Here is a 47359-nt window from a genome sequence, read left to right as displayed (position 1 = left end):
CGGCGCCCGCAGGCGCCGTCGTCGTTTCCGGGCGATGCCGGATTCAGCGCAGCGAGATCACCGGCCAGCCGCGTTCCTCGGCGATGGCCCGCAGGGTCGGGTCGGGGTCGACCGCCACCGGATGGCTGACCCGCTCGAGCAGCGGCAGGTCGTTGCGCGAGTCGCTGTAGAAGTAGCTGCCATCCAGCGAGTGGCCGGTCTCGGCCAGCCAGCGGTCGAGCCGGTGGACCTTGCCTTCCTGGAAGCAGGGCACGTCGGTGGAACGGCCGGTGTAGCGGCCGTCGGCCATTTCGCACTCGGTGGCGAGCAGGGTGTCGACGCCCAGGCGCCGGGCGATCGGTCCGGTGACGAAGCGGTTGGTGGCGGTGATGATGACCACCTTGTCGCCCTGGGCATGGTGATGCTCGATCAGGGCCCGGCCCTTGGCCAGGATGATCGGCTCGATGCGCTCGCGCATGAACTCTCCGTGCCACGCTTCGAGCAGGGCCATCTCGGTGCGGCCGAGGATCTCCAGGGTGAAGTTCAGGTAGTCGGCGATGTCCAGGCGGCCGGCCAGGTAGTCCTGGTAGAAGGCGTCGTTGCGCGCCTTGTAGAGGTCGCCGTCGAGGATGCCGCGCTCGCAGAGCCAGTCGCCCCAGGCATGGTCGCTGTCGCCAGCCAGCAGGGTGTTGTCGAGATCGAATAAAGCCAGACGCACGCTGAACCTCGGTAGATGGGAAGAAGGGAAACGGGGCAAGCATAACGGGTCCGGAGGAAAAGCTGGAGGCCCGCGACCGGCCCCATCGGCCCCTTGTCCGGCTGCTTTCAGGCGTGCGGGTTTTTGTGGAACAATGCGTCAATATGCGTTTTGCAAGGTTCAATAGCCGTGATCGATACCGATGGTTTTCGTCCGAATGTCGGCATCATTCTGACCAATGATGTCGGCCAGGTACTGTGGGCGCGGCGTATCAACCAGGATGCCTGGCAGTTTCCCCAGGGCGGCATCGATGCCCGGGAATCGCCGGAAGAGGCACTGTTCCGCGAACTGAATGAAGAGGTCGGCCTGGAAGAACGGGATGTGAAGGTGCTCGCCTGTACCCGCGGCTGGCTGCGCTATCGTCTGCCGCAGCGTCTGGTGCGCACCCACAGCCAGCCGCTGTGCATCGGCCAGAAGCAGAAGTGGTTTCTCCTGCGCCTGCTCTCCGACGAGCAGCGGGTACGCATGGATCTGACCGGCAAGCCGGAATTCGACGGCTGGCGCTGGGTGAGCTATTGGTATCCGCTTGGACAGGTCGTTACCTTCAAGCGTGAGGTCTATCGGCGCGCTTTAAAAGAACTCGCTCCGCGCCTGTTGGCGCGGGACTGATCACGGAACTCGGAACGGGCCATGCTCAACACGCTGCGCAAGATTGTCCAGGAAGTGAATGCCGCCAAGGATCTCAAGGCGGCATTGGGCATTATCGTGCAGCGCGTGAAGGAGGCCATGGGCAGCCAGGTCTGCTCCGTCTACCTGCTCGATCCGGAAACCAACCGTTTCGTCCTGATGGCCACCGAGGGCCTGAACAAGCGCTCCATCGGCAAGGTCAGCATGGCGCCCAACGAGGGTCTGGTCGGCCTGGTCGGCACCCGTGAGGAGCCGCTCAACCTGGAGAACGCCGCGGCCCACCCGCGCTATCGCTACTTCGCCGAAACCGGCGAGGAGCGCTACGCCTCCTTTCTCGGCGCGCCGATCATCCACCACCGGCGGGTGATGGGCGTGCTGGTGGTCCAGCAGAAGGAACGCCGCCAGTTCGACGAGGGCGAGGAAGCCTTCCTGGTGACCATGAGCGCGCAGCTCGCCGGGGTCATCGCCCACGCCGAGGCGACCGGTTCGATCCGCGGGCTGGGCCGGCAGGGCAAGGGCATCCAGGAAGCGCGCTTCGTCGGCGTGCCGGCCGCCCCGGGGGCCGCCGTCGGTCGCGCCGTGGTGGTGCTGCCGCCGGCCGACCTGGACGTGGTGCCGGACAAGCCGGCCGAGAACGTCAAGGCCGAACTGGAGCTGTTCAGCAGCGCCGTGGAAGCGGTGCGCGCCGACATCCGCGCGCTGTCCGCCAAGCTGGCCGCCCAGCTGCGCCCGGAAGAGCGGGTGCTGTTCGACGTCTACCTGATGATGCTCGACGACGCCTCCCTGGGCAACGAAGTGCAGCGGGTGATCAGGACCGGCCAGTGGGCCCAGGGCGCGCTGCGCCAGGTGGTCAACGAGCACGTCAAGCGCTTCGAGCTGATGGACGACGCCTACCTGCGCGAGCGCGCCTCCGACGTCAAGGACCTTGGCCGCCGTCTGCTCGCTTATCTGCAGCAGGCGCGCCAGCAGAGCCTGGTCTACCCGGAGAACACCATCCTGGTCAGCGAGGAGCTGTCCCCGTCGATGCTCGGCGAAGTGCCGGAGGGCCGCCTGGTCGGCCTGGTCTCGGTGCAGGGGTCGGGCAACTCCCACGTGGCGATCCTCGCCCGCGCCATGGGCATCCCCACGGTGATGGGGGTGGTCGATCTGCCCTATTCGAAGGTCGACGGCATCGACCTGATCGTCGACGGCTACCACGGCGAGGTCTACACCAACCCCAGCGAGATGCTGCGCCAGCAGTTCGCCGAGGTGGTCGAGGAGGAGCGCCAACTGACCCAGGGGCTGGACGTCCTGCGCGAACTGCCCTGCGAGACCCTGGACGGCCACCGCCTGCCGTTGTGGGTCAACACCGGGCTGCTCGCCGACGTGGCCCGCGCCCAGGAGCGCGGTGCCGAAGGGGTCGGCCTGTACCGCACGGAAGTGCCGTTCATGAACAACGAGCGTTTCCCCAGCGAGAAGGAGCAGCTGGCGATCTACCGCGAGCAGCTCGCCGCCTTCCACCCGCTGCCGGTGACCATGCGCACCCTGGACATTGGCGGCGACAAGTCGCTGTCGTACTTCCCGATCAAGGAGAGCAACCCCTTCCTCGGCTGGCGCGGCATCCGCGTCACCCTCGACCACCCGGAAATCTTCCTGGTGCAGACCCGCGCCATGCTCAAGGCCAGCGAGGGCCTGAACAACCTGCGCATCCTGCTGCCGATGATCTCCAGCATCCACGAGCTGGACGAGGCGCTGCACCTGATCCACCGCGCCTGGGGCGAAGTGCGCGACGAGGGGACCGACGTGCCCATGCCGCCGATCGGCGTGATGGTGGAGATTCCCGCGGCGGTCTACCAGACCCGCGAGCTGGCGCGCATGGTGGATTTCCTCTCGGTCGGCTCCAACGACCTGACCCAGTACCTGCTGGCGGTGGACCGCAACAACCCGCGGGTCGCCGACCTCTACGACTACCTGCACCCCGCGGTGCTGCAGGCGCTGTCCAAGGTGGTGCAGGATGCCCATGTCGAAGGCAAGCCGGTGAGCATCTGCGGCGAGATGGCCGGAGACCCGTCGGCGGCGGTGCTGCTGATGGCGATGGGCTTCGACAGCCTGTCGATGAACGCCACCAACCTGCCCAAGGTCAAGTGGCTGCTGCGCCAGATCAAGATGAGCAAGGCCCGCGAGCTGCTCGACCAGCTCATGCAGATCGACAACCCGCAGATCATCCACAGCTCGCTGCAGCTGGCCCTGCGCAGCCTCGGCCTGAGCCGGGTGATCAATCCGGTGGCGGGCCTGCAGAACTGAGGTCCCGCTTCGGGGCGGACGGCTCCGCCCCTACACCTGCAGATGCACCTCGCCCAGATGGGCGCCGTAGGGGCCGAAGCTGCGCTCGACCAGGGTCCGCGAACCGTCCGCCCCCACCACCAGCGCCGTGCTGCAGCGCGTGCCGTAGTTCTGGCTGGCGATGAAGACGCTCGACAGCAGCCGCTCGCTGGCCAGGCCGACCCCGGTGTCCGGCAGCTCCGCATCTTCCCCCTGGCGGCGGTCGCTCAGCGCCTGCAGCAGGCATTCCGGCCGCGGCTCGTCTAGGCAGGCGGCGAACGCCGCCTTGGCGCGCAGCAGTTTCGGCCAGGGCGTGTCCAGGCGCGCGTTGGACAGGCCGTAGAGGCCGGGCGCCAGGCGGACGGGGGCTGCGTCCAGGGCGTTGTAGTACCAGAGCTCGCGGTCGTTGCCGAGCAGCAGGTTGAAGCCGGCGTAGTCCCGCGCCTGTTCGGCCACCCGCTGCAGATAGTCCGTCACCGGCAGCCGGCCGCGGAGGAAGCCGCTGGGCAGTTCTCCACGGCTGCGCCGGCCGAGCGGCAGGCTCGGATCGCGGATGTTGGTGAGTGCCGCGAAGCGCCCCTGCGGGCCGATCCCCAGCCAGGTGCCGCCGGCCTCCAGGTCGCGTCCGGCATAGACCTCCGGAGCCTCCTTCCAGGGGCCCAGCGGCAGGCTGGGCCGAGCGTAGAACTCGTCGCGGTTGGCCGCGACCACCAGCGGCCAGGCATGGCCCGGGCGCCAGGCGAACACGATCAGGCACATAGGTTCATGTCCGTATGGATATGGCGAAGCAGGATAGGGGCCGCTCTGCGGAGGGGGCAAGTGCCGGGGCTACGGCGGTGCCGACGATCCCGCGGAGCCGCCGGGCGCCCCCTCACCGCCGGTCATCCAATTCCGGTACCATGCCGGCTTTTGCACGGAGAGGGACGTCGATGGAGGCGCTAATACTGTATTTGGTCTTGGGGGCCTTTGCCGGCGTACTGGCCGGTCTGTTCGGGATCGGCGGCGGTCTGGTCATCGTCCCGGTGCTGGTGTTCAGCTTCACCGCCCAGGGCTTCTCCCCGGAAGTGCTGACCCACCTGGCGGTGGGCACCTCCCTGGCGACCATCGTCTTCACCTCGATCAACTCGGTGCTGGCGCACAATCGCCGGGGCGCGGTGCTCTGGCCGGTCTTCACCTGGATGACGGTGGGCATCCTGATCGGCGCAGCGCTCGGCAGCCTGACCGCGGCGGCGATCCAGGGGCCGGTGCTGCAGAAGGTCATCGGCGTGTTCGCCATCGTCATGGCGGCCCAGATGGGGCTCGATCTCAAGCCGAAGGCCAGTCGCGCCGTGCCGGGCAAGCCCGGACTGGGCCTCGCCGGCGCGGTGATCGGCTGGGCCTCGGCGATCTTCGGCATCGGCGGCGGCTCGCTGACCGTACCCTTCCTGACCTGGCGCAGCGTGCCGATGCCGCAGGCGGTGGCGACCTCGGCGGCCTGCGGCCTGCCGATCGCCGTGGCCAGCGCCCTGAGCTTCATGGCCGTCGGCTGGCACGAAGCCGGGCTGCCGGAGTGGAGCCTGGGCTTCGTCTACCTGCCGGCCATGGTCGGCATCGCCGCCACCAGCATGTTCTTCGCCCGGATCGGCGCCGCCCTCGCGCACCGCCTGCCGCCGCGCCTGCTCAAGCGCCTGTTCGCCCTGCAGCTGTTCGCCGTCGGCGTGAGTTTTCTCTTCTAAGGAGCTGATTGATGCTGCCCTACCCGCAGATCGACCCGGTGGCCATCGCCATCGGTCCGCTGAAAATCCACTGGTACGGCCTGATGTATCTGGTCGGCATCGGCGGCGCCTGGTGGCTGGCGGCGCGCCGGCTGCCGCGCTTCGCCCCGGACTGGAACGCGGAGAAACTCTCCGACATGGTGTTCTGGGTGGCCCTGGGGGTGGTCGCCGGCGGCCGGCTCGGCTACGTGCTGTTCTACGACCTGCACTCCTACCTGCAGGACCCCAGCCTGATCCTCCAGGTCTGGAAGGGCGGCATGTCCTTCCACGGCGGCTTCCTCGGCGTGCTGATCTGCAGCTGGATCTTCGCCCGGCGCAACGGCAAGCGCCTCTTCGAACTGGTGGATTTCATCGCTCCGCTGGTGCCGATCGGCCTGGGTGCCGGGCGCATCGGCAACTTCATCAACGCCGAGCTGTGGGGCAAGCCCACCGACCTGCCCTGGGCGATGATCTTCCCCACCGATCCGGCGCACCTGCCGCGCCATCCGTCGCAGCTCTACCAGTTCGCCCTGGAAGGCGTGGCGCTGTTCGTCATCCTCTGGTTCTATTCCAGCAAGCCGCGGCCGACCATGGCGGTGTCCGGCCTGTTCGCCCTGTGCTACGGCATCTTCCGCTTCCTGGTCGAGTTCGTCCGGGTGCCGGACGCCCAGCTCGGCTACCTGGCCTTCGGCTGGCTGACCATGGGCCAGCTGCTCTGCATGCCGATGATCCTCGTGGGCTGCGGCCTGCTGTTCTGGGCCTACCGGCACGAGAAGCCGCACGCCGTCAGGGCCGGCTGATGCCTCGAAGGCGGGGCGCCAAGCTTTTTGCCATGGGCGCCCCTTTCCGATTTTCCTGCGGCACTGCCGCGAGCATCCGATGAAACAGTACCTCGACCTGATGCGCCACGTGCGCGAGCACGGCACCTTCAAGAGCGACCGCACCGGCACCGGCACCTACAGTGTCTTCGGCTACCAGATGCGCTTCGATCTGGCCGACGGCTTCCCCCTGGTGACCACCAAGAAGTGCCACCTGAAATCCATCATCCACGAGCTGCTGTGGTTCCTGAAGGGCGACACCAACATCCGCTACCTGAAGGACAACGGCGTGTCGATCTGGGACGAGTGGGCCGACGAGAACGGCGACCTCGGCCCGGTCTACGGCTACCAGTGGCGCAACTGGCCGGCGCCGAACGGCGAATCCATCGACCAGATCGCCAAGCTGATCGAGATGATCAGGAAGAATCCGGACTCGCGCCGGCTGATCGTCTGTGCCTGGAACCCGGCGCTGGTCGACCAGATGGCCCTGCCGCCGTGCCATGCGCTGTTCCAGTTCTACGTCGCCGAGGGCCGGCTGTCCTGCCAGCTGTACCAGCGCTCGGCCGACATCTTCCTCGGCGTGCCCTTCAACATCGCCAGCTACGCCTTGCTGACCCTGATGGTGGCGCAGGTCTGCGATCTTGCACCCGGCGAGTTCATCTGGACCGGCGGCGACTGCCACCTCTACGCCAACCACCTGGAACAGGCCGACCTGCAGCTCTCCCGCGAGCCGCTGCCGCTGCCGACCATGAAGCTCGATCCGCGGGTGAAGGACCTGTTCGCCTTCAAGTTCGAGGACTTCGAGCTGGTCGGCTACCAGTCCCACCCGCACATCAAGGCGCCGGTCGCCGTCTGAGCCGGCCGGCTCAGCGCTCCGTCCGGCCCTGGCGCTTGCGGTACAGCGTGCGCGCGCTCACCCCGAGCCGGCGCGCCGCGGCCGCCACGTCGTTCCCCAGCCGCGGCAGCAGCCAGTCCAGATAGCGCTCCTCCAAGGTCGCCAGATCCACCAACTCGTCCAGGCGGAAGCCGGCGTCGGGCGCCGGGGCGGCCGGGCGCGGCGTCTCGTCGTCCTGCAGGTCGGCCAGGCCGATCTCCTCGCCGTCGGCCATCAGCGTGGCCCGCTCGATCAGGTTGCGCAATTCGCGGATGTTGCCGCTGTAGCGCCGCCCGGCCAGCCAGACCAGGGCCTCGGCGCTGAGGCGTCGACCGGACCGACGGTCCACCCGCCTGAGCAGGGACTCGGCCAGCAGCGGGATGTCCTCGGGCCGCTCGTGCAGCGCCGGGGTGTGGATGGGGAAGGTGTCGATGCGGAAGTACAGGTCGCGGCGGAAGGCCTCGGCCTCCACCATGGCGGCCAGGTCGCGGTGGGTGGCGGCGATCAGGCGGAAGTCGGCGCGCAGGCTGTCCAGCCCGCCGACCCGCCGGTAGGTGCCGGTCTCCAGCAGACGCAGCAGCTTCACCTGCAGCGACAGCGGCAGCTCGCCGATCTCGTCGAGGAACAGGGTGCCGCCGGCGGCGGCCTCCACCAGACCGAGCTTGCGGTGGCCGGCGCCGGTGAAGGCGCCCTTCTCGTAGCCGAACAGCTCGCTCTCGAACAGCGTCTCGGTGAGGCCGGCGCAGTCCACCGCGACGAAGGGCCCGCTGCGCCGCGGGCTGGCCTGGTGGATGGCCTGGGCGACCAGCTCCTTGCCGGTGCCGGTCTCGCCGAGCAGCAGCACCGCCGCGTTCGAGTCGGCCACCCGCATCATCCGTTCGAGCATGCGCACGAAGGTCGGCGCACGCCCGACCAGCCCGCGTGCCGCCGCCTGGCCGCTGGCCTCACGCACCACGCGCATGGTTTCCACGAAGTAGGCGATCCGGCCGCGTTCGTCGCGGATCGGCGTCAGCTCCACGTCCACGTGCTCCTCGCCGTGCGGAGTGTGGTGCAGGTGCAGCACCCGCTGCGGCGTGCCGGCCTCCTGGCAGCGGCTCAGCGGGCAGGACTCGCCGGCCTGGTCGCAGGGCACCCCGTAGCGGTGGGAGACCGCGTAGCAGGTGCGTCCGAGCAGCGGCGTGCCGTCGCCGAACTCGCGGACATAGGCCTGGTTGGCGGCGACGATCCGGTAGTCGCGGTCCATGACGATGCGCGGCTCGGGCAGGCCGTCGAGGAAGGACATGAGTTCGGGTAGGGAGTAGGGCGGCATGGCGGGCTCCGTCAGATATGGCGAAGAGTTTGCCATATCTGGCAAATCAGCTGACGAAGCGATCGGCAAGGGCTTCCGCTTTAATTTGAAAAAACTTTAATAATCAATCTGTTACTACGAAATGTGCGGTCTGGCACAGCTCTTGTAATCGAGTCGGTGGAAGCAAGAAACCCTGGTGCCGCCGATGCCTGTCGTCTCCCACAAAACGTTCAAGCTGTCGCTGGCGCGCGAGCTGTGCCTGGTCGTGGTGCTCAAGTTGCTGTTGCTCGGGCTTCTCTGGTGGGGCTTTTTCGCCGACCGGACGCAAGCCGATCTGTCTGACGAGACCGTCGCCCAGGGGCTGCTCGATAGGGTTTCCGCTTCCATCCCTCCCTCGAACGCCCTCGGGAATCCCGCTACTAAGGAGCCCTCCCACCATGCTCTCCGATGAATTGGTGGACCTGTCGCGGCTGCAGTTCGCCGCGACGGCCATGTACCACTTCCTATTCGTTCCGCTCACCCTGGGCCTGGCCTTCATCCTGGTCATCATGGAAACCAGCTACGTCCTCAGCGGACGTCAGGTCTACAAGGACATGACGCAGTTCTGGGGCAAGCTGTTCGGCATCAACTTCGCCCTCGGCGTCACCACCGGCATCACCATGGAGTTCCAGTTCGGCACCAACTGGGCCTACTACTCCCACTACGTCGGCGACATCTTCGGCGCGCCGCTGGCCATCGAAGGACTGATGGCGTTCTTCCTGGAGTCCACCTTCATCGGCCTGTTCTTCTTCGGCTGGGATCGCCTGCGCAGGGGCCAGCACCTGTTCGTCACCCTGTGCATGGCGGTCGGCTCGAACCTCTCGGCGCTGTGGATCCTGATCGCCAACGGCTGGATGCAGGACCCGGTGGGCGCCGAGTTCAGCTACGCCACCATGCGCATGGAGCTGACCGACTTCTGGACCGTGGTGTTCAACCCGACCGCCCAGGCCAAGTTCGTCCACACCGTGTCGGCCGGCTACGTCACCGCCTCGCTGTTCGTCCTGGCCATCTCCAGCTGGTACATGCTCAAGGGCCGCGACACGGATTTCGCCAAGCGCTCGTTCCGCGTCGCCGCCGCCTTCGGCTTCGCCTCGGCCTGTTCGGTGATCGTGCTAGGCGACGAGTCCGGCTACACCGTCAGCCAGTCCCAGCAGACCAAGCTGGCGGCCATGGAGGGCATGTGGGAAACCCATCCGGCCCCGGCGCCCTTCACCCTGTTCGCCCTGCCCGACGACGAGGCGCGGAGCAACCGCTACGCCGTGGAGATTCCCTGGGTGATGGGCCTGATCGGCACCCGCTCGCTGGACAAGGAGATCCCCGGCATCCGCGAGATCGAGGCGCACAACCGCGAGCGCATCGCCTCCGGGGTGGAGGCGGTCAAGGCCCTGGACATCCTGCGCAGCCGCAGCGCCGACCCGGCGGCCAAGGCCGCGGTGGAGCCGGTCTTCGAGGCGCACAAGGCGGATCTCGGCTTCGGCCTGCTGCTGAAGAAGTACGTCCAGGACATGGAACAGACCACCCCCGAGCTGATCGACCAGGCGGCCCGCGACACCATTCCGAAAGTCGCGCCGATCTTCTGGGCGTTCCGCCTGATGGTCGGGCTGGGCTTCGCCTTCTTCTGCCTGTTCGCCCTGGCCCTGTACTTCAGCTTCCGCGACAGCTTCGCCGGGAAACGCTGGCTGCTGCGCTGGGCCCTGTGCTTCGTTCCCATGCCCTGGCTGGCCTGCGAGCTGGGCTGGTTCGTCGCCGAGGCCGGGCGCCAGCCGTGGACCATCTACGGCGTGCTGCCCACCCACCTGTCGGTGTCCAGCCTGACTCCGGCCAGCCTCTACGGCTCGCTGGCCGGCTTCGTCGGCTTCTACACCCTGCTGCTGGTGGTGGAGCTGTACCTGATGGTGCGCTTCGCCCGCCAGGGGCCGGCGAGCCTCGGCACCGGCCGCTACGGCGACGCCCCGAGCGTTGCCCAGCCGGCGCTGGCGCCCCTCGGCGCCGCGGCCGGGGCCCGTCCTTCCGACGTCTGAACATCAGGAGAAGCGCATGATCGACTACCCAACCCTGAAGTTCATCTGGTGGCTCCTCGTCGGGGTGCTGCTGGTGGGCTTCGCCATCATGGACGGCCACGACATGGGCGTCGGCACCCTGCTGCCCTTCGTCGGCAAGACCGACGAGGAGCGGCGCGTGGCCATCAATACCGTCGGCCCGCACTGGGACGGCAACCAGGTCTGGTTCATCACCGGCGGCGGGGCGATCTTCGCCGCCTGGCCGCTGGTCTACGCCACCGCCTTCTCCGGCTTCTACTGGGCCATGCTGGCGGTGCTCTGGGCGCTGTTCTTCCGCCCGGTGGGCTTCGACTACCGCAGCAAGATCGCCAACCCCCTCTGGCGCACGACCTGGGACTGGGGCCTGTTCGTCGGCGGGGCGGTGCCGCCGCTGATCTTCGGCGTGGCCTTCGGCAATCTGCTGCAGGGCGTGCCCTTCCACTTCGACGAGACCCTGCGGCCGTATTACACCGGCAGCTTCTGGGCGCTGCTCAACCCCTTCGCGCTGCTCTGCGGGCTGGTCAGCACGGCGATGATCACCGCCCACGGCGCCCACTACCTGATGCTGCGCACCGAGGGCGCGGTCTTCGAGCGCAGCCGCCGCGCCGCGCTGCTCTTCGGCGGGCTCGGCCTGCTCTGCTTCGTCGGCGCGGGATTCTGGGTGCAGGGCCTGGACGGCCACGTGATCGTCGCCGGCGCCGTTCCCGGCGCGCTGCCCGATCCGCTGGCCAAGGAGGTGGCGCTGGTCCCCGGCGGCTGGCTGCACAACTTCCGCGAGCGGCCGCTGCTCTGGGCGGTGCCGGGGCTGGGCGTCGCCGGCCTGCTGGGCGGCCTGCTGCTGGCGGCCCGCCGCCGGCCGGGACTGGCGTTCGTCGCCACCTCCCTGGCGATGACCGGCATCGTCGCCACCGCCGGGGTGGCGATGTTCCCCTTCGTGATGCCCTCGTCCAGCGATCCTGCCTCCGGCCTGACCGCCTGGGATGCGGTGTCCTCGCACTTCACCCTGGGGCTGATGTTCGGCGCCACGCTGATCTTCATGCCGCTGATCGTCCTGTACACCAGCTGGGCCTACAAGGTCATGGCCGGCAAGGTGACCCTGGACTTCATCCGCCGCAACGACAAGAAGGCCTATTGAGGAGAACCGCGACATGAACCTGATCGCCGTCACCAGCCAGAACGCCCGTACCCTCACCGCCCATGCCGGCCGTTGCCGCCGGTTCTACCTGTTCGACGGGCAGGACGGCACGCCGCAGGGCAGCGTCGAACTGACCCGCGAGGAGGTGCTGCACGAAACCGACCCGGGCCCCGGCCATCCGCTGGCGCCGGTCCGCGTGCTGATCAGCGCCGGCATGCGCCAGGGCCTGCAGCGCCGCCTGGAGACCGCCGGAATCCGGGTCTACCTGAGCGCGGCGACCGCGCCGGAGGAGGCCGTCCGCGAGTACCTCGGCGGCGTGCCTTCCCTGTCGGCCAGCGGTACCGACTGCAGCTGCAGCTGCGACCATTCCATCGAGGAGAACTGACGCATGTGGTATTTCGCCTGGATTCTCGGCCTCGGCCTGGCCGTGCTGCTGGCCGTGCTCAACAACCTCTACTGGGACGCCCGCGAGGACGCCGACGGGCACTGACCCGCTAGCCCCGCAGGTTCTCCGCCAGCGCCCCGACCTGCGCCCGGCGCTCGGTCTGTTCCAGACGCGCGCCGGGGTTGAGCGACGACCATTCCGGATGGGCGCGGGCCCGGGTCAGCGGCGCGGGCAGCCTGCCCGCGCACCAGTCCTGCGCCTGCGGCGCCTCCAGGCGGATCGCCTCGACCGCGGCGTGGCCGCGGGCGGCGAGGGCGACCAGCAGCTGGCGCTGGCGCAGGGCGAGCAGACGCAGCACGGCGTCGTCCACGCTCAGTTCGCGCTGGCCCTTCAACTTGCCGAGTAGGCGGTTGCCGTAGTGGCGGGCGGTCTGCGCGCCGCCGCCGGCCAGGGCGCCGAGCAGGGTGACCGCGCCGAGGGTGATGCCGCCGACCAGCAGATCCAGTCCGACGCCGGCCGCGGCGCCGGCGGCCATGCCGCTGCCGATCCGCACGCCGAGCTGCTTCAGGGTTTCCGGATGGAACAGGTCGTCGCCCCAGCGCCCGTCCTGCAGTGGCAGCTCGCCCGCCTGGGCATCTTCTGGGCGGAAGGCGTAGAGCCGCAGCAGGGCCTCGACGCAGCGCTGCTCGCGGTCGCGCACGGCGGCGTGCAGCCCGGCGATGGCCTGGCGCTCCGCTTCCGGCCGGGCGACCACGCTGCACCGGTAGGCGGCCACGTCGATCAGCAGCTCGGCGATCAGCCGGGCGCCTTCCTCCCGGCGGGTGGCGGCCTGGGCCTCGTGGTCGCGGATCAGCCGCTCCAGTCGCGGCCGGGCGCGTTCCAGCAGCAGCGCCAGGCTTTCGTAGAGACGCCGCTCGCCGTCCTGCGGCGGGGCCACGGTGTCGAAGCGCACCAGGGCGTGCAGGCCGAGGCGGGCCAGCGCCTCGCGCCAGGCGTCCTCGCGGGGGGCGGCGCCGGCGACGAAGTTCAGCACCGGCAGCAGCGGTTTGCCGCAGCCGGCGAGCACAGCCAGTTCGTCGCGGTACTTGGCCAGCACCGGCTCGCGGGCGTCGATCACGTAGAGCCCGGCATCCGAGGCAAGCAGCTGGCGCAGCACCTTGGCTTCCTGCTCGAAGCGCTGGCGCGCCTCGCTGCCGTCGAGGAAGCGGGCGACGCGGGCCGGGCCGTCGAGACGCTCGCCCGGACGTTGGAGGTTCTCGAGATGCTCCAGCAGGGCGATGGAGTCTTCCAGGCCGGGGGTGTCGTACAGCTCCAGCAGCGCCTCGCCCTCCACCGACAGGCGCGCGCCCTCCACGTGGCGGGTGGTGCTGGGGCGGTGCGAGACCTCGCCGAAGCCGGCGTCGCGGGTCAGGGTGCGCAGCAGCGAGGTCTTGCCCACGTTGGTGTGGCCGACCACGGCGAGTTTCAGCGGCTCAGTCATGGCCCGTCTCCAGCCAGGCCAGCGGCGCGTCGGTGCCGTGCGCCAGCCCGAGCCGCTCCAGGGCTTCGCGCCAGTCGCCCAGGCGTGCGTCGTCCAGGGCTTCGCCGGGCGGCGGCGGGAGCAGCCAGACCCGGGTCTGCCCGGCGCAGCGCGAAAGCTCGCCGAGCAGCGCCAGGGTGCCGCGATCCGGCGAGCGGCGCGGGTCGCAGGCGATGATCAGGTGTGCCGGCGGACAGCGGGTCAGGCGTTCGAGCAGCCGCTGACGCTGTTCGCGGTCGTCGAGGATGCCGGCATCGGCGATCCCTTCCGGCAGCGCCGGCGGCCAGGGGCGGCTGTCGTCCAGTTCGACGCCCACCAGCAGCGCGCCACCGGCCGCGGCGGGCGCTGTGTCGACCTGCGCCTTTGGCACAGCGGTCGGAGCCGGATCGCGAACGCCGAGGCGCTCGCTGGAGGGCTGTAGGCGCTCGGCCAGCAGCCGGTAGCCGGGCAGCGACAGATCCAGGGCCAGGCGGGCGCGACCGCGGCGCCAGCGGCACAGGCAGAGCAGCGCCAGCAGCAGGCGCGGCAGCACGCCGTACACCAGCAGCACGCCGAGCAGCCAGCCGGCCCAGACCTGGCGCGCGGCCTCCCCGCCCGGGAGCGCATTGCCGCTGGCGCGGATCAGTCCGGGGGCCGGCAGGTCGAAGCCGAGCAGCGCCGGCAGAGCGCCGAGGGTCCGGGTCAGGGCGACGAAGGTATCGGCACCGAGCAGGGTGGTTTCCCAGAGAAAGTCGTAGCGGCGGGTCGCCATCAGCGCCAGCAGGCAGACCAGCGCGCTCGACAGGGCCAGCAGCCAGAGGCCGTGGGCCACGAATCCCAGGCCCCAGCGGGCCAGGCGCTGGCGCTGCAGCATCAGGAGCAGGGCCGGGGCGAGCTGCGCGGCCCTGGCGTCGCGGGCGAGCTTTGCGCTGAGCCACAGCCACAGGCGGCCCAGGGTGCCGCCGCTGTCGCCGGCGAAGGCGAGGCCCAGGGCCCAGCCGCCGAGACTCAACAGGTGCAGGCCGAGCAGGCTGCCCAGGGCCCAGAACACGTTGACCGGGCGCTGTCCGTCGCCGAGGGCGGCGAAGCCCAGGCTGGCGCCGCTCAAGAGGGCGAGCAGCAGCAGGCCGAGCAGGGCCAGACCCGCGCCCTGGCGCCAGCGCTGCAGGGCGGCGGTCAGGCCGTCCCGCTCGGCCAGCCAGAGAGCGCGAGCCTCGATGCGCCCGGCCAGATCGCCGCCGGCGGCGCGGGCGCGGCGGTTGGCCTCGGCGTCTTCCAGCGGGCCGGCGTGTTCTTCGCGCAGACGGATGGCTTCGGTCAGCCAGAGGCGGTCGAATCGGGACGGGGAAGGGCTGGCTGGACTCACGCGGGCTCTCGTCGAACGGTCGAGCCCAGAGCATAACCGCTCGGACCGCCGGCCCGCACCGGCGGCGTGCCCGGCTCAGGGCTGGCGGCGCAGGCGCACGGCGATGTCCGGCTGGTCGATGAACAGGCCGTCGATGCCGGCGTCGAGGAAGGCGCGGATCTCCGCCTCGATGTCGCCGCGTGCGGCGGGGTCCTGGCCGTGGCGCAGATTGCCCGGCAGAAAGCTGTTCTCGGCGCGGAAGGTGTAGGGATGCACCAGGAGTCCGGCGGCGTGGGCGTCGGCCACGAAGGCCGTGGCGCGGCTCAGGTTGCCGCTGGCGTCGCGGGGGATGACGTAGTCCTTGCTCGGGCCGACCCCGGCGGCATAGCCGGCGATGGCCCGCAGGCCGGCCGGGGTGGCCATCTGCGCGTAGGTCAGGCCGCTGCCCTGCAATCGCTGGTCGTAGGGTTGGCCGACGTCGAACAGCTGCACTAGGCGCAGCGGGGTCAATTGGCTGAGGGTCTTGAGGTTCTCCACCTCGAAGGACTGGATGTACACCGGCGACCGGCGGCTGTGGTAGCCGTTGCGGCGCAGGATCTCCACCAGCGGTCGCTCCAGGCCCAGGCCGAGCCGCCGGAAGTGGCTCGGGTGTTTGGTCTCGATGTACAGGCCGACGGGGCGCTGCCGGCCGGCCTGCAGGCTCTTCGCCAGGTCGATGATCTCCTGCAGGGTCGGTATCTCGAAGGCGCCGTCCAGGCGGGCGTTGCCGGGACGGATCTCGGGAATGCGCTCGATGGTGCGCAGGGTCTTCAGCTCGGCGAGGGTGAAGTCCTCGCTGAACCAGCCGGCCAGGCTCTGGCCGTCGATGTCCTGGGTGCGGCGACGCTCGGCGAATTCCGGGTGCCGGGCGACATCGGTGGTCAGGCCCAGCTCGTTGTCGTGGCGGGAGACCAGTTGGCCGTCGCGGGTCATCACCAGGTCCAGCTCGATGTAGTCGGCGCCCTCCAGGATCGCCAGGGCGTAGGCGGCCAGGGTGTGTTCCGGCACATGGCCGCTGGCACCGCGGTGGCCGATGACCAGCGGGCGAGGGGCGCTCTCGGCTTGGCGGTCGAGGGGCGGGTTCGCCTCCGCCTGCGGGGTCAGGGCGGCGGAGGCCAGCAGGGGCAGCAACAGGCTGCAGGCGGCCAGCCATGGACGCAGGTTCAGGGGCTTGCGGGACATCGCGACCTCTCCTCGGGGATGGAATGCAAAGCTTGCCGGCTCGGTGATGACGCCGGCGCGATGCGTGGGCAATGGAAGCGTGGCGATCGCATGACGCCCGGCAGCCGCCGGCCTCTGCTATGCTCCTGCGCCATGAATACGCCCCGACTTCCCCTCGCCCTGATCGCCGCCCGCGCGCACAACCGCGTGATCGGCCGCGACAATCAAATGCCCTGGCACCTGCCGGCGGACCTCAAGCACTTCAAGGCCATGACCCTCGGCAAGCCGGTGGTCATGGGCCGCAAGACCTGGGACTCCCTGGGGCGCCCGCTGCCCGGACGGCTCAACCTGGTGGTCAGCCGGCAGAAGAATCTTAGCCTCGACGGCGCCGAAGTCTTCCCCGACCTGGAGTCGGCGCTGATCCGCGCCGATGCCTGGGCCCGGGAGCAGGGTGCGGGGGAGCTGATGCTGATCGGCGGGGCGCAGCTCTACGAGCAGGCGCTGCCCCTGGCCGAACGCCTGTACCTGACCCGCATCGACCTCGAACCGCAGGGCGATGCCTTCTTCCCCGAGTGGGAGCCCGCCGCCTGGCGGCTCGCCTCCCGCACGGAGCACCCGGCCGCTGCCGAGACGCCCGGGTATGCCTTCGAGACCTGGGAGCGCCGATAGCCGGCGGATCGCTGTCCGCCGACAAGGTCGCGCGGAAACCGAGCCGAAAGCGAGATCTGCATGACTCTTCCCCTGGGTCGATTCCGGGAACGGAGAAGGCCAGGGACATCCCTGCCAGTGATGGCGGCAGCCCGTCGTTCTTTATAAAGGTGCCTTTATTGCGCTACCGTTGAGGGTCGCATTTGCGATTTTTCGTTCTTGTTCATTGATCCAGATCAATTTTTTGCCGGTGATGCGCACTCGTTGCAACCGTTGCGCCGGGGGTAGCATTGGCCGTCACGGATCAAGCAAGCAACGGAAGTACCGCAATGAAATACCAGATCACCCGGCTGTCCCCTCACCAGAACGGCAAGGTCTGCGGCATCCTGACCGCGGCCACGTCCTTCGTCGTCTTCGTTCCCTTCCTGCTGTTCATCTCGGCGTACATGCCCGAAGACGATCGGCCGCCGTTTCTCAGCATCCTGCTGGTGCCGCTGTTCTACCTGGTCATGGGCTACATCGCCGTGATGGTCGGCTGCGCCCTGTACAACGTCGCGGTCAAGTACATCGGCGGCGTCGAGTACGACGCCAAGGAGGAGGGGCGGTAATTCTCGGCGGGGGATCCTAGGAACGCTGCGGTACCTGACCGGCGCGACGAGTCCGCGCCGCCCTCGGGCGAAATGGCCCTAGGCCAGATCGACCCGTTCCGCGCGCAGCCGATCCCCCTCGACATGCAGCACCCCGACCGTCACCGGCAGCTTGAAGCGCCGCGGACCCGCGCTCCCCGGATTGACCAGCAGCACTCCGGTTCTCTCCTCGATCAGCGGCTTGTGGGAATGGCCGCAGATCGCTACCCGAACGCCGCGCTCGGCCAGCCCGGCCGGCAGATCGGCCGCCTCGTGCACCACGAACAGGCGCACGCCGTCCAGCTCCAGCTCGACGCTGTGGGGCAGGGCCTCGGCCCAGTCGCCGCGGTCGTTGTTGCCGCGCACGGCGGTGAGCGGCGCCAGCCGGCGCAGGGCGTCGAGGATTTCCGGCTTGCCGATGTCGCCGGCGTGGACGATCCGCTCGCAGTCCGCCAGCGCGGCCAGCGCTTCGGGGCGCAGCAGGCCGTGGGTGTCGGCGATCAGGCCTATCTTCATGGCGGCACTCCGGAAAGACCCAGTTTGGCAGGGTGGGCAAGTCGCGCAGCGTTGTCCGGCGACGGGGATTGTCTGACCTTCGTGCGGCCGATTTTTCGTACAGGCCCTAGTCGAGCGTCTTGACGAAGTGGTGGCAGGCGATCCGGTAGTGGCGGCGCATGTACAGGCGATGCGCCGCCGCCCGATCGCTGCCGACGCCCGAGTCCAGATGCACCGCCGCGCAGCCCTGCCGCGCCGCTTCCTCCTCGGCCCAGGCCAGCAGTAGCTCGCCGAAACCGCGGCCGCGCCAGGCCGGCAGGGTGGCGATGTCCACCACGTACAGCGACTGTCCGAGCCACAGCGAATGCTGCAGGCGATAGCCGAGCACCGCGGCGGCCACCGGCGAGTCGTCGCCCCAGATGCCGACCAGCCGGTAACCGTTGGGCCGTAGTTGGCTATCGATCACCTCGACCATCTCTTCCGGCGCATAGCGCGGCCAGAGCTGGCGCAGCGCTTCGATCGCGCTGGCGGTTTTCCCGGCAGGGATAGGGACGACGGTGGGCAGCATGGATACCTCGAAGGAACGAACGCCGTCCGGCGGAATTATGCCGGACGGGGGGAATAGAAAACTTCGGGCATTCGGAATGCAAGGGGCGGGCCGGCCTGGCCGGTAGCACCGGTCATCCCGTAGGGTGGGTAATTCGCACAGCGATCATCCACCCTCTTCGCGGCATGTCGGTAGACAAGGCTGCACCGCTGTCTACCCTACGCGCTGCAGAGGTTTCGCCAGCGAGCAAGGTTCCTCGGATTCGTAGGGTGGGAAACGGCCGCAGGCCTTTCCCTCCGATAGTGCTGGCTGGTGGAAAACGCTGGCGCGGTTTTCCACTCTACGGACTACGAGGTGTGGGGGCGCGGCTGATGTTGAAGGGGCGCCGGCAGCGCCCCGCGATCCCACGAACGGCTCAGAACTTGTTCGGGAACTGCTTGGCCAGCGCCTCGGCCAGGGTATCGGCGACACCGAGGATTTGCTCGTGCATGGCGTGCCAAGTCTTGGCCTCGCCGGCGTAGTCCGCCTTGGCGAGCTGGTCGATCTGGCTGATATGGTGCCCGCCGTGGGCGCTGAGCAGGGCCACCAGGGTGTCTTCCGGCAGGTAGGGATTGGCCTTGGCGAGGAAGGCGGCGATGGCCTTGGCGTTGGCGGTCAGGGCCTCGACGGCGCTCTTCTGCTTGGCCGCGTCCTTCGCCACGCTGGCGTCGCTGTAGTCCTTGATCGCTCCCCAGTGGCCGGCCAGCAGCTTGAGCATCTGGTCGGCGGCCGGCTGGCCGTACAGCGGTTGCAGGCTGTTGGCGATGGCCGTGGCGTTGGCCACCACCTCCTTGGCGGCGACTTCGGCCTGGGCGGTCTTGCCGTTCTGGTTGGCGACCGTGTAGTTCCTGACCCAGAAGATGTGCTCGACCCACAGGTCGCGCAGGGCCAGGCGGGTGGCCAGGGCGGCGTCCGGCTTTTCGGCCGGGGCGGCAGCGGGAGTCGCCGGGGGTTGGCTCCAGGCCATCGGTGTGCAGAGCAGCGCCAGCAGCAGGGCCAGGGTTCGTATGAGCATATCGGTCCCTCACGTGATGGATGGTCCCCCGCTCACTAGTGAAGGTCGAAACTGGCCAAAAGCGAATCGGCCGGACGGATGGCGAAGCGCCGGAGGGAAAGCCGCGGCGCGAGCTTTCCGGCCGGCAGAAAGACGAACGCCCCGCATTGCGGGGCGTTCGTCGTTACGGCGGAGTCAGGCTCAGCCGTCCAGCAGCGCCTTGTTGCGCACCGCGCCCTTGTCGGCGCTGGTGGCGAGCAGGGCGTAGGCTTTCAGCGCGGTGCTGACCTTGCGCGCGCGTGGTGCGGCCGGCTTCCAGCCCTGGTGGTCGCGGTGCAGGCGGCGGGCCTTCAGTTCCTCGTCGCCGACCAGCAGGTTGATCTCGCGGTTGGGAATGTCGATGAGGATCTTGTCGCCGTCCTCGACCAGGCCGATGGCGCCGCCCGAGGCAGCTTCCGGCGAGACGTGGCCGATGGACAGGCCCGAGGTGCCGCCGGAGAAGCGGCCGTCGGTGAGCAGGGCGCACTGCTTGCCCAGGCCCTTGGACTTGAGATACGAGGTCGGGTAGAGCATTTCCTGCATGCCCGGGCCGCCTTTCGGGCCTTCGTAGCGGATGATCACCACCTCGCCCGGTTTCACCTCGTCGCCGAGGATGCCCTTCACCGCGGCGTCCTGGCTTTCGTAGATACGCGCGGTGCCTTCGAACACGTGGATCGACTCGTCCACGCCGGCGGTCTTCACCACGCAGCCGTCGAGGGCGATGTTGCCGTACAGCACGGCCAGGCCGCCTTCCTGGGAGTAGGCGTTCTCGACGCTGCGGATGCAGCCCTCGAAGCGGTCGGTGTCCAGGCTCGGCCAGCGGGTGCTCTGGCTGAATGCGGTCTGCGACGGGATGCCGGCAGGGCCGGCCTTGAAGAAGGTGTGCACGGCCTCATCGCTGGTCTGGGTGATGTCCCAGGCGGCGATGGCGTCGGCCATGGTCTTGCTGTGCACGGTCGGCACGTCGGTGTGCAGCAGGCCGCCGCGGGCCAGCTCGCCGAGGATGGCGATGATGCCGCCGGCGCGGTGCACGTCTTCCATGTGGTACTTCTGGATGTTCGGCGCGACCTTGCACAGCTGCGGCACGCGACGGGACAGCTGGTCGATGTGGCGCAGGTTGAAGTCGACCTCGGCCTCCTGGGCGGCGGCCAGCAGGTGCAGGATGGTGTTGGTCGAGCCGCCCATGGCGATGTCCAGGGTCATGGCGTTCTCGAACGCCTTGAAGCTGGCGATGGAGCGCGGCAGCACCGATTCGTCGCCTTCGCCGTAGTAGCGCTGGCACAGCTCGACGATCAGCCGGCCGGCGCGCAGGAACAGCTGCTCGCGGTCGGCGTGGGTGGCCAGGGTGGTGCCGTTGCCCGGCAGCGACAGGCCGAGGGCCTCGGTCAGGCAGTTCATCGAGTTGGCGGTGAACATGCCGGAGCAGGAACCGCAGGTCGGGCAGGCGCTGCGCTCGTACTCGGCGACCTTCTCGTCGGAGCAGCTGTCGTCGGCGGCGGCGACCATGGCGTCGACCAGGTCGAGGCCGTGGCTGGCCAGCTTGGTCTTGCCGGCTTCCATCGGCCCGCCGGAGACGAACACCACCGGGATGTTCAGGCGCAGGGCGGCCATCAACATGCCGGGGGTGATCTTGTCGCAGTTGGAGATGCACACCAGGGCGTCGGCGCAGTGGGCGTTGACCATGTACTCGACGGAGTCGGCGATGATCTCGCGCGACGGCAGCGAATAGAGCATGCCGTCGTGGCCCATGGCGATGCCGTCGTCGACGGCGATGGTGTCGAATTCCTTGGCCACGCCGCCGGCCTTCTCGATCTCGCGGGCGACCAGCTGGCCGAGGTCCTTCAGGTGCACGTGGCCGGGCACGAACTGGGTGAAGGAGTTGGCGACGGCGATGATCGGTTTCTTGAAGTCCTCGTCCTTCATCCCGGTGGCGCGCCACAGCGCGCGGGCGCCGGCCATGTTGCGGCCGTGGGTGGAGGTTTTCGAGCGATAGTCAGGCATGACGGGTTCCCGGAATGCAGGCGGATACTGAGCCTTTCAGGATACCAGCGATTGACGGGCGGGTGCAGCGGGGCAGGACAGGCGTGGTGCGCACGGCGCACCCTACGACGCTGGGCGTCGGCCCGTGCGTAGGGTGCGCCGCGCGCACCGCGAGTTCCTGCCTCAGCTGTTGGGCAGGATCCGGCAGATCAGGCTCTTGATGTAGCGGGTTTCCGGGATCGCCGGGTGCACCGGATGGTCCGGCCCTTGGCCGCCGCGTTCGATGAGCTGGATGTTGCGGTCCAGGTGGCGGGCGCTGCCGAGCAGGATGTTCTGCAGGTCGTCCTCCGGCAGGTGCATGGAGCAGGAGGCGCTGACCAGGATGCCATCCTTGTTCAGCATGCGCATGGCCGTCTCGTTGAGGCGGCGGTAGGCGGCCTCGCCGTTCTTCAGGTCCTTCTTGCGCTTGATGAAGGCCGGCGGGTCGGCGATGACCACGTCGAAGCGTTCGTCGGCGGCCTTGAGCTCCCTGAGCGCGGCGAACACGTCGCCCTCGACGCAGGTGAGCTTCTCGCCCACGCCGTTGAGCGCGGCGTTGCGCTCGACGCCGTCGAGGGCGAAGCCGGAGGCGTCCACGCACATCACTTCGCTGGCGCCGAAGGCCGCGGCCTGCACGCCCCAGCCGCCGACGTAGCTGAACAGGTCGAGCACGCGCTTGCCCTTGACGTAGGGCGCCAGGCGCGCGCGGTTCATGCGGTGATCAAAGAACCAGCCGGTCTTCTGGCCTTCCAGCACCGGCGCCTCGAACTTCACGCCGTTCTCCTCCAGCGGCACCCACTCCGGCACCACGCCGAAGGCGGTATCCACGTAGCGCTCCAGGCCTTCGGCGTCGCGGGCGCTGGAGTCGTTCTTCCACAGCACGCCGCGCGGCTTGAGCACCTGCACCAGGGCTTCGAGCACGGCGTCCCGGTTGCGCTCCATGGCCGCGGAGGCCAACTGCACCACCAGGATGTCGCCGAAGCGGTCGACCACCAGGCCGGGCAGCAGGTCGGAGTCGCCGTAGATCAGGCGGTAGCAGGGCTGATCGAACAGCCGCTCGCGCAGGGACAGGGCGACGTTGATGCGGTGCACCAGCAGCGACTTGTCCAGCACGTGCTTGATGTCGCGGGACAGCAGGCGGGCGCAGATCAGGTTGTTCGGGCTGAGGGCGACGATGCCGAGGGCCTTGCCGCCGGCCGCTTCGAGGATCGCCTGGTCGCCGGCGGCGAAGCCGGACAGCGGGGTGGCGGCGGTGTCCACCTCGTTGCTGTAGACCCACAGGTGGCCGGCGCGCAGGCGGCGATCGGCATTGGCTTTGAGGCGCAGGCTGGGCAGGGTCATGGGGACGGCTCCGGCAAAAGGGGGCGGGATTATAGGCGCAAATGCCCCGAAGCCGATAAAGCCGATGGACGTCCGGGCGAAGGGCTCGCTCCCCCGGCGCCGGCCGGCGGATGCCTCAGCGCAGCGCCTCGATCAGCGCATGGTTGAACGCCGCGAGGTCGGCCGGCTTGCGGCTGCTGATCAGGTGGCCGTCGACCACCACCGGCTCGTCCACCCATTCGGCGCCGGCGTTCACCAGGTCGTCGCGCAGCGAGGGCCAGCTGGTGATGCGCTTGCCCTTGACCAGATCGGCGGAGATCAGCAGCCAGGGCCCGTGGCAGATCACCGCGATGGGCTTGTTGGCGCGGGCGGCGTCGCGCACCAGCTCCTGGGCCATTTCGTCCTGGCGGATGTTGTCCGCGTTGACCACGCCGCCGGGCAGCATCAGTCCGGCGTAATTTTCCACCTGGATCCTGTCGAAGGTGTGGGTCACCGGGAACCGGTCGGCCGGCGTGGTGTGGTGCCAGCCGGTGATCTGGCCCGGACGGGCGGACACGATGTCGACCTGGGCCCCGGCCTTCTCCAGGGCCTCCTTGGGTCCGGTCAGCTCGACCTGCTCGAAGCCGTCGGTCACCAGGATCGCCACGCGTTTGCCATGCAGGGGTCTGCTCATTTCGCTACCTCCTCGGTGATGGGGTGGAGCACCTACTAGCACTCCGACCACCTCCGCCGACGAAGTTCTGCCACCGTCCGGCCGACGGGATTCTCCCGGCCAGGCCTTCCTGCTATGGTCGCAGCCCCGCTTTTCTCGCCCCCGTCGCCGTCATGCCCGAACTGCCCGAAGTCGAAACCACCCGCCGCGGCATCGAGCCGCATCTCGTCGGCCGGCGCGTCAGCCGCGTGATCGTTCGCGAGCGTCGCCTGCGCTGGCCCATCCCCGAGGATCTCGACGTGCGCCTCTCCGGCCAGCGCATCGAGGCGGTGGCGCGGCGCGCCAAGTACCTGCTGATTCGCGCCGAAGCCGGCACCCTGATCGCCCACCTGGGCATGTCGGGCAGCCTGCGCCTGGTGGATGCGGCCCTGCCGGCGGCCAAGCACGAGCATGTGGATATCGTGCTGGAGTCGGGAATAGCGCTGCGCTATACCGATCCGCGGCGCTTCGGCGCGCTGCTCTGGAGTCTCGATCCGCTCAACCACGAGCTCCTGAGCAAGCTCGGTCCGGAGCCCCTAGGCGGGGATTTCGCCGGCGAGCGGCTGTACGAGCTGTCGCGCGGGCGGAGCATGGCGGTCAAGCCGTTCATCATGGACAACGCGGTGGTCGTCGGGGTCGGCAACATCTACGCCAACGAGGCGCTGTTCGCCGCCGGCATCGATCCGCGTCGAGAGGTCGGCTCCCTCTCCCGCGCGCGTTACGAACGGCTGGCCGAGGAGATCAAGCGCATCCTGGCCCAGGCCATCGAATGCGGCGGTACCACCCTGCGCGACTTCGTCGGCGGCGACGGCAAGCCCGGCTACTTCCAGCAGGAGCTGTTCGTCTACGGCCGCGGCGGCGAGTTCTGCAAGAACTGCGGCGGCACCCTGCGGGAGATCCGCCTGGGCCAGCGGGCCAGCGTCTATTGCGGGCGCTGCCAGCGCTGAGCTCCGGGGGCCGAATCGAGCGGTTGAAGCCCGTCACGCTGAGAGCGGCCGGTGCGCTGCTATAGTTGGCTATCTGCCATGAACCCGATGAAGGACCGCTGCATGTCTCCGTTCCGTACGACCGCCCTTGTCCTGGCGCTGACCACCGGCCTGTCGGCCCTGCCGGCGCAAGGCGCACAAGAAGTGGTGCAGTCCAACAACAGTGGAGATCCCACTTACACCGTCAACGCCCCTCCGGCCTATTCCATGATCGGCGACCTGCTCATCGCCCGGCCGTTCCTCATCGTCGGCACCGCCATCGGCGCGGCGGCCTTCGTGGTCAGCCTGCCGTTCACCGCGCTGGGCGGCAACGTGAAGGAAGCGGGCGACGCGCTGGTCCTCGCCCCGGGCCGTGAAGCCTTCGTGCGCTGCCTGGGCTGCTCCTCGCCACGCTGACTCGATGGATCGATCGGTAGCGGGCCGTCCGGCCTGGCTACCCTTCCGCCGAACCCGGTGAAGCGTTTCTCCCTCCCGCCAGATCCCCGGTTCCCCTTTCCCGCTTTTCTCGTGCTCGTTGGTCTCCGGCAGCGTGCCCTCGGCAGCGGCCGGGAGGGACGTATGGCTGGTCGGGTTTCCGCCCAGGCGATGTCGGGAGGCCACGAATCCCTGTGGCCTTTGTCGGAAAACCGCCATCGGTCATGTCCGGGGCGCGGGCGGCACCTGTCACGGCTCAGTGTCGCTGCGCCAGCGCCTCGCGCAGCAGTTCGGCCAGGTGCTTGGGCCGGGCGTCGCCGTGACCGCGCATCTGCTGGCGGCAGGAGAAGCCGTTGGCGATCACCCGGGCTTCCGGGTTCTCGCGCAGCGCCGGCATCAGGGCCTGTTCCGCCATGGCGCTGGCCAGCCCGGCATGTTCCCGCTCGATGCCGAAGGTGCCGGCCATGCCGCAGCAGCTGGATTCGATGAGGGAGAAATCGTGCTCGGGAATCAGCTTGAGCACCCGGCGCATGGCTTTCATGGCGCCCACCGCCTTCTGGTGGCAGTGGCCGTGCACCAGGGTCTCGGTTCCCCGCAGGGCCTGCAATGGCAGATCCAGGCGCTTGGCCGTGGATTCCCGGGCGAGGAATTCCTCGAACAGCAGCGTGTGCCGGCCCACGGTCGCCACGTCCTCGCCCAGCCCCAGCGCCTGCGCATCGTCCCGCAGGCCCAGCACGCAGGAGGCTTCCAGCCCGACGATCGTGCGCCCGGCCTGCACGTGCGGCAGCAGGGCGCGCACCAGACGCTGCGCCTCGGCGCGGGCCTCGGCCACCATGCCCTGGGCCAGATAGGTCCGGCCGCAGCACAGGGGCCTCGTCGGCTCGGCACCGCCGGCCTCGGGCTCGGCGACCAGCACCCGGTAGCCGCCGGCCCGCAGCACGTCGATGGCCGCCTCGGCGATGCCCGGCTCGAAATGGCGGGTGAAGGTGTCGACCAGCAGCACGACCTCAGGCAGCTGCTCGTCCCGCTCCGGGTCCGTCCGGGGAAGGGCGGCGGGCGCGGCGAACGGGCGCGCCGCCGGTTCCGGCAGCGGCCGCTCGGCGCTCAGGCCGAATATCCGTGCGGACAGGCGGGCCAGCAACGGGTGGCGGTTGCGCCAGCGCACCAGCGTCTTCAGCCAGGGGGCGCGATGCAGCCAGCGCGGCGTGTGGCCGAACAGCCGGCTGCGTAGGCTCAGACCCTCGCGGCTGGCCCGTTGGGCCAGGAACTCGGTCTTGATCAGCGGCATGTCGACGTTCGCCTCGCACTCGCGCTTGCAGCCCTTGCAGGACACGCACAGGGCCATGGCTTCGGCCAGCAGCGGGTCGGCCAGGGCCTGCTCGGCCAGTTCGCTGTTCAGGGCGGCCTTGAGCAGCCGAACTCGCCCGCCCGTGGACAGGTTCTCGTTGCCGCTGACGCGAAAGCTCGGGCACATCACTTGTTTGCCCTGCGCCTCGCACTGGCGGCTGTTGATACAGACCGCCACCGCCTTGGCGAAGTCGCCGCCCTGTTTGGGAATGTCCGCGTAGGCGTCGCCCATGCCGGCGTTGCGGTAGGCGGACCAGTCGAGGAAGTGCTTCATCGGCACGGGCGCTCCTGCCGCTGGTCGGTCGAGCGCACAGAGGAAAGCGGATGCAGGCTCATGGTCGAAATAACCCCCTTTTGAGAGTGGCTTTCGAGAGGCTATGCAAGTCTCGCGCCTCACTCCGCCGGCGGTGGGGCTAGCGTCCGGAGCGCTCCGCGTCTTCGACCGGAAAGACGGGCGCCGTGCCGATGCCGCGCGGATCGCTGGCCGCCTCGACCTCACCGCTGCGCTTGTCCCAGCGCAGCACCTGCTGGTTGCCGTAGGCGGCATCCAGCGCCTTGAGCCGATGGCCGCGTTGCCGCAGCTGGTCGATCTCCTCCGGAGTGAAGGCATTCGGCTCGTACTGGACGACGTCCGGCAGGAACTGGTGGTGGAAGCGCGGAGCGGCCGGCCAGCGGGCGATCGGCCGGCCGTCGAGATATTCCAGAACCGCCAGCAGCACCATGCTGGGAATGCGGCTGCCGCCGGGGGTGCCGAAGGACGCCAGTTCGTCGGGGCTTTCGATGAAGGTCGGGCTCATGCTCGACAGCGGGCGTTTGCCGGCGGCGATGGCGTTGGCCGGGCTGCCGGACAGGCCATAGGCGTTGCTGCCCTGCAGGTCGGCGGCGAAGTCGTCCATCTCGTCGTTGAGCAGCACACCGCTGCCCGGCACGCTGAAGGCCGCGCCGAACGGCAGGTTGATCGACAGGGTGGCGGCCACCGCGTTGCCCGCGGCGTCCATGACCGCAAAGTGAGTGGTGTGGTCGCCCTCGCGCCAGCCACGTGCCGGCACGCTCGGAGTGGCTCGCTCGCGGTCGATGCCGGCGGCCAGCCGGCGCAGGTAGTCGGGGGCGAGCAGGCGCTCCACGGGATTGGCGACGAAGTCCGGATCGCCGAGCAGGGCGCGGTCGCGATAGGCCCGGCGCAACACCTCCACCACGTAGTGGCTGCGCTGCACGCGGTCGGCGTTGCGCCAGGGCAGGTGCTCCAGCATGCCCAGGCTCTGCGCCAGGGCGACGCCGCCGGCGGAGGGGGGCGGCGCGCCGATCAGCTCGCGCTGGTGGGCGAGGCGAAAGCGCAGCGGCTCGCGATCCACGACCCGGTAGCGCGCCAGGTCTTCCCGGCTCCAGACGCCGCCGGCGGCCCTGACCCCGGCGACTAGGCGTGCGGCGTTGGCGCCGGCGTAGAAGCCGTCGCGGCCCTCGTCGGCGAGGCGCTGCAGGGTGTCGGCCAGTTCCGGCTGGCGCAGCCGATGGCCTTCGGCGGGAATCTCGCCGTCGACGAGGAACAGCCGGGCGCTTTCCGGATCGTCGCGCAGGGCGCCCAGGCGGAACGCCGCCCGCTGGCGGTAGATGCGGTCGACGGCGAACCCCTGCCTGGCCAGCCGGATGGCCGGCGCCAGACTGCTTTGCAGCGGCAGGCGGCCGTAGCGCTCGGCCAGCTCGACCAGGGCCGCGGGCAGCCCGGGGATCGCCGCGGCGAGGGCGCCGTCCAGGGACAGCGCGCGTTCGACCCTGCCGCCACGCCGGTAGAGATCGGCATGGGCGGCCAGGGGCGCGCGTTCGCGGGCGTCGAGGAAGCGGTAGCGGGCGGGCGATTCACCGTTGCTCTGGCGCAGCAGGAAGAAACCGCCGCCGCCGAGCCCAGAGCCGTAGGGCTCCACCACCGCCAGGGCGGCGCCGATCGCCACGGCGGCGTCGAAGGCGTTGCCGCCCTGGGCGAGGATATCCCGCCCGGCCTCGCTGGCCTGCGGATGGGCGGTGGCGATGGCGGCCTTGCCGGGGGACTGCGCCCAGGCCGCCGAAATCAGGACGAACAGAACCAGGCAGGTGAAGACCTGCCTGGTTCTGTTCGGTGAGCGGCTTCGAGATTTCCCGGGCGATCCTTCGCCAGGCACGGATCAGGCCTTGCCGGTGATGCGCAGGTACTTCTGCATCAGCTCGTCACGGCTTTCCACGTTGTTCTCGTCGAGCGGGATGCAGTCCACCGGGCAGACCTGCTGGCATTGCGGCTCGTCGTAGTGGCCGACGCACTGTGTGCACAGGTTGGGGTCGATCACGTAGATCTCCTCGCCCTGGGAGATGGCGCCGTTCGGGCACTCGGGTTCGCAGACGTCGCAGTTGATGCAATCGTCGGTAATCTTTAGCGACATTGAAGCAGACTCCTGTCATGGCGCAGGCCATGACACTGGGACAACGGGACAACAACGAAGGCGCGAATTGTGCCGCATCGGCGTGCGGAGTGCACGCCTGGCGAGTCGGCCGGTCAGTTCTGGAACCGTTCGTGCAGGGCCTGGGCCACCACCGGATGGACGAACTGCTCGATGTGGCCGCCCAGGGCGGCGATTTCCCGTACCAGCGTGGACGAGATGTAGGAGTACTTTTCCGACGGCGTGAGGAACAGGCTCTCCACCTCCGGGATCAGTTGGCGGTTCATGTTGGCCAGCTGGAACTCGTATTCGAAGTCGGACACCGCGCGCAGGCCGCGCAGCAGCACGTTGGCCTTCTGGTCCTTGGCGAAATGGGCGAGCAGGGTGGAAAAGCCCATCACCTCGACGTTGGGCAGGTGCCGGGTGACCTCCCGGGCCAGCTCGACGCGTTGTTCGAGCGAGAACAGGGGATTCTTCTTCGGGCTGGCGGCCACGGCGATGATGACGTGGTCGAACAGCCTGGCGGCGCGCTCGACCAGATCACCATGTCCTTTGGTAATGGGGTCGAATGTTCCCGGGTAGATTACGCGGTTCATCACGGCGTCCTTGGCGGATTTGTCGGAGTGCCCGGATGGTAACGCAGCCGCCCGCACCGGGCCAAGTTCGGCTCGGGCCGGCGGTCCGCCGCGGGGCGGCTACAGGTGCAGCTGGACGTCCACCGGGGCCGGGCCGTGCTGGTCGCCGATGAAGGCCGCCACGCGCCCGCCGATCCGGTGGAACTCCAGGTTCAGGATCTGCTCGCCGAGGTGCAGGCGGTTGATCTGCAGGTGGTCGATGCCCATCGGCAGGCGCGGCTGGTCGATCAGGATGGACTGCCGCTGCCCGTTCAGGCTGACCCCCAGACAGGCCTGCAGCAGCATGAACACCGAGCCGGCGGCCCAGGCCTGGGGCAGGCAGGCGACCGGATAGGCGATCGGCGCCTCGCCCGGAATCCGCTCGAAGCCGCAGAACAGCTCCGGTAGGCGCATGCCGAAGCGCGAAGCGGCCTCGAACAAGCCCTGCAGCAGGCGTACCACCCCGTCGCGCTCGCCGTAGCGGGCCACGCCGGCGGCGCAGAGGGCGACATCGTGCGGCCAGACCGAGCCGTTGTGATAAGACATGGGGTTGAAGCGCACGGTCTCGGTCGGCAGGGTGCGGATGCCCCAGCCGCAGTTGAACGCCCGCGACTGCAGCTGCTGGGCCACCGCCTGGCCGCGGCGCAGCTCCGGCAGGCCGCAGTAGAGCAGGTGGCCGACGTTGGAGGCGCGCACCTGGCAGGGCCGGTCGCGGCCGTCCATGGCCAGGGCGTAGAACTGCCGGTCGTTGAGCCAGAAGCGCCCTTCCACCGCCTCGCGCAGCTGCCCCGCGCACTGCCGCCAGTGCCCGGCGGCATCCATCTCGCCGCGCCATTCGGCCAGCTCGGCCATGCTCAGGTAGGCGCGGTAGGCGTAGCCCTGCACTTCGATGATGGCGATGGGCGGCTCGGGGTCGTCGCCGCCGGCGTGGAACACCGAGTCGTGGCTGTCCTTCCAGCCCTGGTTGAGCAGGCCGCTGGCCTCGGCCCGGGCGTAGGCGAGAAAGCCCCCGGCGTTCTTCGCGATCTGGTTCTCGATCCAGCGGGTCGCCGCCACCAGGGCCGGCCAGATTTCCGCGATGAAGGCCATGTCGGCGCTGCGCCGGGCATAGGCGCCGGCCAGCATCACGAACAGCGGCGTGGTGTCGACCCCGCCGTAATAGCGGCCGAAGGGGATCTCGTTCAGCGCCGACATCTCGCCCTTGCGCGTCTCGTGCATGATCTTGCCCGGCTCGGCGTCGCGGAAGCCGGAAATCTCCCGGGCCTGGTGCTGGGCCAGGTAGGCGAGCACGCCGCGCGCCAGCTGCGGGTCGATCCAGAGGGTCTGCAGCGCGGTGATGATGGCGTCGCGGCCGAAGGGCGTGGAGAACCAGGGGATGCCGGCGTAGGGGTAGGGCCCGGTGGGCAGCTCGGTGGTGAGCAGCGCCAGGTCGGCCCGGGACTTCTCCAGCCAGCCCTGGAACAGGCGCCCGGAGGCCTTCAGGTGGGCACCGCGGCGCTGGCGCTGGCGCATGCTGCGGCGCGCCTGGGCCGCCGCGTGGCGGAAGCGTTCGCAGCCGGGAATGGCCGGCGACGGTCCGATCTCCAGGTACAGCTCCCAGTGCTGGCGCGCTTCCAGCATCACCCGGAAGTCCGCCTCCGCGGCGCTCAGGTGCGCGGGCTTGCTGGAGAAGGACAGAGCCGAGCTGCGCAGGCGCCGGTCCAGGCCCAGGTAGCGCAGCGTCACGCACTGCACCTGCACCTGCGCCTCCTGCTGCTGGCCCCGCTGCGCACGGCGCTGGCCGCGGACCTCGAACATGTCGCGGAAATCGGCGGCGAACTCCAGGGCGAGGAACAGCTGGGCCGGGCGGTCGCTGTAGTTGTCCAGGCGCAGGCGTTCGAAGACCCGGCCCTGCCAGAGGAAGCGCTTGCGCTCGACGTGGATCACACCCTCCGGCATCGACTGCTCGCCCAGCGGCGGCAGCGGCCGGTTGGTCATGTGCGCGGTGAAGTACAGGTTGTCCTGGCTGACCCCGGCGGACAGCAGCGACGGACGGTGGCCCCCCAGGTTCAGGCGGAAGGTGGAGAGGGTCCGGGTATCCTCGCAGAACAGGCCGTCGCCGTTGCCGCCGAGGTCGCCCCAGGCGTCGGCCACCATGAAGATATCGCCCTCCTTGAGGACGAACAGGTGCTGCGGATTGCACTCGGGCTCGGGTTGCAATGATCCGTTCATGCTGCTCACGCCATCTTCTTCCGCAGGGCCGCCTGCGCCGGCTTGCCCAGCAGTTGCCAGTAGAGTTCCAGGTAGTGCCCGGCCATGGCTTCGGCGGAGAAGCGCTGCTCGAAGCGGCGGCGCACCTGCCGGCGGTCCAGCCGGGACAGGCGGGCGATGGCCGCCCGGGCCTGGGGCACGCTTTTCACGATGAAGCCGGTGAGTCCGTCTTCCAGCACTTCCGGCACCGAGCCGCAGGGCCAGGCGATGGTCGGCGTGCCGCAGGCCATGGCCTCGATCATCACCAGCCCGAACGGCTCCGGCCAGTCGATGGGGAACAGCAGGGCCAGGGCGTTGCCGAGGAACTCGGACTTGTCGGCATCGCCGATCTCGCCGATGAACTCCACCAGCGGATTGTCCAGGAGCGGGCGGATTTCCCGCTCGAAATAGCTGCGGTCGGACTGATCCACCTTGGCCGCGATCTTCAGCGGCAGGCCGCTCTGGGTGGCGATGGCGATGGCGCGGTCGGGGCGTTTTTCCGGCGAGATGCGGCCGAGGAACGCCAGGTAACCGCCCTGCGGCCGGGGCTGGAAGCGGTAGGCGGAGAGATCCAGGCCGTGGTGCACGGTGCCGCACCAGTTGGCGTCGGGCATCTGCTGGCGCTGGCTCCGGGAGATGGACACCAGCGGAAAGCGCGGCCAGCGCCGATAGGCGTCCGGCAGGTCCTTCATGTCTAGGCGGCCGTGCAGGGTGGTCAGCGTCCGCTGCGCGATGCCCTCGAAGAAGGGGAAGTGCAGCAGGTCGGTGTGGAAATGCAGGATGTCGAACTCGTCGGCCCGCCGCCGCACCTCGTCCAGCAGGCTGAGATGGCTGGCCAGATCCGATTTGAGCGGGGCGGGGTCTAGCCGCAGGGCGCATTCGCGGCCCGGATGCAGGCGGGCGCGGGTCTGCGTATCGGCGCTGGCGAACAGGGTGACGTCATGGCCCATCTCCACCAGGGCTTCGGTGAGGTGGGAAACGACTCGCTCGGTGCCGCCATAAAGACGCGGCGGAATGGTCTCGTAAAGCGGAGCGATCTGCGCGATTTTCATGATGTTGTCTCCTGTCGAAATAGGACAGGGTGAGAAAGGCGAAATCTCCATAATGAAAATTCATGGCAACGGCGCCCGGTCCTCCAGCCAGGCGGGAATACGGCGCTCCAGGTAATACTCCGGCTTGCCGGGAGGGCCTTCGATGAAGCCGACGTGTCCGCCCTGGGCGTGCAGCTCGAGGCTGCACTGGGTAGATAACGTGTCGGACTGCGGCAGGCCGTGGGAAAAGACGAAGGGATCGTCGGCGGCCTGGATGATCAGGGTCGGCACGCGGATGGCGCCGAGAAAGTAGTAGCTGGACGCTCGCCGGTAGTAGTCGTGGGCGTCGCGGAAGCCGTGCAGCGGCGCGGTGACGCGCCCGTCGAACTCCCAGAAGGTGCGCAGGCCCTGGACGGGGCCGAGGCGCTCCAGGGCGGCGAGGTGTTCGGCATGGCCCTGCTCGGCGAACAGGCGGCGCTTGTCCTGCACGTAGGCGCACATCTCGCGCATGAAGTGCGCCTGGTAGAGGCGCGAGAAGCCCAGGGCGATGCGGTCGGCGCACTGGTCCAGGCGGAACGGCACGGATACCGCCACCGCCGCCTGCAGGCCGCAGTCGGCGCCGCTCTCGCCGAGATGCTTGAGCAGCACGTTGCCGCCCAGGGAATAGCCGACCGCGTAGAGCGGCGCCAGGGGGCGCTTGGCGCCGAGGTGGGCGATCACCGCCGCGAGGTCGTCGCTGGAGCCGGAGTGGTAGGCCCGCGGCAGGCGGTTCGGTTCGCCCGAGCAGCCGCGCCAGTTCAGCGCCACGCTGGTCCAGCCGCGCGCGGCCAGGGCCTGCTGCAGGCCGAGCACGTAGAGCGAGCGGGACGAACCGGTCAGCCCGTGCAGCACCAGTACCTGCGGTGCGGCGGGATCGTCCGGGCCGTGCCAGTCGAGGTCGAGGAAGTCGCCGTCGGCCAGCCACAGGCGCTCGCGGCGGTGTGCGAGTGGCGGCGGCCGGCGACACAGCGGCCCCCAGAGCGTCTGCAGGTGCGCCCCGGGCAGCCACCAGGCCGGGCGGAAGGGCGCATCGTTGACGGTCGTGTCGGGCCGGTGAGTCATGGGCTTGCCCTGGTCGAGCGGCATGGGGCCTGGATCGGCCCGGTCCACGCGGTTGCTCTGGGGAGGAGCCGGACGTCTTCGCCGTTCGGCCCCGTCAGACGGACGAATCCGCCGCCGCTCCCCGCGACCAGGCTGACGTCAGGCGTTTCTCTGCCACAGTGCGTAGTACACCTGGCCGGCCTTCTTCTCCCGGTGCAGACGCCAGTTGCCGGGCAGGCCGAGGCTGGAGGGCGGGGTCTCGCTCTCAGTGTAGATCCAGGCTCCGCCGGCCAGCCAGCCGCGCTCCTCCAGCAGCCGGCAGACGGGCGCCAGCAGATCGCGGTTGAACGGCGGGTCGAGGAATACCAGGTCGAAGGGGGCCGGCGTCTGGTCGGCCAGGTGGCGGAGGGCATCGGCCTGCAGCAGCCGGCCGTTGGCACAGCGCAGACTGTCCAGGTGCCGGCGCAGGCTGGCGACCGCCTCGCCGTTGAGGTCCAGGGCCAGAGCTTCGCCGGCGCCCCGCGACAGCGCTTCCAGATAGAGCGCGCCGCTGCCGGCGAAGGGATCGAGCACGCGGGCACCCTCGACGTAGGGCGCCAGCCAGTTGAACAGGGTCTCGCGTACCCGGTCGGGGGTCGGGCGCAGGCCCGGCCCCTCGGGGAAGGCGAAACGGCGCGAGCGCCACTCGCCGCCGATGATGCGCAGCTGGCCCTGGCCGCCGTGGGGACGGGCGGCCGTGCGTTGCGGTTGGGGACGCTGGCGCATTCAGTGCTCCGGTACGGCGGTGACGGGTTGCTTGGCCGCCCCGGTCGGCGGCGGCAGCGGTTGCTGCGCCACCGTCGGGCCGGCGCTGACGATGACGAAGCCGTCCGGGTCGATGTGCCTGGCCATCGCCGTCCTGACCTGCTCGACGGTGAGCGCCTGGACCTGCTGCAGGAACAGCTCCAGGTGGTTCAGCGGCAGGTCGTAGAAGCCGATGGCGCCGAGCTGGCCGACGATGTCGGCGTTGCTCGCGGTGGACAGCGGGAAGCTGCCGGCCACCTCGCGCTTGGCCTTGTCCAGTTCCTCCTGGCTCGGCCCCTGGGCGAGGAAGTCGCGCACCAGCTTCTGCACCAGCTCCAGGGCCCCGGCGCTGTAGTCGGCGCGGGTCTGCAGGTTGATCATGAAGGGGCCGCGCACCTGCATCGGGGTGAAGGTGGAGTAGATCCCGTAGGTCAGCCCGCGCTTCTCCCGCACTTCCTCCATCAGCCGGGTGCCGAAGCCGCCGCCGCCGAGGATCTGGTTGCCCAGGTAGAGCGCGGCGTAGTCCGGGTCGTCGCGGGCGATGCCGAGTTGGGCGAGCATCAGGTGGGTCTGCGCCGAGGGGTACTCGATGTGTTTCTGGCCCGGCTTGGGCGCTTCGGGCTGGGCCGGCTTGGCCAGCGCCGGTCCCGCCGGCAGCGCGGCGGAAACCTGCGCGGCCAGTGCCTCGGCTTCCGCTCGGGAGAGGTCGCCGACCAGGGCGATGACCGCGTTGCCGGCGGCGTAGGCCTTGGCGTGGAAGGCGGCGAGCTGAGCCCGGGTGATGCCCGGAATCGACTGGGCGTCGCCGTCGCTGGGATGGGCGTAGGGGTGCTGGCCGAACAGCTGGCGGTTGAGCTCCAGGCTGGCCAGCTTGCCGGGGTTCTGCTTCTGCAGCTCGAAGCCGGCCAGCAGCTGGTTCTTGATCCGCACCAGGGCGTCCTCGGGGAAGGTCGGCTGGCCGACCACCTGGCGGAACAGCTGCAGCGCCGGCTCGCGCTTGTCCGGATCGCTCAGGCTGCGCAGGCTGGCGAGCGCCATGTCGCGGTAGGCGCCGTTGCCGAACTGCGCGCCGAGGCCTTCGAAGCCCTCGGCGATGGCGGTGGTGTCCTTGCCGGGCACGCCCTCGTTGAGCATGGCGTTGGTCAGCAGGGCCAGGCCGGGCGTGCCGCCGTCCTGGCTGCTGCCGGCGGCGAAGGTCAGGCGCAGGTCGAACATCGGCAACTGGCGGGCCTCGACGAACAGCACCTTGGCGCCCTCGGCGGTGCGCCAACTCTGGATGTCGAGGGCGCGGTGGGCGGGCTTGCCGTTGATGCCGGCCAGGGATTCCAGCCTGGGCGCGCCGGCGGGGGCCGAGGTGGTGGGCGCCGCGGTCTGCGGCGCACGCTGGGCGAGCCAGACGAGGGCGCCGATCAGAAGCAGCAGGGCCAGGCCAAGTAGGCCGTAGCGCAGGGGGCTGCGCTCAGTCATGGTGGGTCTCCTCCGGCAGGATGTGGGCGACGGACAGGCGCGACGGGGTGAAGTAGCGGCGGGCCGCCGCCTGGATGTCTTCCGGGGTCACCGCTTCCAGGGCCGCCAGTTCCTCGTCCATCAGGCGCCAGGACAGGCCGACGCTTTCCAGCTGGCCGATGGTGGTGGCCTGCTGGGTGATGGAGTCCCGCTCGTAGACCAGGCCGGCGATGACCTGGGCGCGGACCCGCTCCAGTTCCTCGGCGCTGGGGGGGGCGTTCTTCAGCTCGTCGAGCAGCGGCCAGAGGCCGGCCTCGACGTCCTTCAGGGTATGGCCCTTCTGCACGTTGGGCGTGGCGCTGATGACGAACAGGCTGTCGCCGCGGGTGTAGGCCTCGTACCCGGCGCCGGCGTCGGCCACCAGTTCCTGGCCGCGCACCAGGCGCGAGGGGATGCGCGCGCTGTAGCCGCCGTCGAGCAGGGCGCCGATCAGCCGCAGCGCCTGCACCTCGCGGGGATTGTCGGTGGTCGCCAGGCCCGGCACGTTGAAGCCGTAGACCAGGCTCGGCAGCTGGGTCTTGAGCTTCAGCTCGATGCGCCGCTCGCCGGGTTCGGCCAGCTCCAGCGGGCGCTTGGCGGTCGGCACCGGACGCGCCGGAATGCCGCCGAAGTAGTGCTGGGCGAGGGTCTTCACCTCGTCGCCGGTGACGTCGCCGACCACCACCAGGGTGGCGTTGTTCGGCACGTACCAGGTCTGGTACCAGGTGCGCAGGTCCTCGACCTTCATCCGCTGCAGGTCGGCCATCCAGCCGATGGTCGGGTTGTGGTAGCCGCTGGCCGGATGGGCCAGGGCCGAGAAACGCTCGTAGGCCAGCGCGCTGGGCTGATCGTCGGTGCGCAGGCGGCGCTCTTCCTTGATCACCTCGATCTCGCGGGCGAACTCGTCCGGCGGCAGGCGCAGGCTGGCCAGGCGGTCGGCTTCCAGCTCGAAGGCCACCGGCAGGCGGTCGCGGGCCAGCACCTGGTAGTAGGCGGTGTAGTCGTCGCTGGTGAAGGCGTTCTCCTCGGCGCCGAGCTCGCGCAGGATGTGCGAGGACTCGCCGGGGCCGAGCTTGCGGCTGCCCTTGAACATCATGTGCTCGAGGGCGTGGGACAGACCGGTCTGGCTCGGCGTCTCGTAGCTGGAGCCGACCTTGTACCAGAGCTGGGAAACCACCACGGGGGCGCGGTGATCCTCGCGGACGACGACCTTGAGGCCGTTGTCCAGCTGGAATTCGTGGGTCGGTTGCGGTTCGGCGGCCAGCGCGGCCAGCGGCATGCAGAACATGCCGAGGAGCAGGCCGGCGGCATGGCGGGCGATCACATTCATCGATTCGGCACCTGTCGGACGGCCTGCGAGCTTAGCCCGGCGGCCGGGGAGGTGCTAGGATACCCGTCTTTCGCCGGCGGCCAAGCCCGCCGGCCTTTCCGACCCTTGAGAAAGCCGTCTTTATGTTTGGTTCGAACGACGACAAGAAGGCGCCGGCCGAAGCCGGCGAGAAGAAAGGCCTGTTCGGCTGGTTCCGCAAGAAGCAGGCGCCCAAGGCCGAGCCCCAGCCGGAAGCCGCCGAGTCAGCCAGCGCAGCGGTCGCCGAGCAGACCCTACCCGAGTCGCAGCCCGAGGCCTTCGAGCCGCCGCAGCCCGAGGTGGTGGCCGAAGCGCTACCCGAGGTCGAGCCGGTGATCGAGGCGCAGCCCGAGCCTGAGCCCGAACCGGAAGCGGTCGAGGCCGAAGCCGAGGCAGTCGACGACGACCGGGAGGAGAAGCCGAAGCTCGGCTTCTTCGCCCGCCTGCGCGGTGTCGAGAGCGCGCCGCAGCCGGCTCCCGAGCCGGTTCCGGAAGAGGCGCCGCCGGCCGAGGAGCCGGTGCCGGTCGAGGAGCCTGAGCCGGCGCCGCAACCAGCCAAGGAGAACGGCAAGCTCGGCTTCTTCGCCCGTCTCAAGCAGGGGTTGGCCAAGACCAGCGCCAGCCTCGGCGAGGGCATGGCCAGCCTGTTCCTCGGCAAGAAGGCGATCGACGACGACCTGCTCGACGAGCTGGAGACCCGCCTGCTCACCGCCGACGTCGGCGTCGAGGCCACCACCGCGATCATCCAGAGCCTGACCCGCCGCGTGGCGCGCAAGGAACTGGCCGACAGCGACGCGCTGTACAAGGCCCTGCAGGAGGAACTGGCGGCTATGCTGCGGCCGGTCGAGCAGCCGCTGGTGATCGACGGCCAGCGCCAGCCCTACGTGATCCTGGTGGTGGGCGTGAACGGCGTCGGCAAGACCACCACCATCGGCAAGCTGGCCAAGAAGCTGCAGCTGGAGGGCAAGAAGGTCATGCTCGCCGCCGGCGACACCTTCCGCGCCGCCGCCGTCGAGCAGCTGCAGGTGTGGGGCGAGCGCAACAACATCGCGGTGATCGCCCAGCACACTGGTGCCGACTCCGCCTCGGTGATCTTCGACGCGGTGCAGGCCGCCAAGTCGCGCGGCATCGACGTGCTGATCGCCGACACCGCCGGTCGTCTGCACACCAAGGACAACCTCATGGAGGAGCTGAAGAAGGTCCGTCGGGTGATCGGCAAGCTGGACGAGACGGCGCCCCACGAGGTGCTGCTGGTGCTGGATGCCGGCACCGGGCAGAACGCGATCAACCAGACCCGCCAGTTCAACCAGGCGGTGGAGCTCAGCGGCCTGGCCCTGACCAAGCTGGACGGCACCGCCAAGGGCGGGGTGATCTTCGCCCTGGCCAAGCAGTTCGGCCTGCCGATCCGCTACATCGGCGTCGGCGAGGGCATTGACGATCTGCGCGACTTCGCCGCCGACGAGTTCGTCCGTGCGCTGTTCTCCGAGAAATAGGAACGTCCCGCGATGATCCGCTTCGAACAGGTCGGCAAGCGTTACCCCAACGGTCACGTCGGGCTGCACGAGCTGTCCTTCCACGTGCGCCGCGGCGAGTTCATCTTCGTCACCGGGCATTCCGGGGCCGGCAAGAGCACCATGCTGCGCCTGCTGTTGGCCATGGAGCGCCCGACCAGCGGCAAGCTGCTGCTCGCCGGGCAGGACCTGTCGAGCATCACCACTGCGCAGATTCCTTTCCTGCGCCGGCAGATCGGCGTGGTGTTCCAGAACCACCAACTGCTGTTCGACCGCAGCGTGTTCGACAACGTCGCCCTGCCGCTGAAGATCCTCGGCATGGGCAAGGACGAGATCGCCAAGCGTACCCTGCTCGCCCTGGAGCGGGTCAGCCTCAAGGACAAGGCCGAGCATTTCCCGGCCGATCTTTCCACCGGCCAGCAGCAGCGGGTCGGCATCGCCCGGGCGGTGGTCCACCAGCCGGCCCTGCTGCTGGCGGACGAGCCGACCGGCAACCTCGACCCGCGCCTGGCCGCGGAGATCATGAGCGTGTTCGAGGACATCAACCGTCTCGGCACCACCGTGCTGATCGCCAGCCACGACCTGGCGCTGATCGCGCGTATGCGCCATCGCCTGCTCACCTTGCAACGCGGTCGCCTGATCGGCGACGGGGAAGCCGCCTGATGAGTAACACGCCTGTCCCGCCGTCACGGGTCTCCGAACGGGCCGGCGTTCTGCCGAAGAAGCCGAACGACAAGCGCCCGGCCAACGAGCCGGATTTCTCCACCCTGCTGCTGTCCTGGCTCGACAGCCATCGCGCCAGCCTCGCCGACAGCCTGCGCCGGCTGGGGCGGCAGCCCATCGGCAGCTTCTTCACCTGCCTGGTGATGGCCATCGCCCTCAGCCTGCCCATGGGGCTGTCGCTGCTGCTGGACAACGTCGAGCGCCTCGGCGGCTCCTGGCAGCGGGCGGCGCAGATCTCGCTGTTCATGCAGCTGGACGTCGACAACGCCGAGGGCGAGCGGCTGCGCGCGCAGATCGCCGAGCGGCCCGACGTGGCGGCGGCCGACTGGGTCAGCCGGGAGCAGGCCCTGGCGGAGCTGGAGCAGCAGGCCGGGCTCGGCGAGGCGCTGAAGGAACTGCCGGAGAATCCGCTGCCCGGGGTGATCCTGGTCACGCCGAAGCAGATCGACAAGGCCGGCCTCGAGTCCCTGCGCCAGCATCTCGCCGAACTGCCCGGGGTGCAGCAGGCCCAGCTCGACCTGCTCTGGGTCGAGCGTCTCGGCGCCATCCTCGGTCTCGGCGAGCGCTTCATCTTCGGCCTTGCCGTGCTGCTGGTGCTGGCGCTGCTGCTGGTGATCGGCAACACCATCCGCCTGCACATCGAGAACCGCCGCAGCGAGATCGAGGTGATCAAGCTGGTCGGCGGCACCGACAGCTACGTGCGTCGCCCCTTCCTTTATATGGGCGCCCTCTACGGCTTCGGCGCCGGCCTGCTGGCCTGGCTGGTGCTGGTCTACGGGCTCGACTGGCTGAACCAGGCGGTGGTGCGGCTTGCCGGTCTCTACGGCAGCGATTTCGCCCTCGCCGGGGTGCCCCTCGAGGATGGCCTCTCATTGATGGCGGGCGCCATCCTGCTCGGCTACATCGGCGCCTGGCTGGCGGTGGCGCGCCATCTCCGCGAGCTGGCGCCGCGCTGAGGAGCGGGCTGTCAAGGCAGGTGTAACGGAATTTTTACGGGAACTTGCAGTCCCATCGGCCAGTGCTACACTGCTTTGAATTCTGAAATCGGAGGGTTCGCATGACCAATTCCTTGCAGCCTGTCTATGCCCTGGCTCCCGGCGCCAACCTGGAAGCCTACGTGCATTCGGTCAACAGCATTCCCATGCTGACGCCGGAACAGGAGCGCGAACTGGCCGACCGCCTCTACTACCATCAGGACCTCGACGCCGCGCGGCAGATGGTGCTGGCGCACCTGCGCTTCGTCGTACACATCGCCCGCAGCTATTCCGGCTACGGTCTGGCCCAGGCCGACCTGATCCAGGAAGGCAACGTGGGGCTGATGAAGGCGGTCAAGCGCTTCAACCCGGAGATGGGTGTTCGCCTGGTGTCCTTCGCCGTTCACTGGATCAAGGCCGAGATCCACGAGTTCATCCTGCGCAACTGGCGGATCGTCAAGGTGGCCACCACCAAGGCCCAGCGCAAGTTGTTCTTCAACCTGCGCAGCCAGAAGAAGCGACTGTCCTGGCTGAGCAGCGCCGAGGTCGACGCCGTGGCCGAGAGCCTGGGTGTCGAGGCGCGCGAGGTGCGCGAGATGGAGAGTCGCCTGACCGGCCAGGACATGGCGTTCGATCCGGCCGCCGATGCAGACGACGACAACGCCTTCCAGTCCCCGGCGTACTACCTGGAGGACCATCGCTACGATCCGGCCCGCCAGCTGGAGGAGGCCGATTGGAGCGACAGCTCGACCGCCAGTCTGCACGAGGCGCTGGAAGGCCTCGACGAGCGCAGCCGGGACATTCTCTACCAGCGCTGGCTGGCCGAGGACAAGGCGACGCTGCACGAGCTGGCCGCCAAGTACAACGTCTCCGCCGAGCGTATCCGCCAGCTGGAGAAGAACGCCATGAACAAGCTCAAGGGCTCGATCGCGGCGTAACGCCCGGCGTTCCACGAAAGAACCGCGCTTCGGCGCGGTTTTTTTATTCCCGCAGCTCCTCGAGATAATGACTGCCGCCGAGCTGGCGCATCTGCCGATGGATCCAGCCGGCGCGGCGGTTGACGTAGGCGCTCGGGCGGCCGGCGCTCCACTGCCGCGGATTGGGCAGGACGGCCGCGAGCAGGCTGGCCTGGCGGGCCGACAGGTAGGGGGCGCCCACGCCGAAATGATGGCGCGCAGCCGCTTCCGCACCGAAGATGCCGTCGCCCCATTCGGCGCTGTTCAGGTAGACCTCGAGAATCCGATGCTTGGGCCAGAACAGCTCGATCAGGGTGGTGAACCAGGCCTCGAGCCCCTTGCGCAGCCAGCTGCGCCCGGACCAGAGGAACAGGTTCTTCGCCACCTGCTGGCTGAGGGTGCTGGCGCCGCGCAGCGTGCCGCCGCGCTCGTTGTGCGCTAGGGCGGCGCGGATGGCGTCGACGTCGAAGCCCCAGTGATGGGCGAACTGCTGATCCTCGGCGGCGATCACCGCCATCTTCAGGTCGTCCGGCAGCTCTGCCCAGGGCCGCCAGGTGCGCTGCAGGTCGATCGGCTGGTCGTCGACCCAGGACTCCAGCTTGCGCTCGACCATCAGTGCCGTGCCCGGCGGCGGCACCCAGCGCAGCACCAACACCAAAAGCGCCGAGCCGACGACGAACCAGAACAGCAGCTTGAGCAGGCGGAGGAGCAGTCGGGGCATGGGTTGCTTGGCCGGAGCGATCGAGGGGGCCATTATAGCGGTCCCGATTTTTCTGTCTGGAGTTCACCATGCTGCGTGGCTTTCTCTTGCTGGCCGCTTTCTTCGGCTTCACCGGCGTCGCTCTCGGGGCCTTCGCCGCCCATGGCCTCAGGGCGCGGCTCAGCAGCGAATACCTGGCGGTGTTCCAGACCGGAGTGAACTACCAGCTGATCCACGCCCTGGCCCTGCTCGCCGTCGCGCTGCTCGCCCAGCACCTGCCCGGACGGCTGGCGATGTTCGCCGGCAGCCTGTTCACCCTGGGCATCCTGCTGTTCTCCGGCAGCCTCTACCTGCTGACCCTGAGCGACCTCAAGCTCGGCATCGTCACCCCGATCGGTGGCCTGGCCTTTCTCGGCGGCTGGCTGTGTCTGGGTCTAGCGGCCTGGCGCCTCGGCTGACCGGCCGCATGCCCGCGCCTTGGTCATCCTCCGGAATCGGGGCTAGAATGCCGCCCCATCCCAGAATGCAACGAGCCTGTCATGCGCATTCAGTTGAACGGTGAACCCTACGAACTTGCCGATGGCCAGACCATCGCCGATCTGCTGGCCCGCCTGGAACTGACCGGCCGGCGCGTCGCGGTCGAGCTCAACCAGGACATAGTGCCGCGCAGCCTGCACAGCGACACCGCCTTGCGCGAGGGCGACCGGGTGGAAGTGGTGCACGCCATCGGTGGCGGCTAGCCGGCGGCGAATGCGCCGCTTCCGCCCCTGTCGCTCCACCGACCTGTATCTTTCCAGCCTGCCCAAGAGGAAATCCCGATGAGCACCGCTCGTACCGACAAGCCCTTCACCCTGGCCGGCCGCACCTACCAGTCGCGTCTGCTGATCGGCACCGGCAAGTACAAGGATCTCGAGGAGACCCGCCGGGCCGTCGAGGCCTCCGGCGCCGAGATCGTCACCGTGGCGGTGCGCCGCACCAACATCGGCCAGAACCCGGACGAACCCAATCTGCTCGACGTGCTCAGCCCCGAGCGCTACACCATCCTGCCCAACACCGCCGGCTGTTTCACCGCCGAAGATGCGGTGCGCACCTGCCGCCTGGCCCGCGAGCTGCTCGACGGCCACAAGCTGGTCAAGCTGGAGGTGCTGGCCGACCAGAAGACCCTGTTCCCCAACGTCATCGAGACCCTCAAGGCCGCCGAGGTGCTGGTCAAGGACGGTTTCGACGTGATGGTCTACACCAGCGACGATCCGATCATCGCCCGGCAGTTGGCCGAGGCCGGCTGCATCGCGGTGATGCCCCTGGCCGGCCTGATCGGCACCGGCCTCGGCATCTGCAACCCGTACAACCTGCGCATCATCCTCGAGGAAGCCAAGGTGCCGGTGCTGGTCGACGCCGGGGTGGGCACCGCCTCCGACGCCACCATCGCCATGGAACTGGGCTGCGAGGCGGTGCTGATGAACAGCGCCATCGCCCATGCGCAGAACCCGGTGCTGATGGCCCAGGCCATGAAATACGCCATCGAGGCCGGCCGCCTGGCCTACCTCGCCGGGCGCATGCCGAAGAAGCTCTATGCCAGCGCCTCGTCGCCGCTGGAAGGCTTGATCCGTTAATCGCCGGGCGGCGCCCGGCGTCGCCCCCAACTGCATGCGAGCCCTGCCGTCCGGCAGGGCTCGTTCGTCTTTCAGGAAGCATTCATGACCGACGACATCCAACAGGCGCCGGAAACCGCCGGCGAAGCGCCGCGCCTGCGCACCATCAAGAGCTTCGTGATGCGCGCCGGGCGCATGACGGAAGGGCAGCAGCGCGGCTTCGAGCAGGGCTGGCCGAAGTTCGGCCTCGAACTCGCGGACGGCCTGCGCGACTTCGACCAGATGTTCGGCCGCCGCGCGCCGCGCACCTTCGAGATCGGCTTCGGCATGGGGCACTCGACCCTGGAAATGGCCGCCGCGGCGCCCGAGCAGGACTTCATCGGCGTCGAGGTGCACAAGCCGGGCGTCGGTGCCCTGCTGGCCGGGGCCATGGCGCAGAACCTGACCAACATCCGCGTCTACAGCTGCGACGCCCTCGACGTGCTGCGTCAGTGCGTGGCCGACGCCAGCCTGGACCGCGTGCTGCTGTTCTTCCCCGACCCCTGGCACAAGAGCCGCCACCACAAGCGGCGAATCGTCCAGGCGGGCTTCGCCGAGCTGGTGCGCCAGAAACTCAAGATCGGCGGCGTGCTGCACATGGCCACCGACTGGCAGCCCTATGCCGAGCACATGCTGGAAGTGATGAGCGCCGCGCCCGGCTTCCGCAACCTGGCCGCCGACGGCACCTACGTGCCGCGTCCCGAGGAGCGCCCGGTGACCAAGTTCGAGCGCCGTGGCGAGCGCCTTGGCCACGGCGTCTGGGATCTGAAGTTCGAGCGCATCGACTGAGCCCGCGGCGGCTTCCGCCGCCTGCATAGGTGCGGTCCGGGAGAGCGGCCCGGACCCGCGTGCGAGCTGCCCTTGCTATGCTGGGCTCCATCCCCGTCCGGCCGATCCAAGGAGTGGTTCAGTGCCCGTCGCCTTCCGCTCGCCGCTCTTTCGCCTCGCTCTGCTGCCGATGCTGGTGGCCGGCTGGTTCGTCTGGCGCGAGTGGCAGGGTCCGGAGCTGCCCGGCTATCGCCTGGAGCTGCGCCCGCTGGTGCAGCGGGTGGTGGCCAGCGGCGAGGTGGGTAGCCAGTCGGTCGCCCAGGTCGGTAGCGAAATCACCGGCGTGGTGGCGGTCCGTCATGTGCGCGAGGGCGATGCGGTGAAGGCCGGCGACCTGCTGCTGGAGCTGCGCGACGACGAGCAGCGGGCCCGGGTGGGCGAAGCCGAGGCGGCGCTGGAGCAGTTGCTGCAATCGACCCGCCCGCAGGCCGAGGCGCTGCTGCGCGAAACCCGGACCAACTTGGATCAGGCCACCCGCGAGCGGGAGCGCCGCGACGCCCTCTACGAGCGCGGGCTGCTGTCCGTCGAGCTGCGCGAGCAGGCGCGCCGTGCCGAGATCGTGGCGCGGGTGGCCCATGAGCGGGCCCGTCTGGCCGCCGCGTCCCTGGCCGAGGGCGGCAGCGAGGAGCAGATGCTGCGCCAGCGCCTGGAGGCGGCGCGGGTGGCGCTGTCGCGCACGCGGATCCACGCCCAGGTCGACGGCATCGTGCAGAGCCGCGCGGTGGAGCCGGGCGATCTGGTGCAGCCGGGGCGCACCCTGCTGGAGATCGCCCGCGCCGGAGGCCGCGAGATTCTCCTGCCGCTGGACGAGAAGGACCTGGCGCCGGTCGCGCCCGGGCAACTGGCGCAGGTGGTGGCCGATGCCTACCCCGAACGGGCGGTCCCGGCCCGGGTCAGCTATCTGGCCCCGGCCGTGGACACCAGCCGTGGCACCCTCGACGTGCACCTGGATCCGCTCGAGCCGGCCGATTTCCTGCGCCAGGGGATGACCGTCTCGGTGAACATCGAGACCGACCGCCGCGAGCAGGCCCTGGTGCTGCCCAACGATGCCCTGTTCGCGCGCGAAGGCTCGCGTGGCGAAGCGCTGCGCGTCAAGGGCGGCCGGGTGGAACGGGTCGCGGTGCGCCTGGGGCTGCGCGGCACCGGCCTCAGCGAGGTGGTCGAGGGGCTCGAGCCGGGCGACCGGGTGCTCGCCGCGGCGGCGGAGGAGGGCCGCCGCGTGCGCCTGCGCGAGCGGCCGCTGCCGGGAGGCGCGCAGCCATGAGCGTGGCCGGGGCGCTGTGGCTCGAATGGAAGATCGCCCTGCGCTTTCTCCTCGACAACTATCTGCAGACCCTGCTGATCCTGGTGGGGATCACCGTCGGGGCAGCGGTGATCGTATTCATCACCGCGCTGATCACCGGCCTGCAACGCAACGTCATCGAGCGCACCCTGGGGACCCAGGCGCATATCCGCATCCTGCCGCCGGAAGAGGTCAACCGAGTCCTGCCGCCGCCGCCCGGTTTCGTCGCTCTCGACCTGGAGAGCCCGCGAGCGCAGCGCCTGCGCTCGATCAGCAACTGGCAGGACGTGCGCGACCTGCTCGACGCGGAGCCGGACATCGTCGCCGTGTCGCCGCTGGCCAGCGGGCCGGCGCTGGGGCGCAGCGGCGTGGCGCGCTCCTCCATCGCCCTGCTGGGGATCGACCCCGTGCGCTACCAGCGCGTGGTGCCGGTGGCCGACCATCTGATCGCCGGGCGTTTCGGGATCGGCGCCGGGCATGCGGTGATCGGCAGGAAGCTGGCCGAGGACCTCGGCCTTTCCGTCGACGACAAGCTGCGCCTGGATGCCGGCGAGGGCCGCGAGGCCGTGGTCGACGTCAGCGGCATCTTCGAGCTCGGCGTGCTCGAGCTGGACATGCGCTACGTCTACCTCGACCTCAAGCAGGCGCAGACCCTGCTCAACCTGCCCGGCGCGGTGACGGTGATCGACACCAAGGTCGGCTCGATCTTCCGGGCCGAGGACATCGCCAGACGCCTGGCACGGCTCACCGGCCTCAAGACCGAGAGCTGGATGGAAACCAACGGCCAACTGCTCAACGCGTTGCGTTCGCAGACCCTGACCACCCAGATGATCCGCATTTTCGTCGGTCTCTCGGTGGCTTTCGGCATCGCCAGCGTGCTGGCGGTGAGCGTGGTCCAGCGTACCCGCGAGATCGGCATCCTGCGCGCCATGGGCTGCCCGCGGGGGCAGATCCTGCGGGTGTTCCTGCTCCAGGGCGGCTTGCTCGGGCTGCTCGGCTCGGGGGTGGGCGGGGCGCTGGCCTGGCTGCTGGTGCAGGCGTTCAACCGCTATGGTGCGCGGCTGTTCGAGATCGGCGTAGACCCGGCCCTGATTCCCACCGCCATGGCGGTGGCGACCCTCACCGGCGTGCTCGCCGCCGCGGTGCCGGCGCGCCGCGCCGCCCGCTACGATCCGGCCGTGGCGATCCGCTATGTCTGAGACCGAAGTCCTGTGCCTGAGCGGCGTGCGCAAGGTCTACAACCCCGGCACGCCGCAGGAGAGCGAGGTGCTGCACGGCATCGACCTGGCCCTCGCGCGCGGCGAGCTGACCGCGCTGATCGGTCCGTCCGGCTCGGGCAAGAGCACCCTGCTCAACATCATCGGTCTGCTCGACACGCCGAGCGCCGGCGAGCTCTACCTGCAGGGGCGGCCGACCCGCGAGCTGGACGATGCGGAGCGTACCCGCCTGCGCAACCGGGCGATCGGCTTCGTGTTCCAGTTCCATCATTTGATCCCGGCCTTCAACGTGCTGGACAACGTGCTGATGCCGCTGATGATCCGCCATGGCAAGCCGGCGGCCGATGACATCGAGCGGGCCCGCGGCCTGCTGGCCGAG

Annotated in this window: 48 protein-coding genes; 25 read left to right on the top strand and 23 right to left on the bottom strand. The window is 69.3% G+C overall.

What is annotated here, in order from left to right:
- Nucleotides 1-43: 43 nt before the first annotated feature.
- The gene (locus tag ACFOJE_RS08130; RefSeq protein WP_377813805.1) at nt 44-697 is read right to left on the bottom strand and encodes a histidinol-phosphatase; all 654 of its coding nucleotides are present in this window, start codon (nt 695-697) and stop codon (nt 44-46) included.
- A gap of 168 nt (nt 698-865) precedes the next feature.
- On the opposite strand from ACFOJE_RS08130, the gene ACFOJE_RS08125 reads away from it, so the two are divergent.
- Both ACFOJE_RS08125 and ptsP read left to right on the top strand, forming a co-directional pair.
- Nucleotides 866-1345, top strand: a complete 480-nt coding sequence (locus tag ACFOJE_RS08125; RefSeq protein WP_377813804.1) for an RNA pyrophosphohydrolase — start codon at nt 866-868, stop codon at nt 1343-1345.
- 21 nt (nt 1346-1366) lie between these two features.
- Nucleotides 1367-3646 carry a phosphoenolpyruvate--protein phosphotransferase gene (ptsP, locus tag ACFOJE_RS08120; protein ID WP_377813803.1) on the top strand — a complete coding sequence of 760 codons (2280 nt, stop codon included), beginning with the start codon at nt 1367-1369 and terminating at the stop codon, nt 3644-3646.
- A 30-nt stretch (nt 3647-3676) separates the two neighbouring features.
- On the opposite strand, the gene ACFOJE_RS08115 is transcribed toward ptsP, so the two are convergent.
- Entirely contained in the window at nt 3677-4423 is a 747-nt protein-coding gene (locus tag ACFOJE_RS08115; RefSeq protein ID WP_377813802.1) for an NRDE family protein, read from the bottom strand.
- Between the two features lie 170 nt (nt 4424-4593).
- On the opposite strand from ACFOJE_RS08115, the gene ACFOJE_RS08110 reads away from it, so the two are divergent.
- The 3 genes from ACFOJE_RS08110 (at nt 4594) to ACFOJE_RS08100 (ending at nt 7071) form a co-directional block, all read left to right on the top strand.
- Complete coding sequence (locus ACFOJE_RS08110) at nt 4594-5379, top strand: sulfite exporter TauE/SafE family protein (RefSeq protein WP_377813801.1); 786 nt, start codon at nt 4594-4596, stop codon at nt 5377-5379.
- An 11-nt stretch (nt 5380-5390) separates the two neighbouring features.
- Nucleotides 5391-6197: a prolipoprotein diacylglyceryl transferase gene (gene lgt / locus ACFOJE_RS08105; protein ID WP_377813800.1), complete on the top strand. Its 807-nt coding sequence runs from the start codon at nt 5391-5393 to the stop codon at nt 6195-6197.
- 79 nt (nt 6198-6276) lie between these two features.
- Nucleotides 6277-7071 carry a thymidylate synthase gene (locus ACFOJE_RS08100; protein ID WP_377813799.1) on the top strand — a complete coding sequence of 265 codons (795 nt, stop codon included), beginning with the start codon at nt 6277-6279 and terminating at the stop codon, nt 7069-7071.
- Nucleotides 7072-7081: 10 nt separating this feature from the next.
- On the opposite strand, the gene ACFOJE_RS08095 is transcribed toward ACFOJE_RS08100, so the two are convergent.
- A complete protein-coding gene (locus ACFOJE_RS08095) occupies nt 7082-8398 on the bottom strand; it encodes a sigma-54 interaction domain-containing protein (RefSeq protein WP_377813798.1) in 1317 nt (438 codons plus the stop codon).
- A 184-nt stretch (nt 8399-8582) separates the two neighbouring features.
- Between ACFOJE_RS08095 and cydP the strand changes: the two genes are divergently transcribed.
- From cydP to cydX, 5 genes are read left to right on the top strand one after another with little or no spacing between them, the layout of a single operon-like run.
- The gene (cydP, locus tag ACFOJE_RS08090) at nt 8583-8828 is read left to right on the top strand and encodes a cytochrome oxidase putative small subunit CydP (protein ID WP_377813797.1); all 246 of its coding nucleotides are present in this window, start codon (nt 8583-8585) and stop codon (nt 8826-8828) included.
- Entirely contained in the window at nt 8815-10437 is a 1623-nt protein-coding gene (locus ACFOJE_RS08085) for a cytochrome ubiquinol oxidase subunit I (RefSeq protein WP_377813796.1), read from the top strand. The genes cydP and ACFOJE_RS08085 overlap by 14 nt, the downstream gene beginning before the upstream one ends.
- Nucleotides 10438-10453: 16 nt before the next feature.
- The gene (gene cydB, locus ACFOJE_RS08080) at nt 10454-11590 is read left to right on the top strand and encodes a cytochrome d ubiquinol oxidase subunit II (RefSeq protein WP_377813795.1); all 1137 of its coding nucleotides are present in this window, start codon (nt 10454-10456) and stop codon (nt 11588-11590) included.
- A gap of 13 nt (nt 11591-11603) precedes the next feature.
- Nucleotides 11604-11975, top strand: coding sequence for a NifB/NifX family molybdenum-iron cluster-binding protein (locus tag ACFOJE_RS08075; protein WP_377813794.1), 372 nt, complete (start codon nt 11604-11606; stop codon nt 11973-11975).
- Nucleotides 11976-11978: 3 nt separating this feature from the next.
- Nucleotides 11979-12080: a cytochrome bd-I oxidase subunit CydX gene (gene cydX / locus ACFOJE_RS08070; RefSeq protein ID WP_377813793.1), complete on the top strand. Its 102-nt coding sequence runs from the start codon at nt 11979-11981 to the stop codon at nt 12078-12080.
- A 4-nt stretch (nt 12081-12084) separates the two neighbouring features.
- On the opposite strand, the gene ACFOJE_RS08065 is transcribed toward cydX, so the two are convergent.
- The 3 genes from ACFOJE_RS08065 to ACFOJE_RS08055 form a co-directional block, all read right to left on the bottom strand.
- Nucleotides 12085-13455, bottom strand: coding sequence for a DUF3482 domain-containing protein (locus ACFOJE_RS08065; RefSeq protein WP_377813792.1), 1371 nt, complete (start codon nt 13453-13455; stop codon nt 12085-12087).
- Nucleotides 13448-14839 (bottom strand): DUF2868 domain-containing protein, encoded by a 1392-nt coding sequence (locus ACFOJE_RS08060; RefSeq protein WP_377813791.1) that lies wholly within the window; start codon nt 14837-14839, stop codon nt 13448-13450. Before ACFOJE_RS08060 ends, ACFOJE_RS08065 begins: the two co-directional genes overlap by 8 nt.
- Before the next feature lie 75 nt (nt 14840-14914).
- Nucleotides 14915-16039: a glycerophosphodiester phosphodiesterase gene (locus ACFOJE_RS08055; RefSeq protein ID WP_377813790.1), complete on the bottom strand. Its 1125-nt coding sequence runs from the start codon at nt 16037-16039 to the stop codon at nt 14915-14917.
- A 132-nt stretch (nt 16040-16171) separates the two neighbouring features.
- Here ACFOJE_RS08055 and ACFOJE_RS08050 point away from each other — a divergent pair, with 132 nt between their 5' ends.
- The gene (locus ACFOJE_RS08050) at nt 16172-16687 is read left to right on the top strand and encodes a dihydrofolate reductase (protein WP_377813789.1); all 516 of its coding nucleotides are present in this window, start codon (nt 16172-16174) and stop codon (nt 16685-16687) included.
- Nucleotides 16688-16995: 308 nt separating this feature from the next.
- Entirely contained in the window at nt 16996-17274 is a 279-nt protein-coding gene (locus tag ACFOJE_RS08045; protein ID WP_377813788.1) for a hypothetical protein, read from the top strand.
- Nucleotides 17275-17352: 78 nt separating this feature from the next.
- Here the strand turns inward: ACFOJE_RS08045 and ACFOJE_RS08040 are convergent, their stop codons facing one another.
- The 6 genes from ACFOJE_RS08040 to ACFOJE_RS08015 form a co-directional block, all read right to left on the bottom strand.
- Nucleotides 17353-17808, bottom strand: a complete 456-nt coding sequence (locus ACFOJE_RS08040) for a metallophosphoesterase family protein (protein WP_377813787.1) — start codon at nt 17806-17808, stop codon at nt 17353-17355.
- A 106-nt stretch (nt 17809-17914) separates the two neighbouring features.
- Nucleotides 17915-18355 (bottom strand): GNAT family N-acetyltransferase, encoded by a 441-nt coding sequence (locus ACFOJE_RS08035; RefSeq protein ID WP_377813786.1) that lies wholly within the window; start codon nt 18353-18355, stop codon nt 17915-17917.
- Between the two features lie 394 nt (nt 18356-18749).
- On the bottom strand, nt 18750-19388 hold the full coding sequence (locus ACFOJE_RS08030; RefSeq protein ID WP_377813785.1) for a hypothetical protein: 639 nt from the start codon (nt 19386-19388) through the stop codon (nt 18750-18752).
- Nucleotides 19389-19568: 180 nt separating this feature from the next.
- The gene (gene ilvD, locus ACFOJE_RS08025; RefSeq protein WP_377813784.1) at nt 19569-21407 is read right to left on the bottom strand and encodes a dihydroxy-acid dehydratase; all 1839 of its coding nucleotides are present in this window, start codon (nt 21405-21407) and stop codon (nt 19569-19571) included.
- A 162-nt stretch (nt 21408-21569) separates the two neighbouring features.
- A complete protein-coding gene (locus ACFOJE_RS08020) occupies nt 21570-22766 on the bottom strand; it encodes a class I SAM-dependent rRNA methyltransferase (RefSeq protein ID WP_377813783.1) in 1197 nt (398 codons plus the stop codon).
- Nucleotides 22767-22881: 115 nt separating this feature from the next.
- Nucleotides 22882-23418: a type 1 glutamine amidotransferase domain-containing protein gene (locus tag ACFOJE_RS08015; RefSeq protein WP_377813781.1), complete on the bottom strand. Its 537-nt coding sequence runs from the start codon at nt 23416-23418 to the stop codon at nt 22882-22884.
- Between the two features lie 152 nt (nt 23419-23570).
- On the opposite strand from ACFOJE_RS08015, the gene mutM reads away from it, so the two are divergent.
- The gene (gene mutM, locus ACFOJE_RS08010) at nt 23571-24383 is read left to right on the top strand and encodes a bifunctional DNA-formamidopyrimidine glycosylase/DNA-(apurinic or apyrimidinic site) lyase (RefSeq protein ID WP_377813780.1); all 813 of its coding nucleotides are present in this window, start codon (nt 23571-23573) and stop codon (nt 24381-24383) included.
- A 102-nt stretch (nt 24384-24485) separates the two neighbouring features.
- Nucleotides 24486-24818, top strand: a complete 333-nt coding sequence (locus tag ACFOJE_RS08005) for a multidrug transporter (RefSeq protein ID WP_377813779.1) — start codon at nt 24486-24488, stop codon at nt 24816-24818.
- A gap of 274 nt (nt 24819-25092) precedes the next feature.
- Here the strand turns inward: ACFOJE_RS08005 and ACFOJE_RS08000 are convergent, their stop codons facing one another.
- From ACFOJE_RS08000 to ACFOJE_RS07955, 10 genes are all read right to left on the bottom strand, one after another.
- Nucleotides 25093-26457 carry a (Fe-S)-binding protein gene (locus tag ACFOJE_RS08000; protein ID WP_377813890.1) on the bottom strand — a complete coding sequence of 455 codons (1365 nt, stop codon included), beginning with the start codon at nt 26455-26457 and terminating at the stop codon, nt 25093-25095.
- Between the two features lie 139 nt (nt 26458-26596).
- The gene (gene ggt / locus ACFOJE_RS07995; protein WP_377813889.1) at nt 26597-28264 is read right to left on the bottom strand and encodes a gamma-glutamyltransferase; all 1668 of its coding nucleotides are present in this window, start codon (nt 28262-28264) and stop codon (nt 26597-26599) included.
- A 75-nt stretch (nt 28265-28339) separates the two neighbouring features.
- Complete coding sequence (locus ACFOJE_RS07990; RefSeq protein WP_377813778.1) at nt 28340-28591, bottom strand: YfhL family 4Fe-4S dicluster ferredoxin; 252 nt, start codon at nt 28589-28591, stop codon at nt 28340-28342.
- A gap of 113 nt (nt 28592-28704) precedes the next feature.
- Complete coding sequence (gene coaD, locus ACFOJE_RS07985; RefSeq protein ID WP_377813777.1) at nt 28705-29184, bottom strand: pantetheine-phosphate adenylyltransferase; 480 nt, start codon at nt 29182-29184, stop codon at nt 28705-28707.
- A 99-nt stretch (nt 29185-29283) separates the two neighbouring features.
- Nucleotides 29284-31413, bottom strand: a complete 2130-nt coding sequence (locus ACFOJE_RS07980; RefSeq protein ID WP_377813888.1) for an amylo-alpha-1,6-glucosidase — start codon at nt 31411-31413, stop codon at nt 29284-29286.
- Nucleotides 31414-31418: 5 nt separating this feature from the next.
- Nucleotides 31419-32483, bottom strand: a complete 1065-nt coding sequence (locus ACFOJE_RS07975; protein ID WP_377813776.1) for a glycosyltransferase family 4 protein — start codon at nt 32481-32483, stop codon at nt 31419-31421.
- 60 nt (nt 32484-32543) lie between these two features.
- On the bottom strand, nt 32544-33563 hold the full coding sequence (locus tag ACFOJE_RS07970; RefSeq protein WP_377813775.1) for a hydrolase: 1020 nt from the start codon (nt 33561-33563) through the stop codon (nt 32544-32546).
- 138 nt (nt 33564-33701) lie between these two features.
- Complete coding sequence (gene rsmD / locus ACFOJE_RS07965; RefSeq protein WP_377813774.1) at nt 33702-34307, bottom strand: 16S rRNA (guanine(966)-N(2))-methyltransferase RsmD; 606 nt, start codon at nt 34305-34307, stop codon at nt 33702-33704.
- Complete coding sequence (locus ACFOJE_RS07960; RefSeq protein ID WP_377813773.1) at nt 34308-35792, bottom strand: M16 family metallopeptidase; 1485 nt, start codon at nt 35790-35792, stop codon at nt 34308-34310.
- Nucleotides 35785-37140, bottom strand: coding sequence for a M16 family metallopeptidase (locus tag ACFOJE_RS07955; RefSeq protein ID WP_377813772.1), 1356 nt, complete (start codon nt 37138-37140; stop codon nt 35785-35787). The genes ACFOJE_RS07960 and ACFOJE_RS07955 overlap by 8 nt, the downstream gene beginning before the upstream one ends.
- Before the next feature lie 122 nt (nt 37141-37262).
- Here ACFOJE_RS07955 and ftsY point away from each other — a divergent pair, with 122 nt between their 5' ends.
- The 4 genes from ftsY to rpoH all read left to right on the top strand — a co-directional run bounded on the left by ftsY (nt 37263) and on the right by rpoH (nt 41304).
- Nucleotides 37263-38651 (top strand): signal recognition particle-docking protein FtsY, encoded by a 1389-nt coding sequence (gene ftsY / locus ACFOJE_RS07950; protein ID WP_377813771.1) that lies wholly within the window; start codon nt 37263-37265, stop codon nt 38649-38651.
- A 12-nt stretch (nt 38652-38663) separates the two neighbouring features.
- A complete protein-coding gene (gene ftsE / locus ACFOJE_RS07945; RefSeq protein WP_377813770.1) occupies nt 38664-39332 on the top strand; it encodes a cell division ATP-binding protein FtsE in 669 nt (222 codons plus the stop codon).
- Nucleotides 39332-40348 (top strand): permease-like cell division protein FtsX, encoded by a 1017-nt coding sequence (gene ftsX, locus ACFOJE_RS07940; protein WP_377813769.1) that lies wholly within the window; start codon nt 39332-39334, stop codon nt 40346-40348. Before ftsE ends, ftsX begins: the two co-directional genes overlap by 1 nt.
- 101 nt (nt 40349-40449) lie before the next feature.
- Nucleotides 40450-41304, top strand: coding sequence for an RNA polymerase sigma factor RpoH (gene rpoH / locus ACFOJE_RS07935; RefSeq protein ID WP_377813768.1), 855 nt, complete (start codon nt 40450-40452; stop codon nt 41302-41304).
- A gap of 43 nt (nt 41305-41347) precedes the next feature.
- Here the strand turns inward: rpoH and mtgA are convergent, their stop codons facing one another.
- Complete coding sequence (mtgA, locus tag ACFOJE_RS07930) at nt 41348-42043, bottom strand: monofunctional biosynthetic peptidoglycan transglycosylase (RefSeq protein WP_377813767.1); 696 nt, start codon at nt 42041-42043, stop codon at nt 41348-41350.
- A gap of 68 nt (nt 42044-42111) precedes the next feature.
- Between mtgA and ACFOJE_RS07925 the strand changes: the two genes are divergently transcribed.
- From ACFOJE_RS07925 to ACFOJE_RS07895, 7 genes are all read left to right on the top strand, one after another.
- A complete protein-coding gene (locus tag ACFOJE_RS07925; protein WP_377813766.1) occupies nt 42112-42480 on the top strand; it encodes a DUF423 domain-containing protein in 369 nt (122 codons plus the stop codon).
- 81 nt (nt 42481-42561) lie between these two features.
- Nucleotides 42562-42762, top strand: a complete 201-nt coding sequence (gene thiS / locus ACFOJE_RS07920) for a sulfur carrier protein ThiS (protein WP_377813764.1) — start codon at nt 42562-42564, stop codon at nt 42760-42762.
- A 78-nt stretch (nt 42763-42840) separates the two neighbouring features.
- Nucleotides 42841-43635 (top strand): thiazole synthase, encoded by a 795-nt coding sequence (locus ACFOJE_RS07915; protein WP_377813763.1) that lies wholly within the window; start codon nt 42841-42843, stop codon nt 43633-43635.
- A gap of 84 nt (nt 43636-43719) precedes the next feature.
- The gene (gene trmB / locus ACFOJE_RS07910; protein WP_377813762.1) at nt 43720-44442 is read left to right on the top strand and encodes a tRNA (guanosine(46)-N7)-methyltransferase TrmB; all 723 of its coding nucleotides are present in this window, start codon (nt 43720-43722) and stop codon (nt 44440-44442) included.
- A gap of 169 nt (nt 44443-44611) precedes the next feature.
- Nucleotides 44612-45745, top strand: coding sequence for an efflux RND transporter periplasmic adaptor subunit (locus ACFOJE_RS07905; protein WP_377813887.1), 1134 nt, complete (start codon nt 44612-44614; stop codon nt 45743-45745).
- The gene (locus ACFOJE_RS07900; protein WP_377813761.1) at nt 45742-46962 is read left to right on the top strand and encodes an ABC transporter permease; all 1221 of its coding nucleotides are present in this window, start codon (nt 45742-45744) and stop codon (nt 46960-46962) included. Before ACFOJE_RS07905 ends, ACFOJE_RS07900 begins: the two co-directional genes overlap by 4 nt.
- Nucleotides 46955-47359, top strand: a 405-nt coding sequence (locus ACFOJE_RS07895; RefSeq protein ID WP_377813760.1) for an ABC transporter ATP-binding protein, incomplete at its 3' end; no start/stop codon positions are given. The genes ACFOJE_RS07900 and ACFOJE_RS07895, both read left to right, overlap by 8 nt.

The organism is Azotobacter bryophylli, from assembly GCF_042643485.1.
Classification (GTDB): Bacteria; Pseudomonadota; Gammaproteobacteria; order Pseudomonadales; family Pseudomonadaceae; genus Azotobacter; species Azotobacter bryophylli.
The sequence above is the reverse complement of the archived record's forward strand: the minus strand, read 5'-3'. Positions and strand labels throughout refer to the sequence as shown.

Coding starts and splice junctions, on each gene's coding strand:
- ptsP (WP_377813803.1), top strand. CDS start 1,367: ATGCTCAACACGCTGCGCAAGATTGTCCAGGAAGTGAATGCCGCCAAG.
- ACFOJE_RS08115 (WP_377813802.1), bottom strand. CDS start 4,423: ATGTGCCTGATCGTGTTCGCCTGGCGCCCGGGCCATGCCTGGCCGCTG.
- ACFOJE_RS08110 (WP_377813801.1), top strand. CDS start 4,594: ATGGAGGCGCTAATACTGTATTTGGTCTTGGGGGCCTTTGCCGGCGTA.
- lgt (WP_377813800.1), top strand. CDS start 5,391: ATGCTGCCCTACCCGCAGATCGACCCGGTGGCCATCGCCATCGGTCCG.
- ACFOJE_RS08100 (WP_377813799.1), top strand. CDS start 6,277: ATGAAACAGTACCTCGACCTGATGCGCCACGTGCGCGAGCACGGCACC.
- ACFOJE_RS08095 (WP_377813798.1), bottom strand. CDS start 8,398: ATGCCGCCCTACTCCCTACCCGAACTCATGTCCTTCCTCGACGGCCTG.
- cydP (WP_377813797.1), top strand. CDS start 8,583: ATGCCTGTCGTCTCCCACAAAACGTTCAAGCTGTCGCTGGCGCGCGAG.
- ACFOJE_RS08085 (WP_377813796.1), top strand. CDS start 8,815: ATGCTCTCCGATGAATTGGTGGACCTGTCGCGGCTGCAGTTCGCCGCG.
- cydB (WP_377813795.1), top strand. CDS start 10,454: ATGATCGACTACCCAACCCTGAAGTTCATCTGGTGGCTCCTCGTCGGG.
- ACFOJE_RS08075 (WP_377813794.1), top strand. CDS start 11,604: ATGAACCTGATCGCCGTCACCAGCCAGAACGCCCGTACCCTCACCGCC.
- cydX (WP_377813793.1), top strand. CDS start 11,979: ATGTGGTATTTCGCCTGGATTCTCGGCCTCGGCCTGGCCGTGCTGCTG.
- ACFOJE_RS08065 (WP_377813792.1), bottom strand. CDS start 13,455: ATGACTGAGCCGCTGAAACTCGCCGTGGTCGGCCACACCAACGTGGGC.
- ACFOJE_RS08055 (WP_377813790.1), bottom strand. CDS start 16,039: ATGTCCCGCAAGCCCCTGAACCTGCGTCCATGGCTGGCCGCCTGCAGC.
- ACFOJE_RS08050 (WP_377813789.1), top strand. CDS start 16,172: ATGAATACGCCCCGACTTCCCCTCGCCCTGATCGCCGCCCGCGCGCAC.
- ACFOJE_RS08045 (WP_377813788.1), top strand. CDS start 16,996: ATGAAATACCAGATCACCCGGCTGTCCCCTCACCAGAACGGCAAGGTC.
- ACFOJE_RS08040 (WP_377813787.1), bottom strand. CDS start 17,808: ATGAAGATAGGCCTGATCGCCGACACCCACGGCCTGCTGCGCCCCGAA.
- ACFOJE_RS08035 (WP_377813786.1), bottom strand. CDS start 18,355: ATGCTGCCCACCGTCGTCCCTATCCCTGCCGGGAAAACCGCCAGCGCG.
- ACFOJE_RS08030 (WP_377813785.1), bottom strand. CDS start 19,388: ATGCTCATACGAACCCTGGCCCTGCTGCTGGCGCTGCTCTGCACACCG.
- ilvD (WP_377813784.1), bottom strand. CDS start 21,407: ATGCCTGACTATCGCTCGAAAACCTCCACCCACGGCCGCAACATGGCC.
- ACFOJE_RS08020 (WP_377813783.1), bottom strand. CDS start 22,766: ATGACCCTGCCCAGCCTGCGCCTCAAAGCCAATGCCGATCGCCGCCTG.
- ACFOJE_RS08015 (WP_377813781.1), bottom strand. CDS start 23,418: ATGAGCAGACCCCTGCATGGCAAACGCGTGGCGATCCTGGTGACCGAC.
- mutM (WP_377813780.1), top strand. CDS start 23,571: ATGCCCGAACTGCCCGAAGTCGAAACCACCCGCCGCGGCATCGAGCCG.
- ACFOJE_RS08005 (WP_377813779.1), top strand. CDS start 24,486: ATGTCTCCGTTCCGTACGACCGCCCTTGTCCTGGCGCTGACCACCGGC.
- ACFOJE_RS08000 (WP_377813890.1), bottom strand. CDS start 26,457: ATGAAGCACTTCCTCGACTGGTCCGCCTACCGCAACGCCGGCATGGGC.
- ACFOJE_RS07990 (WP_377813778.1), bottom strand. CDS start 28,591: ATGTCGCTAAAGATTACCGACGATTGCATCAACTGCGACGTCTGCGAA.
- coaD (WP_377813777.1), bottom strand. CDS start 29,184: ATGAACCGCGTAATCTACCCGGGAACATTCGACCCCATTACCAAAGGA.
- ACFOJE_RS07980 (WP_377813888.1), bottom strand. CDS start 31,413: ATGAACGGATCATTGCAACCCGAGCCCGAGTGCAATCCGCAGCACCTG.
- ACFOJE_RS07975 (WP_377813776.1), bottom strand. CDS start 32,483: ATGAAAATCGCGCAGATCGCTCCGCTTTACGAGACCATTCCGCCGCGT.
- ACFOJE_RS07970 (WP_377813775.1), bottom strand. CDS start 33,563: ATGACTCACCGGCCCGACACGACCGTCAACGATGCGCCCTTCCGCCCG.
- rsmD (WP_377813774.1), bottom strand. CDS start 34,307: ATGCGCCAGCGTCCCCAACCGCAACGCACGGCCGCCCGTCCCCACGGC.
- ACFOJE_RS07960 (WP_377813773.1), bottom strand. CDS start 35,792: ATGACTGAGCGCAGCCCCCTGCGCTACGGCCTACTTGGCCTGGCCCTG.
- ACFOJE_RS07955 (WP_377813772.1), bottom strand. CDS start 37,140: ATGAATGTGATCGCCCGCCATGCCGCCGGCCTGCTCCTCGGCATGTTC.
- ftsY (WP_377813771.1), top strand. CDS start 37,263: ATGTTTGGTTCGAACGACGACAAGAAGGCGCCGGCCGAAGCCGGCGAG.
- ftsE (WP_377813770.1), top strand. CDS start 38,664: ATGATCCGCTTCGAACAGGTCGGCAAGCGTTACCCCAACGGTCACGTC.
- ftsX (WP_377813769.1), top strand. CDS start 39,332: ATGAGTAACACGCCTGTCCCGCCGTCACGGGTCTCCGAACGGGCCGGC.
- rpoH (WP_377813768.1), top strand. CDS start 40,450: ATGACCAATTCCTTGCAGCCTGTCTATGCCCTGGCTCCCGGCGCCAAC.
- mtgA (WP_377813767.1), bottom strand. CDS start 42,043: ATGCCCCGACTGCTCCTCCGCCTGCTCAAGCTGCTGTTCTGGTTCGTC.
- ACFOJE_RS07925 (WP_377813766.1), top strand. CDS start 42,112: ATGCTGCGTGGCTTTCTCTTGCTGGCCGCTTTCTTCGGCTTCACCGGC.
- thiS (WP_377813764.1), top strand. CDS start 42,562: ATGCGCATTCAGTTGAACGGTGAACCCTACGAACTTGCCGATGGCCAG.
- ACFOJE_RS07915 (WP_377813763.1), top strand. CDS start 42,841: ATGAGCACCGCTCGTACCGACAAGCCCTTCACCCTGGCCGGCCGCACC.
- trmB (WP_377813762.1), top strand. CDS start 43,720: ATGACCGACGACATCCAACAGGCGCCGGAAACCGCCGGCGAAGCGCCG.
- ACFOJE_RS07905 (WP_377813887.1), top strand. CDS start 44,612: ATGCTGGTGGCCGGCTGGTTCGTCTGGCGCGAGTGGCAGGGTCCGGAG.
- ACFOJE_RS07900 (WP_377813761.1), top strand. CDS start 45,742: ATGAGCGTGGCCGGGGCGCTGTGGCTCGAATGGAAGATCGCCCTGCGC.